Origin of the sequence: Planococcus shenhongbingii, assembly GCF_030413635.1 — a bacterium.
GTDB lineage: Bacteria > Bacillota > Bacilli > Bacillales_A > Planococcaceae > Planococcus > Planococcus shenhongbingii.
Genome location: NZ_CP129235.1, coordinates 1,321,807 through 1,379,477, shown reverse-complemented (window position 1 = coordinate 1,379,477; position 57,671 = coordinate 1,321,807). Strand labels below are relative to the sequence as shown.

General features: G+C 45.0%; 48 protein-coding genes, 20 tRNA genes, 3 rRNA genes, 1 riboswitch and 1 other annotated feature (2 of these 73 only partly in view). Of the genes, 13 read left to right on the top strand and 58 right to left on the bottom strand.

The window, feature by feature from the left end:
• The 3 genes from QWY16_RS06880 to QWY16_RS06870 all read right to left on the bottom strand — a co-directional run.
• Positions 1-446, bottom strand: the 5' portion of a protein-coding gene (locus tag QWY16_RS06880) for a hypothetical protein (protein ID WP_300992222.1). The gene continues 70 nt to the left of window position 1, outside the view; the window shows 446 of its 516 coding nt (coding positions 1-446); its start codon is at positions 444-446; its stop codon lies off the left edge, out of view.
• A 33-nt stretch (positions 447-479) separates the two neighbouring features.
• Positions 480-1,028, bottom strand: a complete 549-nt coding sequence (locus QWY16_RS06875) for a DUF84 family protein (RefSeq protein WP_300992221.1) — start codon at positions 1,026-1,028, stop codon at positions 480-482.
• A gap of 106 nt (positions 1,029-1,134) precedes the next feature.
• Complete coding sequence (locus QWY16_RS06870) at positions 1,135-2,208, bottom strand: M42 family metallopeptidase (RefSeq protein WP_300992220.1); 1,074 nt, start codon at positions 2,206-2,208, stop codon at positions 1,135-1,137.
• Positions 2,209-2,378: 170 nt separating this feature from the next.
• On the opposite strand from QWY16_RS06870, the gene QWY16_RS06865 reads away from it, so the two are divergent.
• Positions 2,379-2,693 (top strand): PepSY domain-containing protein, encoded by a 315-nt coding sequence (locus tag QWY16_RS06865; protein ID WP_300992219.1) that lies wholly within the window; start codon positions 2,379-2,381, stop codon positions 2,691-2,693.
• 551 nt (positions 2,694-3,244) lie between these two features.
• Here the strand turns inward: QWY16_RS06865 and QWY16_RS06860 are convergent.
• From QWY16_RS06860 to pepV, 6 genes are all read right to left on the bottom strand, one after another.
• Positions 3,245-4,099, bottom strand: coding sequence for a YtnP family quorum-quenching lactonase (locus tag QWY16_RS06860; RefSeq protein WP_300992217.1), 855 nt, complete (start codon positions 4,097-4,099; stop codon positions 3,245-3,247).
• 19 nt (positions 4,100-4,118) lie between these two features.
• Positions 4,119-4,769, bottom strand: coding sequence for a tRNA (guanosine(46)-N7)-methyltransferase TrmB (trmB, locus tag QWY16_RS06855; RefSeq protein WP_300992215.1), 651 nt, complete (start codon positions 4,767-4,769; stop codon positions 4,119-4,121).
• Positions 4,766-5,698: a diacylglycerol/lipid kinase family protein gene (locus tag QWY16_RS06850; protein WP_300992214.1), complete on the bottom strand. Its 933-nt coding sequence runs from the start codon at positions 5,696-5,698 to the stop codon at positions 4,766-4,768. Before QWY16_RS06850 ends, trmB begins: the two co-directional genes overlap by 4 nt.
• Positions 5,699-5,718: 20 nt before the next feature.
• Positions 5,719-6,258 (bottom strand): RNA 2',3'-cyclic phosphodiesterase, encoded by a 540-nt coding sequence (thpR, locus tag QWY16_RS06845; RefSeq protein ID WP_300992211.1) that lies wholly within the window; start codon positions 6,256-6,258, stop codon positions 5,719-5,721.
• Positions 6,259-6,340: 82 nt separating this feature from the next.
• Positions 6,341-7,189 carry a D-amino-acid transaminase gene (gene dat / locus QWY16_RS06840; protein ID WP_300992209.1) on the bottom strand — a complete coding sequence of 283 codons (849 nt, stop codon included), beginning with the start codon at positions 7,187-7,189 and terminating at the stop codon, positions 6,341-6,343.
• 245 nt (positions 7,190-7,434) lie between these two features.
• Complete coding sequence (gene pepV, locus QWY16_RS06835; protein WP_300992208.1) at positions 7,435-8,820, bottom strand: dipeptidase PepV; 1,386 nt, start codon at positions 8,818-8,820, stop codon at positions 7,435-7,437.
• A 300-nt stretch (positions 8,821-9,120) separates the two neighbouring features.
• On the opposite strand from pepV, the gene QWY16_RS06830 reads away from it, so the two are divergent.
• Complete coding sequence (locus tag QWY16_RS06830; RefSeq protein WP_036802205.1) at positions 9,121-9,342, top strand: DeoR family transcriptional regulator; 222 nt, start codon at positions 9,121-9,123, stop codon at positions 9,340-9,342.
• Positions 9,343-9,503: 161 nt separating this feature from the next.
• On the opposite strand, the gene QWY16_RS06825 is transcribed toward QWY16_RS06830, so the two are convergent.
• Both QWY16_RS06825 and QWY16_RS06820 read right to left on the bottom strand, forming a co-directional pair.
• On the bottom strand, positions 9,504-10,217 hold the full coding sequence (locus tag QWY16_RS06825) for a pseudouridine synthase (protein ID WP_300992207.1): 714 nt from the start codon (positions 10,215-10,217) through the stop codon (positions 9,504-9,506).
• A 9-nt stretch (positions 10,218-10,226) separates the two neighbouring features.
• On the bottom strand, positions 10,227-11,834 hold the full coding sequence (locus QWY16_RS06820) for a putative polysaccharide biosynthesis protein (RefSeq protein WP_300992206.1): 1,608 nt from the start codon (positions 11,832-11,834) through the stop codon (positions 10,227-10,229).
• Between the two features lie 308 nt (positions 11,835-12,142).
• On the opposite strand from QWY16_RS06820, the gene QWY16_RS06815 reads away from it, so the two are divergent.
• On the top strand, positions 12,143-13,408 hold the full coding sequence (locus QWY16_RS06815) for a BaiN/RdsA family NAD(P)/FAD-dependent oxidoreductase (RefSeq protein WP_300993325.1): 1,266 nt from the start codon (positions 12,143-12,145) through the stop codon (positions 13,406-13,408).
• Between the two features lie 318 nt (positions 13,409-13,726).
• On the opposite strand, the gene leuS is transcribed toward QWY16_RS06815, so the two are convergent.
• The 4 genes from leuS to QWY16_RS06795 all read right to left on the bottom strand — a co-directional run bounded on the left by leuS (position 13,727) and on the right by QWY16_RS06795 (position 19,127).
• The gene (leuS, locus tag QWY16_RS06810; RefSeq protein ID WP_300992204.1) at positions 13,727-16,138 is read right to left on the bottom strand and encodes a leucine--tRNA ligase; all 2,412 of its coding nucleotides are present in this window, start codon (positions 16,136-16,138) and stop codon (positions 13,727-13,729) included.
• A 40-nt stretch (positions 16,139-16,178) separates the two neighbouring features.
• Positions 16,179-16,384, bottom strand: a binding site (T-box leader).
• Between the two features lie 45 nt (positions 16,385-16,429).
• Entirely contained in the window at positions 16,430-17,083 is a 654-nt protein-coding gene (locus tag QWY16_RS06805; protein ID WP_300992202.1) for a 3-oxoacid CoA-transferase subunit B, read from the bottom strand.
• Between the two features lie 17 nt (positions 17,084-17,100).
• Positions 17,101-17,793: a CoA transferase subunit A gene (locus tag QWY16_RS06800; RefSeq protein ID WP_300992200.1), complete on the bottom strand. Its 693-nt coding sequence runs from the start codon at positions 17,791-17,793 to the stop codon at positions 17,101-17,103.
• 140 nt (positions 17,794-17,933) lie between these two features.
• The gene (locus tag QWY16_RS06795) at positions 17,934-19,127 is read right to left on the bottom strand and encodes an MDR family MFS transporter (RefSeq protein WP_300992198.1); all 1,194 of its coding nucleotides are present in this window, start codon (positions 19,125-19,127) and stop codon (positions 17,934-17,936) included.
• Positions 19,128-19,284: 157 nt separating this feature from the next.
• Between QWY16_RS06795 and mnmL the strand changes: the two genes are divergently transcribed.
• Complete coding sequence (mnmL, locus tag QWY16_RS06790; protein ID WP_300992196.1) at positions 19,285-20,238, top strand: tRNA modification radical SAM protein MnmL/YtqA; 954 nt, start codon at positions 19,285-19,287, stop codon at positions 20,236-20,238.
• Positions 20,235-20,798 (top strand): tRNA 5-(aminomethyl)-2-thiouridylate-methyltransferase MnmM, encoded by a 564-nt coding sequence (mnmM, locus tag QWY16_RS06785; protein WP_300992195.1) that lies wholly within the window; start codon positions 20,235-20,237, stop codon positions 20,796-20,798. Before mnmL ends, mnmM begins: the two co-directional genes overlap by 4 nt.
• A 164-nt stretch (positions 20,799-20,962) precedes the next feature.
• On the opposite strand, the gene QWY16_RS06780 is transcribed toward mnmM, so the two are convergent.
• The 4 genes from QWY16_RS06780 to QWY16_RS06765 all read right to left on the bottom strand — a co-directional run bounded on the left by QWY16_RS06780 (position 20,963) and on the right by QWY16_RS06765 (position 27,357).
• The gene (locus QWY16_RS06780; protein ID WP_300992193.1) at positions 20,963-21,715 is read right to left on the bottom strand and encodes a DUF4386 domain-containing protein; all 753 of its coding nucleotides are present in this window, start codon (positions 21,713-21,715) and stop codon (positions 20,963-20,965) included.
• A 432-nt stretch (positions 21,716-22,147) separates the two neighbouring features.
• The gene (gene sstT, locus QWY16_RS06775) at positions 22,148-23,419 is read right to left on the bottom strand and encodes a serine/threonine transporter SstT (RefSeq protein WP_300992191.1); all 1,272 of its coding nucleotides are present in this window, start codon (positions 23,417-23,419) and stop codon (positions 22,148-22,150) included.
• A gap of 432 nt (positions 23,420-23,851) precedes the next feature.
• Positions 23,852-26,305, bottom strand: coding sequence for an excinuclease ABC subunit UvrA (gene uvrA / locus QWY16_RS06770; protein WP_300992189.1), 2,454 nt, complete (start codon positions 26,303-26,305; stop codon positions 23,852-23,854).
• Positions 26,306-26,337: 32 nt separating this feature from the next.
• Positions 26,338-27,357, bottom strand: a complete 1,020-nt coding sequence (locus QWY16_RS06765; protein WP_300992188.1) for an MJ1477/TM1410 family putative glycoside hydrolase — start codon at positions 27,355-27,357, stop codon at positions 26,338-26,340.
• Between the two features lie 193 nt (positions 27,358-27,550).
• Here QWY16_RS06765 and QWY16_RS06760 point away from each other — a divergent pair, with 193 nt between their 5' ends.
• Complete coding sequence (locus tag QWY16_RS06760; RefSeq protein WP_300992187.1) at positions 27,551-28,702, top strand: M20 family metallopeptidase; 1,152 nt, start codon at positions 27,551-27,553, stop codon at positions 28,700-28,702.
• A 154-nt stretch (positions 28,703-28,856) separates the two neighbouring features.
• On the opposite strand, the gene QWY16_RS06755 is transcribed toward QWY16_RS06760, so the two are convergent.
• Entirely contained in the window at positions 28,857-29,888 is a 1,032-nt protein-coding gene (locus QWY16_RS06755; protein ID WP_300992186.1) for an LLM class flavin-dependent oxidoreductase, read from the bottom strand.
• 18 nt (positions 29,889-29,906) lie between these two features.
• A complete protein-coding gene (locus QWY16_RS06750; RefSeq protein WP_300992185.1) occupies positions 29,907-30,710 on the bottom strand; it encodes an alpha/beta fold hydrolase in 804 nt (267 codons plus the stop codon).
• A gap of 104 nt (positions 30,711-30,814) precedes the next feature.
• On the opposite strand from QWY16_RS06750, the gene QWY16_RS06745 reads away from it, so the two are divergent.
• Positions 30,815-31,348: a gamma carbonic anhydrase gene (locus QWY16_RS06745; protein WP_300992183.1), complete on the top strand. Its 534-nt coding sequence runs from the start codon at positions 30,815-30,817 to the stop codon at positions 31,346-31,348.
• A 49-nt stretch (positions 31,349-31,397) separates the two neighbouring features.
• Here QWY16_RS06745 and metK read toward each other — a convergent pair whose 3' ends face one another.
• On the bottom strand, positions 31,398-32,609 hold the full coding sequence (metK, locus tag QWY16_RS06740; protein ID WP_300992181.1) for a methionine adenosyltransferase: 1,212 nt from the start codon (positions 32,607-32,609) through the stop codon (positions 31,398-31,400).
• Positions 32,610-32,806: 197 nt separating this feature from the next.
• Positions 32,807-32,919, bottom strand: a riboswitch (SAM riboswitch).
• A 236-nt stretch (positions 32,920-33,155) separates the two neighbouring features.
• Here metK and pckA point away from each other — a divergent pair.
• Complete coding sequence (gene pckA, locus QWY16_RS06735; protein WP_300992180.1) at positions 33,156-34,745, top strand: phosphoenolpyruvate carboxykinase (ATP); 1,590 nt, start codon at positions 33,156-33,158, stop codon at positions 34,743-34,745.
• A 148-nt stretch (positions 34,746-34,893) separates the two neighbouring features.
• Here pckA and QWY16_RS06730 read toward each other — a convergent pair whose 3' ends face one another.
• From QWY16_RS06730 to QWY16_RS06720, 3 genes are all read right to left on the bottom strand, one after another.
• Complete coding sequence (locus QWY16_RS06730) at positions 34,894-35,673, bottom strand: alpha/beta hydrolase family protein (protein WP_300992178.1); 780 nt, start codon at positions 35,671-35,673, stop codon at positions 34,894-34,896.
• Positions 35,654-36,112: an NUDIX domain-containing protein gene (locus tag QWY16_RS06725; RefSeq protein ID WP_300992175.1), complete on the bottom strand. Its 459-nt coding sequence runs from the start codon at positions 36,110-36,112 to the stop codon at positions 35,654-35,656. The genes QWY16_RS06730 and QWY16_RS06725 overlap by 20 nt, the downstream gene beginning before the upstream one ends.
• A gap of 67 nt (positions 36,113-36,179) precedes the next feature.
• Positions 36,180-36,626 carry a Dps family protein gene (locus QWY16_RS06720; RefSeq protein WP_300992174.1) on the bottom strand — a complete coding sequence of 149 codons (447 nt, stop codon included), beginning with the start codon at positions 36,624-36,626 and terminating at the stop codon, positions 36,180-36,182.
• A gap of 106 nt (positions 36,627-36,732) precedes the next feature.
• Here QWY16_RS06720 and yidD point away from each other — a divergent pair, with 106 nt between their 5' ends.
• The 3 genes from yidD to QWY16_RS06705 all read left to right on the top strand — a co-directional run bounded on the left by yidD (position 36,733) and on the right by QWY16_RS06705 (position 38,504).
• A complete protein-coding gene (gene yidD, locus QWY16_RS06715) occupies positions 36,733-36,963 on the top strand; it encodes a membrane protein insertion efficiency factor YidD (protein WP_300992172.1) in 231 nt (76 codons plus the stop codon).
• Positions 36,964-37,050: 87 nt separating this feature from the next.
• The gene (locus tag QWY16_RS06710; protein ID WP_300992170.1) at positions 37,051-38,013 is read left to right on the top strand and encodes a metal ABC transporter solute-binding protein, Zn/Mn family; all 963 of its coding nucleotides are present in this window, start codon (positions 37,051-37,053) and stop codon (positions 38,011-38,013) included.
• Between the two features lie 110 nt (positions 38,014-38,123).
• The gene (locus QWY16_RS06705; RefSeq protein WP_300992169.1) at positions 38,124-38,504 is read left to right on the top strand and encodes an iron chaperone; all 381 of its coding nucleotides are present in this window, start codon (positions 38,124-38,126) and stop codon (positions 38,502-38,504) included.
• A gap of 112 nt (positions 38,505-38,616) precedes the next feature.
• Here the strand turns inward: QWY16_RS06705 and QWY16_RS06700 are convergent, their stop codons facing one another.
• The 33 genes from QWY16_RS06700 to QWY16_RS06540 all read right to left on the bottom strand — a co-directional run bounded on the left by QWY16_RS06700 (position 38,617) and on the right by QWY16_RS06540 (position 56,753).
• Complete coding sequence (locus QWY16_RS06700; protein WP_300992168.1) at positions 38,617-39,345, bottom strand: AAA family ATPase; 729 nt, start codon at positions 39,343-39,345, stop codon at positions 38,617-38,619.
• 405 nt (positions 39,346-39,750) lie between these two features.
• Positions 39,751-39,918: a hypothetical protein gene (locus QWY16_RS06695; protein WP_300992167.1), complete on the bottom strand. Its 168-nt coding sequence runs from the start codon at positions 39,916-39,918 to the stop codon at positions 39,751-39,753.
• 133 nt (positions 39,919-40,051) lie between these two features.
• Positions 40,052-40,696 carry a hypothetical protein gene (locus QWY16_RS06690; RefSeq protein WP_300992166.1) on the bottom strand — a complete coding sequence of 215 codons (645 nt, stop codon included), beginning with the start codon at positions 40,694-40,696 and terminating at the stop codon, positions 40,052-40,054.
• Positions 40,697-40,901: 205 nt separating this feature from the next.
• Positions 40,902-41,966, bottom strand: a complete 1,065-nt coding sequence (gene menC, locus QWY16_RS06685; protein WP_300992164.1) for an o-succinylbenzoate synthase — start codon at positions 41,964-41,966, stop codon at positions 40,902-40,904.
• Entirely contained in the window at positions 41,957-43,390 is a 1,434-nt protein-coding gene (locus tag QWY16_RS06680) for an o-succinylbenzoate--CoA ligase (protein WP_300992163.1), read from the bottom strand. Before QWY16_RS06680 ends, menC begins: the two co-directional genes overlap by 10 nt.
• 61 nt (positions 43,391-43,451) lie before the next feature.
• Positions 43,452-44,270: a 1,4-dihydroxy-2-naphthoyl-CoA synthase gene (gene menB, locus QWY16_RS06675; RefSeq protein WP_300992162.1), complete on the bottom strand. Its 819-nt coding sequence runs from the start codon at positions 44,268-44,270 to the stop codon at positions 43,452-43,454.
• Positions 44,267-45,094, bottom strand: coding sequence for a 2-succinyl-6-hydroxy-2,4-cyclohexadiene-1-carboxylate synthase (menH, locus tag QWY16_RS06670; protein ID WP_300992160.1), 828 nt, complete (start codon positions 45,092-45,094; stop codon positions 44,267-44,269). Before menH ends, menB begins: the two co-directional genes overlap by 4 nt.
• Positions 45,094-46,791: a 2-succinyl-5-enolpyruvyl-6-hydroxy-3-cyclohexene-1-carboxylic-acid synthase gene (gene menD / locus QWY16_RS06665; protein WP_300992158.1), complete on the bottom strand. Its 1,698-nt coding sequence runs from the start codon at positions 46,789-46,791 to the stop codon at positions 45,094-45,096. Before menD ends, menH begins: the two co-directional genes overlap by 1 nt.
• Positions 46,778-48,169: an isochorismate synthase gene (locus QWY16_RS06660; protein ID WP_300992156.1), complete on the bottom strand. Its 1,392-nt coding sequence runs from the start codon at positions 48,167-48,169 to the stop codon at positions 46,778-46,780. Before QWY16_RS06660 ends, menD begins: the two co-directional genes overlap by 14 nt.
• A gap of 541 nt (positions 48,170-48,710) precedes the next feature.
• A tRNA-Glu gene (locus QWY16_RS06655) sits at positions 48,711-48,782 on the bottom strand.
• A 6-nt stretch (positions 48,783-48,788) separates the two neighbouring features.
• Positions 48,789-48,879: transfer RNA gene (locus QWY16_RS06650), tRNA-Ser, on the bottom strand.
• 4 nt (positions 48,880-48,883) lie between these two features.
• A tRNA-Asn gene (locus QWY16_RS06645) sits at positions 48,884-48,958 on the bottom strand.
• Position 48,959: 1 nt separating this feature from the next.
• Positions 48,960-49,036: transfer RNA gene (locus tag QWY16_RS06640), tRNA-Ile, on the bottom strand.
• Between the two features lie 17 nt (positions 49,037-49,053).
• A tRNA-Gly gene (locus QWY16_RS06635) sits at positions 49,054-49,127 on the bottom strand.
• Positions 49,128-49,134: 7 nt separating this feature from the next.
• Positions 49,135-49,210 (bottom strand) — tRNA-Phe (locus QWY16_RS06630).
• A gap of 17 nt (positions 49,211-49,227) precedes the next feature.
• Positions 49,228-49,303 (bottom strand) — tRNA-Asp (locus QWY16_RS06625).
• 4 nt (positions 49,304-49,307) lie between these two features.
• A tRNA-Met gene (locus tag QWY16_RS06620) sits at positions 49,308-49,384 on the bottom strand.
• Positions 49,385-49,434: 50 nt separating this feature from the next.
• A tRNA-Ser gene (locus tag QWY16_RS06615) sits at positions 49,435-49,527 on the bottom strand.
• A 16-nt stretch (positions 49,528-49,543) separates the two neighbouring features.
• Positions 49,544-49,620: transfer RNA gene (locus tag QWY16_RS06610), tRNA-Ile, on the bottom strand.
• 8 nt (positions 49,621-49,628) lie between these two features.
• Positions 49,629-49,702, bottom strand: a tRNA-Met gene (locus QWY16_RS06605).
• A 19-nt stretch (positions 49,703-49,721) separates the two neighbouring features.
• Positions 49,722-49,797, bottom strand: a tRNA-Ala gene (locus QWY16_RS06600).
• A gap of 6 nt (positions 49,798-49,803) precedes the next feature.
• Positions 49,804-49,880, bottom strand: a tRNA-Pro gene (locus QWY16_RS06595).
• 28 nt (positions 49,881-49,908) lie between these two features.
• Positions 49,909-49,985: transfer RNA gene (locus QWY16_RS06590), tRNA-Arg, on the bottom strand.
• A gap of 35 nt (positions 49,986-50,020) precedes the next feature.
• Positions 50,021-50,109 (bottom strand) — tRNA-Leu (locus QWY16_RS06585).
• Positions 50,110-50,137: 28 nt separating this feature from the next.
• Positions 50,138-50,212: transfer RNA gene (locus QWY16_RS06580), tRNA-Gly, on the bottom strand.
• Positions 50,213-50,218: 6 nt separating this feature from the next.
• Positions 50,219-50,303 (bottom strand) — tRNA-Leu (locus QWY16_RS06575).
• 23 nt (positions 50,304-50,326) lie between these two features.
• Positions 50,327-50,402 (bottom strand) — tRNA-Lys (locus QWY16_RS06570).
• Positions 50,403-50,411: 9 nt separating this feature from the next.
• Positions 50,412-50,487, bottom strand: a tRNA-Thr gene (locus QWY16_RS06565).
• Positions 50,488-50,499: 12 nt separating this feature from the next.
• Positions 50,500-50,575: transfer RNA gene (locus tag QWY16_RS06560), tRNA-Val, on the bottom strand.
• 9 nt (positions 50,576-50,584) lie between these two features.
• Positions 50,585-50,700 (bottom strand): 5S ribosomal RNA (gene rrf / locus QWY16_RS06555).
• Positions 50,701-50,822: 122 nt separating this feature from the next.
• Positions 50,823-53,755 (bottom strand): 23S ribosomal RNA (locus QWY16_RS06550).
• 209 nt (positions 53,756-53,964) lie between these two features.
• Positions 53,965-55,517 (bottom strand): 16S ribosomal RNA (locus QWY16_RS06545).
• Together the 16S, 23S and 5S rRNA genes with 20 tRNA genes alongside form the textbook arrangement of a ribosomal RNA operon.
• Positions 55,518-55,850: 333 nt before the next feature.
• On the bottom strand, positions 55,851-56,753 hold the full coding sequence (locus QWY16_RS06540) for a DMT family transporter (RefSeq protein WP_300992154.1): 903 nt from the start codon (positions 56,751-56,753) through the stop codon (positions 55,851-55,853).
• Between the two features lie 118 nt (positions 56,754-56,871).
• Here QWY16_RS06540 and QWY16_RS06535 point away from each other — a divergent pair, with 118 nt between their 5' ends.
• On the top strand, positions 56,872-57,603 hold the full coding sequence (locus QWY16_RS06535) for an MgtC/SapB family protein (protein WP_300992152.1): 732 nt from the start codon (positions 56,872-56,874) through the stop codon (positions 57,601-57,603).
• Between the two features lie 12 nt (positions 57,604-57,615).
• On the top strand, positions 57,616-57,671 hold the beginning of the coding sequence (locus QWY16_RS06530) for a cation diffusion facilitator family transporter (RefSeq protein ID WP_300992150.1). The gene runs 937 nt beyond the window's last position; 56 of the gene's 993 nt are visible here — the first part of the coding sequence; it begins with the start codon at positions 57,616-57,618; its stop codon lies off the right edge, out of view.

Below are 57,671 nucleotides of genomic sequence, written 5' to 3'. Positions count from 1 at the left end.
TCAGAGATGGTCGTCATTTTTACTCCGCCTGCACTGACGACAACTTCAAATCGGTCATCGGCAATTTCTCTTACGGTTGTAAAACCAAACCGGCCATTCTGTTCAAATGTTTTATCAGCCACCCATTGCTGTTCAGGGTTCGCTTTTTGAAGGTCGTAGAATAAAGTGCTGTCGCTTGCCTCGTTTGGATTGATAAATAAAACGAATGAATCGCTTCCTTTGGTGATGACGATATTTTGGTCATCAGAGGGTTCTTCGATAGTATAGCTTCTTGGAACATAAAGTTCTGTATTGTCCACTTTTTCATTGGTTTCGGCCGGTTCATTTTCAAATACTGCTGTGGCTTTGGACATCCCATTAGCAATTTTCTCTTCGGGAGATGCCAAGCAGCCGCTTAACCCGGCAGATAATAAGATTAAAAGAATGATAAATCCTTTACGAGGCACATTTATTCCTCCCTACCTATACTGTTTCTTATTTTAAAGATGTTTAGGGGCACTTGCAACTGAATCGCTGCCTTGTATATATTGGCCAAGCAATAAACTGACGATATGCTCAAACATTTCATTTCGGTTGACGTATTCGGCTGTCAGAATACCGATTGCCCCTTTATGAGTGCGCACTCCGATTTCATCAGCATATTCATCCATCACCAGGCCCAATTCATTTCCTGCTCTCAATCTTAAGGCAATTTCTTCAGGCAAAGGGATTTGAGCGCCGGCTGCTGTGTACAGCCTCCCTTCTGAAGTTACCAATGCTCCCCAATTGCATAAATACATTTCGCCTTCCAATTCGTAGACGCCTCCCTCCAATCCAATCGCTACATCAAGAGAGTCAGTTAATGCGGCCTTTGACCGGTTGATTGCCCCTAAACGAGTCTCTTCAAGAGTAATCGGCTGTGCTGAAACACCGGAGTCTACATCTTTGGTTACCAGTTCAAAATCAAATTGAAATTTTTCAAATACAGCGGTCACCGCATTGACTTTTGCAGGATTTCCAGAAGCTATAGCTGCCATGATTTTTTTCATATTATTTATTCCTTTCACTCAACATAATGTTTATTTTTATTGGGATATTACGGATTCAAAGAATGCTATTCTAGCTGTTCAAAAAAAAGAGCCCGAAGGCATATTTTCAGGCATTTTGGCGAATCGTTTCAAGAGTTGAGCGATCTGCAGCTTTTACGAGCTTTGTCAGCAGTTCTTTTGCTGCAGCATAGTCATCTGTATGGATAATAGATGCCGATGTATGAATATAGCGTGAGCAAATACCAATTACTGAACTTGGTATTCCGTCATTTGCTGTATGCACCCGTCCGGCGTCTGTTCCGCCTTGTGAGACGAAGTATTGATACGGGATGCCATTAGTTTCTGCGGTGTCTAAGATAAACTCGCGCATACCGCGATGGGTCACCATCGTTCTATCCAAGATTCTCAGCAAAGCCCCTTTGCCTAATTGCCCAAATTCATTTTTATCGCCATTCGCATCATTTGCCGGACTCGCATCAAGCGCAAAAAACAAATCAGGCTTAATCAGATTAGCTGCTGTTTGTGCTCCGCGCAGCCCTACTTCTTCCATGACGGTAGCTCCTGAAAATAACTGATTCGGCAATTTTTCATCTTTAAGTTCTTTCAGCAATTCAATGGCTAAACCACAGCCATATCGGTTATCCCAAGCTTTGGCCATTATTTTTTTATCATTCGCCATAGGTGTGAACGGGCTGAAAGGCACAATTTGCTGGCCCGGCCGAATGCCGAATGACAACGCATCTTCTTTATCGTCTGCACCGATGTCTATGAGCATGTTTTTGATCTCCATCGGCTTTTTGCGCATTTCTTCATTCAAAAGATGAGGCGGAATCGATCCGATAACGCCCGGGATTTTTTTATCGCCGGCAATAATTTCAACGCGTGTAGCCAGCAGCACTTGATTCCACCAGCCGCCTAAAGGCTGAAAACGGATCAATCCGTTATCGGTAATTTGCGTGACCATAAACCCGACTTCATCCATGTGTCCAGCAACCATTATTCTTGGGCCGTCTTGCGATCCATGTTTGACACCAAAAACACTTCCTAAATTATCTTGAACCAATTCATCAGAATACTTTTCAAGTTCTTGTCTCATGAATTTTCTTACAGCGTGTTCATTTCCTGGGGCGCCCGGAAGCTCCGTCAATGTTTTGAATAACTTTCTTGTATTACTATTCATCTGTCAGATTCCTCCTAAAGGGATTGCTAAGTTCAAGTTTAGAGCTTTTTTCAGTCAATTTCCAGCTTGCTCTTTCGATTATCGAAAGAAAAGAGTCCGCTTCCTCACTTTAGTACTGTGAAATAAATTTTTATGGTACAATCTATTCAGCAAGTATAGGAGGGATTTTTGTGAAAAATCGTGATTTATTGATTGGATTTGCAACAGGTGTGGCTGCGACTTATATCATCAAAGAAGTTTATGATCGAAAAGAGAAGCTTTACCCCGCAGACGATGTACTGAAAAGCGTAAAAACAGCCTTTAAAGAAGAAGGGCCGATCGACGGCTCGTGGATTTTCATGAAAACCGAACCGTACAAACAGCATGCCGTTTCAACAGAAGTTTATAAAGGCGGAATCACCCGGCACCGCGAAGACGAGCTCGAGCAATTCGAGTTTCTTGCAGATGCTTATACTGGAGCAGTCCTTGAAGTAAACAAAGTATAATTAAATATTTCTTGCTAAAAGCAAAAAAGGAGCCGATTTTTCATCGGCTCCTTTTTCCAGCTTGTTGAGGAAGTTAAAGTTTCTATTAGTGATCCTTCCTTAACCGATATTCCGCCAACCAGCTGCACTTGCCGCGGGCGTCTCCGCTGGTTGGCTCCATATTTGGAGAGCAGGTACAAACATTCGAGAGCTTTCCGAATCAGCTCCCTATTCCAGAGAATCTCTAAAAGTGACAATAGAGAGCTGAATGCAGCGGAAGGTGGGCGAAGGGCAAAGAGGTGCTCCTGCATCGCTGCGCTAGCTTCGTCGCAAACGAACCGCGCAAAAGTGCTTTTGCACAGTTCGCTTCCTGCGGAAATAACATGAGCTGAAGACCCTGGACTGAGCAAAGCGAATGTTTTTTCAATTTGCGACGAGTAATCGCAGGAGCAAAGGAAGCGGCTGAAGCCATGTCCGCGGAAAGCGCCCCACCTGGAGCGAAATGTGAAAAGGCTGCCGAGAGTTTCTCGACAGCCTGAAAAAAGGAGCCGATTTGTCATCGGCTCCTTTTTCTATATCTTTTTCTCCTGATACTTTACTGATTCACCGATCTCTTTACCATCCTGGCTCCATTTAAGAACCCGGTAATAGGCATCATGGTAAAAGGTGAAATAATAACTGTTTTCCAGCGCCTCTTTCATCAGCTTTTCTTTCGCATAGATCGAATCCATCGGGTAATCATCATACGCGAGCACCCAAAGCGGATTTTGATGGGCATGTGTCGGCATAATATCGCCCATATGCAAAATGGTTTCGCCGCTGCTCATCAGTTTAATGACGCTATGGCCATTGGAATGTCCGCCGGTATGTATCATTTGGATCGCATCAAACAAGGTTTTTTCGCTTTCAAAAGTTTCAACTTGTGCTGCAATCGGCTCCCAGTTTTCTTTCCAGTAAGTGTTGCGGGAACGGATATTTGGATGCTGCATTTCATCCCACTCTATCGCAGAAACATGTATTTTCGCATTGGGGAATGCCGAAACAAACGATTCTCCCTGGCGCTTTGTCAACCCTGCAGCATGGTCTCCGTGCAAATGCGTCATCAGTACAGTATCGATATCTTTTGCCGTAAGTCCCAATTCCGCCAAGTTCTCCTCAAGCTTCGACTCAGACGACACGCCTAGATTGCGTTTTTGGCGGTCAGTCAATTTGCCTTCTCCAAGTCCGCTATCTATGAGGATATTGTGTCCTTCATACTGCACCAGAATTGGATGTGTCGGCAGCTCGATCTGATTTTCCGAGTTCACCGGATATCTTTTTGACCAGACAACTTTCGGCACCACACCAAACATCGTGCCTCCATCAAGCCAAGTAGTACCCCCATCTAACCAAGTTAATGCCATATCATGAAACTGAAATTTCTCCATCCCAAATTCCTCCCGATGATCAATTTGCTTGGAACTGCGCCTCAAGCCGGTAAATCGGCTGGCCTTTTTTCGAAAACTTTTCTTCGTACTCGGTCATGATATTCCATTCCGGTTCATTAGCATGAAGATCCAATGAAACATCTTTCAATAACATGCCATATTTCGAAATGCTGACAAGCGAATATTCAAAGAGCCCTCGGTTATCTGTTTTAAAATGAATCTCGCCATTTGGCGGCAGTACCGATTCATATAGTTCCAAAAATGTCTTATAAGTCAAACGGCGCTTTTCATGACGCGTTTTTGGCCATGGATCTGAAAAGTTCAAATAAATGCGCTGCACTTCGCCTTTTTCAAAGAAATTCAGTAAGTCTGCTCCATTTACTCTCAATAGACGCAAGTTAGGTACTCCTTCTTCGTCATCGAGAATCCCTTCAAGAGCACTGACGATCACACTATCAAACAATTCAATGCCGATATAATTGATGTCCGGATTGGCTTTTGCCATACCGATGATAAAACGGCCTTTGCCGGTTCCCACTTCAATATGAAGCGGCTTATCGTTGCCAAAAACTTCTTTCCATTTGCCTTTTTGCTGTTCTGGGGACGAAATGACAATCTCGGGGTTGTCTGCGATTAAATCTGCTGCCCATGGTTTGTAACGTGATCTCATTTAATTTCCTCTTTCTTTCTTATATTTACGGCATACCAATATTTCTTGCTTACTGCATACGACACCGTTTCATCTTTCGGTGTTTCTCCCGCATAATCTCCATCAACATGGCGGAAGATGGAGTCGTCAACGGTTAGTCTGAATTCAGCGCCGCTCTTTTGAATGACTTCTTTAAACCGTGTGTGGCTTCCGGTAAAAACCGTACCAAAGACCAGCAGCAGTTTCAAGCGGGAAATACGATGGACCACCGTCAGTTCCAATAAGCCGTCATCTGTTTTAGAGTTTGGGGATATCTTCATGCCTCCACCAAAATACGGCTGATTGCTGACGGTAGCGAGCCACACATCTTCGTATATCTGCTTTTGCCCATTGTGCTCCACTATCAAACTGAATTTCTTAGGCCGGACGAGCATTTTTATAACGTACAACAAATAAACCAATTTCCCTGCATTGATTTTATTCAGCCACTTTTTCAAGTTTGAACGATTGACCAAAAAAGATATTTCCGCATCAAAACCAATGCCTGAACTGCTGACAAATTGATAGGTTTCTCCATTGTGGAATTCGCCAACATCTTCTTTTGTAGTGATTGGCTGCTTTAAAAATTTTTCAATTTCTACAGCATCTTCAAAAGAGCAAAACCCTCTGCCAAAGTCATTCCCTGAACCGGCAGCAATAGAACCGATCATCAATTGCTCGGCTCCGGCAGCACCGGCGATAATTTCACGTAAAGTGCCATCCCCGCCAAAACCGATGATCAGCGCCTTTTCACCTGATTCTTTTATGGACTTTACTAGATTTGTAGCATCTCCAGGGAAATGGGTTAAAACCATTTCGTAAGGAAAGCTTATTGTATTTTTAAAATGGCTCCATTTTTTCAACGCATTGCCATTGCCTGCCACCGGATTAATAATGAATACAATTTTCATATGACCTCGCCTATAGCGCTTTACACGCCTTTTCTCAATTGATAAGTAAATTCTGGAATATACTTGGGCACGCTTCCAGGCTCAATCCGGAATAAGGAAAATTCTGTTACTTGGAACGTCATCGGCTCAATTTCCATTTCTATTTCTAAAGGCGGCCCTCCTGCCCATTTTCCAGCAAGAGTGATATGCGGGACAAATGCCTTTGTATCTGGGCTCAGATTGAATCGAAGCAATGCCTCTTTGACGTTCCTTTGCAGATCTGCCAACTCTGAACTGTCTCCTACGGATGCGTAAATGATGCGGGGTTTAGCCGGATTTCCGAACGTCTTAACGCTGCCTGTCGTTAGCTCAAATGGCGGGTGGCTGATATTCGCCAATTCCTGCGCGGCTGCTTGAATCTCATTATGCGGATCGTTGCCGATAAAAAGAAGCGTAATATGCATATCCGACCAATGGGTGTACCGCTTATGGCTTTTTAAGTTCCAGCTTCTTCTCGCCTTGTCCATCTCTTTTGCCACTGGCTCAGGAATTTTAACGCCAATAAAATAATGTGCCTGCATAATCATCACCTTTCTTCAGTTTACCATTCAAATCATTACAAAAAAATAGCGATCGGCTTTCGCCGACCACTTTATTCACTAATTATGATTTTACTGTTAACTTCAAGTTGGCTTCGAATGCTTGCTGAAGCTTTTGCGTCAGTTCACCAGGAACTCCATCTCCAATATCCTGTCCATCAATTTGGATAATCGGCATGATTTCAGCTGTTGTCGATGACATGAAGAATTCATCCATTTCGAGTGCCTCGGTTTTAGTAAAAGCAGTTTCTTGGACAGTGATTCCCAGCTCTTTGCAGAGATTAAAAATCACTCTTCTAGTAATGCCGTTTAAAATCAAATTGCTTGCTGGATGTGTATAAATAACGCCATTTTTTAAGCCGTACATATTTGAAGAAGAACCTTCCGTGACAACTTCTCCACGGTGCAGAATGGCTTCGTAGCTGCCAGCTTCATGCGCTTCCTGTTTTGCCAGAACATTTCCCAGAAGGTTCAAGCTCTTGATATCACAGCGCAGCCAGCGAATATCTTCAATAAATTTCGCTTTAACGCCTGCTTCCATCATTTCCACAGGACGCTCCACTTTTTTCGTATAAGCCACAATCACCGGCGATGTCGCTTGCGGGAAATGGTGCTGTCTAATCGCGTCTCCGCGAGTCACTTGCACATATACTTGCCCGTTATCGATTTCGTTCATTTCCACTAAGTCATACATCTGTTTGTGAAATACATCTTTTGTAAACGGAATGACAATTTTAATTTTCTCAGCGCTTTCGTAAAAACGGTCGATATGTTCTGCAGCGGTGAACAAATTGCCTTCATATACCCGGATAACTTCATAAATTCCATCTCCGAATTGGTACCCCCGGTCTTCCTTAGAAACGTTCAACTCATTTTCCCGAATAAATTCGCCATTATGCAAAATCCAATCCATGTCTAATCCCTCTTTTCTCATTTTTTACTGGCTAGCTCTGACGCCCAGTCTCTCGGGGTCTTAAGTCAGCCCACTACTTGGCCAGCTTCAACAGCCAAGTTCTCGGGTCATAAACCGTCCCACCTGTGCGGCCAAAAGCGCCGCTTCGGCAGTCCGTCTTATACCTGCCGAACTTAAACGGCTGTTTCCGCTTTTCCTGAAATCAGGATTTCCTGCGTGTTCTGTCTTAAGCCTGTCGAGATTGATCAGGCTTCTCCGCTTTTCTTACAAGCTAATTGATAGATTGCCTCAGCATAAATTGCTGTGGCTTTTATTAGATTGTCGATATCGACAAATTCATCCGCTTGGTGGGCAACATCCTTCTCGCCTGGAAACAGCATGCCGAATGCCACACCTTTTTGCAATACCCGCGCATAAGTTCCTCCGCCAATGGCTAGAAGGTTTGCGGTATTGCCAGTTTGTTTTTCATAAGCATTTTGAAGCGTTTTGATGAATGGGTCGTTGCCATCTACATAATGAGGAATGGAATTGGATCGGATTTCTAAAGCAAAATCATCCGGGTTCACATTTGCCATTTTTTCTTCAAATGGATAACTGATTGAATACCTCATGCTGACTTCTACTGCCGCCCGTTTATCTTGTTCAAAATGAATAATTCCGGCGTTAAACGTCGTATCTCCGGAAACCGTATCGGTGAAATCAAGGCCAAGATGCCGGCCTCGTGAATCGTTATAAAAATGATCAGCGACAAATCCGGTGAATGCTTTGCCATCGCCGTCCAACTTGTTTCTTAAAAACAACGCCAGCAGGACACCCGCATTCACCCCGTCATCCGGCTCCATTGCATGAGCCGACTTGCCATGAAGGGTTAAATGGAGCTTGCCATCATCGGCTTCAATTTCACCTTGAACTCCTTGTTTACTGCAAAAACCTTCAAAGTCTTGTTGCCACTCGCTCAAATCCCCAATGACTGCAGCTTCTGCTAAATCCGGTACCATATTGGTGCGGCTGCCGGAAGAGAAAGTGATTAATGCATCTTTTTTTGTCCACGTCTTTTTTGAAAAAACAAGTGATGCAATCCCTTTTTCCGCATTGATAATCGGGAAATCAGCATCTGGAGCAAAAGCCATTGTCGGCATTTCTTCTGTTTCAAAATACCGCTCAACGCAGCGAAAGCCGCTTTCTTCATCCGTACCGATGATTAAACGTACCCGTTTCGTAAATTCAAATCCTGCTTCTTTCACCATATTCAACGCTGTCCAAGCCGCAATTGTCGGTCCTTTGTCATCGATTGCTCCACGGCCATACAATTTGTTTCCTTCAATTTCTCCGCCGAACGGATCTTTTGTCCAGCCGGTTCCTGTTGGAACTACATCCACATGGCCTAAAATTCCAAGCAATTCTTCGCCTTCTCCTGTTTCCAGGTGAGCTGCCATATTGGCTACGTTTTTCACTTGATAGCCGCGTTTTTCGCCTTTGTCCATAAACCACTCTAAAGCTCGTTTAACTTCTGTTCCAAAAGGGGCTTCCAGGGTGTTTTCTTCACTTAAAATACTTGGAATTGCGATTAATTGCTGCAATTCCTCGATGATTTCATTTCTTCGTTTTTCAGCTTCTAATTGCCAATCCATAATTCACTCCCCTTTTAGTTAAAATTATTGTACACCTTTTACGAGAAATTTAAAGAACTAGAAGCAAATTTACACAAATTATAATATCTCTGCAATGTTAATTTTATATGAAATAATCGTTAATTGTAGAATTTAGATTGTTTTTTCGCTATAATCAAATTGTCAGATAATACTATTTGACAGATTTTTATAAAAAAAGGGGATGTCATTGGCTTTTATTTCAAGACCGTTGAGTATACCTCAGCTTATCGTCCGCTAGTCTTTGCCTATTGGAAAAAAGATGAAGGAGTGGTTCTAATATTGAAACCTACAACTGATCGCATGCTAATTCGAATTAAAGATATGTATAAGTACATCCGTGATAACGGAACTGTAACTACGCAAGATTTAGTCGATGAATTCGGCATCACTCCTCGCACCATTCAAAGAGATTTGAATGTGTTAGCCTTTAACGACTTGGTAGAAAGCCCAACTCGCGGCAAATGGACAACGACGCATAAAAAGGTCAAAATGACATCGTAATAAGCTCAAGCGCCCGTTAGATTCGACGGCATAAGACGATTTAGCAAAACGACGCTTTTTGTCAGAAAGCTGAAAGCTTACATCCCCCAGAACCTGGGCGCTGGAGTTCAGACAATGCAAAGATGCTCCCTAAACAAAGAAAATGACCGCAACAGATGCGGTCATTTTCTTTGTTTTAATAATTCGATTTCCTCTTCAGCCAAATGGCGGTATTCTCCGAGTTTAAGTTTCGGATCTAATTCCAGCGGCCCCATGGACAATCTTTTTAAATAAGTCACTTCTTTTCCAACACTCTGAAACATCCGTTTCACCTGGTGGAACTTTCCTTCAGTGATGGTCAATTCAATTTCGGATTTTTCTCCGCTCTTCAAGATCTTCAGCTGTGCTGGCTTTGTGACATAACCGTCATCCAGCATAACACCCTGTTCAAAAGCTGCTCCATCTTTAGCAGTCACCTTTCCATCTATCACAGCGAAATATCTTTTATCGACATGCTTTTTGGGGGACAATAATTCATGCGCCAGTTTGCCGTCGTTTGTCAGCAGCAAAAAGCCTTCCGTATCTTTATCGAGCCGGCCGACAGGAAACGGCTCAAAATTCCGCTCTGCTTCCTCCAGCAAATCGATTACCGTCCCTTCGTACTTGTCTTCTGTCGCCGAAATCACGCCTTGTGGTTTGTTCATCAACAAGTAGATAAATTCCGTGTATTCAACTTTTTCTCCGCTGACTGTGACAAGATCCGCTGTTTCATTCACGTGGACTTTCGGATCACGCACCACTTCCCCGTTTACTTCCACAGCTTTTGATTTCAGCAGGACTTTTACTTCTTTTCGGGAACCGTAGCCCATATTCGATAAAAATTTATCTAAACGCATAATGCCCTCCTAGAAACCGAATTTCCGTGTATATTTGGTCAAACGCTCTCCCAGCAGTTTTTGGGCGATGCCCGTTTTTAAACTGATATAGCCATAAACTGCTCCGCCAATTCCACCGACAATCAGAATGCGTACAACCGAATGGAATTTCGTATCCATGCCGATAAACAAATCTACTCCGGCCAAAACAAAATACACCACTGCTGCCATCACTATATTCAATATAACAATCAGGAATAAACGCCGCACAACCATGTTCGACCGGTAATCCATTGTTTTTTTAATGACAGCTAAGTTCATGCCGATAGCCACGACATAACCGATGATTGTGGCAGCAATTGCCCCATCTGTTTCAAAACGCTCAATCAACGGAACGTTCAATGCCAATTTTAATAATAAGCCGATCAGTAAATTTAAAATGATCCATTTTTGCTGGTTGATTCCTTGCAGAATCGAAGCGGTAACCGGGAACATGGCAAACAAAATCGCCACCGGCAAATAATGTGAAAGAATTTCTGATCCCGGCGCACTGATTTCATAAAACACATGGTAAAGTTCGTCAGACAACATCGTCATTCCGACAACTGCCGGCAGTGTCAAAAATAAGAGAATCTGGAACGTTTGATCCAAAGTCCGGTTGACCGAGTTATATTCTTTATTCGTAAAGTATTTGGTGATCAATGGAATTAGCGCCATCGAGAAACCTGTAGCAAGCATTACCGGAATCATCACCAGTTTATGCGTTGTTAAGTTCAGCATGCCCAAGTAAATACTTGAACTGGCTGCATTTTCTGTTGTGCTCATCGCATTGTTGAACGTCAGCATATCGACAAACTGGAACAATGGATTGGCAATTCCTAAAAAAACAACAGGTACGGCATAGATGGCAATTTCTTTATACATATCCCGCAGCCGCACATCGTAGGATTCAACCGATTTAGCGCGCAGTTCGTTGTACTCCGGCTTTTTCTTTCTCCAATAATAGAACAGAACGAGAACGCCGCCAAGTGCCCCGACAAATGCGGACAGCACTGCAATCTGAACAGCGGTTTCCGGAGTGCCGTCAAAGACATTCAGAACCAGGTAGGCTCCTCCAAGCAGAAACACAATACGGATGATTTGCTCAATCAGCTGGGATACGGCTGTTGGCATCATGAAATTGTAGCCTTGGAAGAACCCGCGGAACAAACTCATGAACGGCACGACGATCAAAGCAAAACTTACCCATTGAATCACTTCTTTGACGTCCTGCACGGTATGGACTTTTTCGTTTTTATTGATGGTAATTTCCGCAAGCGGACCTGCAAAGAAATACAACAGGAGGAATGCAGCAAAGCCGGTGATCATCATCGTCAGCAAACCGGATTTCAATAATCTCCTGCCGGTTTCATAGTCTCCGAGCGAATTGTATTTCGCGACAAATTTCGAAAAAGCGATCGGCGCTCCCGAAATTGCCAGCGACAGCATCAAGTTATAAGGTATATAAGCATATTGGTAAAGGCCGATATTTTCTTCCCCTACCATGTCGTAAAACGGGATGACGTAAATGACTCCAAGGATTTTTGATAAAAACAAACCCAAGGTTAATATAGCAGTTCCTTTAATTAGCGTTGACATTTTACACTTCCTGACTTTCTCAAAATAAAAAACATTCATCAGCGTGGAAAACTTCTTCTAACACACTGATATTATAGCGGGATAAAAAAACAATCTACACGATAGTGTACACCTATAAAAGAAATTACTCAACGAGTTTTCTCGCATGGTGTATACTTGAGAAAAGCGGAAGCGCCTGTTCAGCTCCGGCAGGCATAAGACAGAACAGCGAAGTGGCGTTCTTTGCCGCACAGCTGGGCTGGCTTATGACCGAGGAGCTAGGCGCTGGAGTCTGGACACTAATAAAAACGAAAGCGAGTTCTTATTTTATGTATGACGTTATAATTATCGGCGGGGGTCCCTCAGGATTAATGGCTTCGGTCGCTGCGGCTTCCGAAGGCCAAAAGGTTTTATTGATTGAAAAAGGCAAAAAGCTGGGCAAAAAATTGGTTATCTCAGGCGGCGGACGCTGCAATGTGACCAATCGCTTGCCTCTTGAAGAAATTGTCAAAAACATTCCAGGCAATGGACGATTTTTATACAGTCCGTTTTCCGTATTCAATAACGAAGACATCATCGCTTTTTTTGAAGGCTTGGGTGTCTCGCTTAAAGAAGAAGACCATGGTCGCATGTTCCCGGTTTCAAACCGGGCACAGGACGTGGCTGATGCCATGTTCCAGGAAATGGACCGGCTGAACGTTAAAGTTTTATTGGATTCACCTGTAAAAAAGCTGTTGATGACTGACGAAAAAGTGACAGGAGTTCGCCTTCATTCCGGGGAAGAATTTACAGCAAAAGCGATTGTTGTCGCAGTTGGCGGAAAAGCGGTACCGCAAACAGGCTCAACTGGAGATGGGTATCCATGGGCGGAAAAAGCCGGCCATACGGTTACCGACTTATACCCCACTGAAGTTCCGTTATTATCGAAAGAGCCATTTATCATCAACCGCGAACTGCAAGGTCTTGCTCTTCGCGACGCGGCAGTATCCGTGTTGAATAAAAAAGGAAAAACACTCATCACACATCAAATGGATATGCTGTTCACCCATTTCGGCTTAAGTGGCCCGGCGGTTCTCCGCTGCAGCCAGTATGTCGTCAAAGAAATGAAGAAAAACGGCGGCCAGCCTGTGGAAATGCGCATCAATACGCTGCCGGAAGAAAATGCCGAATCGGCCTTTCAATTGCTTCATAAAATGATGAAAGACGAGCCGAAAAAAGCGGTGAAAAACGTTTGGAAAAGCATCACTCAGGAACGCTGGCTGCTGTTTTTGATGGAACGCGCAGGAATCGATCCGCAAGCAGTCGGAGCGGAGCTTGCAAGCGACAAAGTGCGCGCATTTGCCCAGCAATTGACAAGTTTCTCAATGTTCGTTACAGGCACGCAACCGATTGAAAAAGCATTTGTTACTGGCGGCGGAGTGTCGATTAAAGAAATCGAACCAAAAACAATGGCTTCCCGCAAAAAGCCCGGCCTGTACTTCTGTGGAGAAATCCTGGATATCCACGGCTACACCGGGGGCTATAATATCACTTCCGCACTGGTCACTGGAAATGTGGCAGGCAGAAGTGCTGCTGCATTTGCCCATACCTCTTAATAATATTTTCCTTGCCGTCCGCCTATACGTGGACGGCTTTTCTATTAGGACTGAAATGCTGGGAAAAGGATGCCGGATTGAACGTTGATTCTTTATGAATCCATATATCTGCGTTTATTTCATTTTATCTGCGCCCATGGAATTATATCTGCGTTCCTGACAATTTATCTGCGTTAGAAAATGTTTATCTGCGTTCAGCATGATTTTTTGGATTCAGCCGCAATTTTGAGTTCATGATCCCCTTTGCTTGCACCAGTACAAAAAAGCCTGTCCACCAGCGCTAAGCTGGTCCGGACAGGCTCTTTAAATTTCTCTTTATTACGCAATTACGACGTTTACCAATTTCCCTGGAATCGCGATCACTTTACGGATCTGTTTGCCGTCCGCCGCTTTTACGATTTGATCGTTCGCAAGCGCTGCTGCTTCCAATTGTTCTTTCGTTGAGTCTTTGGCAATAACAAGTTTCGTTCTGACTTTGCCGTTTACTTGGACAACCACTTCGATTTCGTCGTCAATCATTTTCGACTCATCGTATTGTGGCCAAGCTGCATACGTGATCGATTCTGTATGGCCCAATTTCTCCCATAGCTCTTCAGCTACGTGAGGAGCAATCGGAGACAAGAGTTTTACAAAGCCTTCTACGTATTCTTTTGGAATCGACTCTGCTTTATAGCCTTCGTTAATGAATACCATCATTTGAGAAATAGCGGTATTGAAGCGAAGCCCTTCAAAATCTTCCGTTACTTTCTTAACCGTTTGGTGATAAACTTTTTCCAATTGGCCGCCAGTTCCAGCAACGACTTTGCCGCTCAATTGCTCTTCTTCAATCAATAAGCGCCAAACACGGTCAAGGAAACGGCGAGCGCCGTCAAGGCCGTTTGTGGACCAGGCGATGGAAGCTTCAAGCGGCCCCATGAACATTTCATAAAGGCGAAGTGTGTCCGCTCCGTGGCTTTCGATGATCTGGTCAGGATTGACGACATTGCCTTTGGATTTCGACATTTTTTCGTTGCCTTCACCCAAAATCATGCCTTGGTTGAACAATTTTTGGAATGGCTCTTTCGTGGAAACCACACCGATATCGTAAAGCACTTTATGCCAGAAGCGCGCATACAATAAATGCAGAACGGCATGTTCTGCCCCGCCGATATAGACATCAACCGGAAGCCAGTGCTTCAATAGTTCCGGATCGGCCAAAACTTCGTCATTTGTTGGATCGATATAGCGCAAGTAGTACCAGCAGCTGCCTGCCCATTGCGGCATTGTATTGGTTTCCCGGCGCCCTTTCATACCTGTTTCCGGATGGACGACATGGACCCATTCCGTAATATTGGCAAGCGGTGATTCGCCTGTGCCGCTTGGTTTAATGTCAGTCGTCACTGGAAGCATCAACGGCAAGTCTTTATCTTCGACAGGTGTCATTGTGCCATCTTCCCAGTGGATAATTGGAATTGGCTCGCCCCAATAACGCTGGCGGCTGAATAACCAGTCACGAAGGCGGTACGTAATTTTCTTCTCACCAACGCCGTGCTCTTCAAGCCAGGCAATCGCTTTTTCAATCGCTTCTTTTTTATTCAATCCATTCAAGAAGCCGGAGTTGATCAATTCGCCGTCCCCTGCATAAGCTTCAGTTGAAATATCTCCTCCTGAAACCACTTCAACAATCGGCAAATCGAATTGCTTCGCGAATTCATAGTCGCGTTCGTCATGTGCTGGAACCGCCATGATGGCGCCTGTTCCATAAGTCGCAAGCACGTAGTCCGCAATCCAGACCGGCATTTTTTCACCGCTTACTGGATTAATAGCGTAAGCACCGGTGAAGACGCCGCTTTTCGATTTCGCCAAATCTGTGCGTTCCAAATCGCTTTTCGTCTTCACTTCATCAATATAAGCTTCAACCGCTTCTTTGTGGTCAGGAGTTGTTATTTCTGACACCAATTTATGTTCCGGCGCCAAAACCGCATACGTCGCACCAAAAATCGTGTCCGGGCGAGTGGTGAAGGCACGGAACGAATGGCTGTTTCCATCTATCTGGAATTCAAGTTCCGCCCCTTCCGATTTCCCGATCCAGTTGCGCTGCATGTCTTTCAAACTTTCCGGCCAGTCAAGCTCATCCAAATCTTCCAGCAACCGGTCAGCATATTCCGTGATGCGCAGCACCCATTGGCGCATTGGGCGGCGCTCTACCGGATGGCCGCCGCGTTCGGAAACACCATCGACCACTTCTTCATTGGCAAGCACTGTTCCCAGTGCCGGGCACCAGTTTACAGCCACTTCATCAACGTATGCCAATCCTTTATTGTAAAGCTGGATAAAGATCCATTGTGTCCATTTATAGTAAGATGGATCCGTTGTATTCACTTCGCGGTCCCAATCATACGAGAACCCAAGTTCCTGGATCTGGCGTTTGAATGTCGCGATGTTTTTCGCAGTGAATTCAGCCGGATCGTTTCCGGTATCAAGTGCATATTGCTCTGCAGGAAGGCCGAATGCGTCCCAGCCCATCGGGTGAAGAACGTTATAGCCTTGCATGCGCTTCATGCGGCTCAAGATATCGGTTGCGGTGTATCCTTCAGGATGCCCTACGTGAAGGCCGGCACCTGACGGATATGGGAACATATCCAAAGCGTAAAACTTTGGCTTTGAAAAATCCGTCTCCAATTTAAAGGTTTTATTTTGTTCCCAGTATTTTTGCCATTTCTTTTCAACTGTTTTGTGCTTGAATGTCATCTCTGTTCCTCCTCAAAATAAAAACTCCCGTCCCTCTTAAATAAGGGACGGGAGTTTCCCGCGGTACCACCCAAATTAGCGGCTGCCCGCTCAACTTGACTCCTTAACGCGGAAAACGGTGTATATTACTCAATTTCATATACACGGACTCCAAGGTGAGTTCGACTGTTACATTCACCGGCTTGCACCAACCGCCGGCTCTCTTGGGAATAGAAACAATCTACTGATCCTCTTCACTGTCATTTATTATTACTATTCATTCTAGCGGAGCCGCCGTTTTTTGGCAATACATTAAGAAACTTTCACATTTTCTGTATTCAACGGCGCATCGGTTGAATCGATGATGTCCTGCACGGAGAATCCTTCGAACACTTCGGACAGCACCAGGCCGTTATCGGTCACTTCGATCACCGCACGTTCCGTGATGATTTTATTGACGACGCCTTTGCCGGTCAATGGCAAGTCACATTGCTTTTTGATTTTAGGCGAACCGTCTTTTGACACATGGTCCATGATGACAATGACTTTTTTAGCGCCATGCACCAAATCCATTGCACCGCCCATGCCTTTGATCATTTTCCCTGGAATCATCCAGTTCGCCAAGTCGCCGTTTTCAGCCACTTCCATGCCGCCAAGGATGGCGACATCGATATGGCCCCCGCGGATCATTGCGAACGATTCAGCGCTTGTAAAAAAGGCAGAACCCGGGATGGTAGTAACTGTTTCCTTGCCCGCATTGATCAGATCCGGATCGACTTCTTCTTCGGTCGGATAAGGGCCGATGCCAAGCAATCCGTTTTCAGATTGCAGCACGACGCTTTTATTGTCCGAAATGAAGTTCGCTACCAATGTCGGCATACCGATGCCCAAATTGACGTAATCGCCGTCTTTAATTTCTTTTTCGGCACGTCTTGCAATTCGTTCTCTCACTAAATTTTTATCCACAGAGTTCCCGTCCTTTCTTAAACAGATCGAGTCGTTAACCGTTCAATTCGTTTTTCCTGTTTTGCCTGCAGCAAGCCTTGTACATAAATGCTTGGTGTTTGAACGTGATTTGGATCTATTTCACCGATTTCCACGATTTCCTCTACTTCTGCAATAGTGATTTTCCCTGCTGCTGCAGCCAGCGGATTAAAGTTCTGAGCCGTTTTGTTATACATCAGATTGCCCATCTTGTCGGCTTTAGCTGCACGCACCAATGCAAAATCAGCTTTTAACGCATGTTCAAGCACATATTCCTTGCCTTCGAATTCACGTATTTCTTTTCCTTCTGCAACGGTCGTGCCGACCCCTGCCGGAGTAAAGAATGCTGGAATGCCAGCTCCGCCTGCGCGCATTTTTTCTGCTAGCGTCCCTTGAGGCGTCAGTTCCACTTCAATTTCACCGGACAGCACCTGACGTTCAAACTCTTTGTTTTCACCCACATAAGAGCCGATCATCTTTTTGATCTGTTTATTTTTAAGCAATAATCCCAGTCCCCATTCATCTACGCCGCAGTTATTCGAAATAACGGTAAGGTCTGTTACTCCTTTGTCCACGAGCGCCAAGATCAATTGTTCCGGAATTCCAACCAAACCGAATCCGCCCACCATAATCGTGGCGCCGTCCTGTATTTGTTCAACTGCTTCTTGAGCAGAACCATAAATCGGTTTCATCAAAAGTGGCCTCCATTTCATTTTGCAGAATATTATTTAAATAAAGCGCTTCCTTTCTAATTTAAACAAACTCTCTCATAAAACGCAATATGAAGAGAGCCGAAAAAAGGGGTTCCCCCAATCTTCCGGCTCTAAATGGATTAATTCAAGTTTTCCTGCAGACGCTGTGCCTGTGCTTGCTTTAAGGGGCGGTCGTAAAACAAAGTTGTCACGATTGCCACTGCCACCAATAAAGTCACCAGTATAAATAATGCCGGTATGCCATATAAATCGACCATTACGCCGCCAAGCAGCGGCCCGACCATGCGCCCTCCTGTTGCGACGCTGTTGACGACTCCCTGGTAAAACCCTTCACGTCCTTTTGGAGCCAACTGATTAGCGAGCGCCGGAACTGCGGGCCAAACGAACATTTCTCCAATTGTTAATATCACCATCGCGGCAATAAACATCGAAAAATCTTGTGCGAACGCCACGACGATATACGAAACCATCATAATCAGAATACCGATAACCAATTGGCTTTTGATATTATCTTCAATTTTTTTCATGATTGGCCGAATAAACGGCTGGCCAGCCACGATCAAGAAGCCGTTCAATGACCATAAGAAGCTGTACTGCGTTAGCGTAATGCCAATTTCCTGTGTATAAGCGGAAATGGTCGACTGCCATTGCACATAGCCAATCCAACAGAGGAAATACCCGATTGAGACGATTAATAATGCATTAAAGGGTGCACGATTGCGTATTTTCTTCCCTTCATTAAATACAGAAGTATGCGATGAAGGAGAAATCGACATAGATTTAAAGCCAAACAGCGCGATAAAGAAAAACAAGATATACATCCCTAAATTTGCTGCGAATATGTAGTCAAAGCGGTAAGCCGCTAAAAAACCGGCCATCGCCGGTCCTATTGCCACGCCCACATTCTGGGCCAAGTAAATGGCATTAAAAGCTTTTCTCCCGCCCTCTGGCCACACTGTTCCGACCATGGCGTACATGCTTGGAAAGACAATTCCTCCACTAAAGCCAATAATTGTATAAAAGATGACAAACGGCAAAAACTCATGCCATAGAGTAAGCCCTGACAAAGCCAGGACGGTAACGACAATTCCGCTGATGATGGATTTATAGCCGCCAAATTTATCAAAAAGTGCTCCACCAAGCAAATTTCCGATTACGGCAGCTCCTGCGTTTGCCATTAAAACGAGTCCGGCGATCGACAAAGATTTCCCTAAATGATCATATATATATATTGCAGTCAAAGGCCATAAAAACGAATTTCCTGTTACGTTAACGAGCATTCCGATGATTAAAAGCCAGACACGTTTTGGCATCGCAATCCCTCCCTTTTTTCCAATTCCAAAAGACATTGTATTCCCTTTAAATCCTCTCTACAAGAAAAATATTTCGATTCCCGTAAAATCAGATTTTTCAGGCGTTGTAGCCTTAATTCAGGCCATGATACAATACTTTTCAGAGGAGTTGTTAGAGATGGAAACCACCTTGCCTTTTGCATCTGATGGAAAACGCTACTATACGTGGAACCGCCATTTGCGGGACCACTTCGGTTCGAAAGTGATGAAGATTGCACTCGATGCCGGCTTTGACTGCCCAAACCGTGACGGCACCGTTGCCCACGGCGGCTGCACGTTTTGCAGCGTAGCGGGATCCGGTGATTTTGCCGGCGACCGGATCGATTCGATTGCCGTCCAGTTTGAAAAAATCAAAACAAAAATGCACCGCAAATGGAAAGACGGCAAATACATGGCCTACTTCCAAGCTTATACCAATACCCATGCCCCGCTTCCCGTCATCAAAGAAAAATTTGAAGCGGCGCTCGAACAGGAAAACGTTGTCGGGCTCAGTATTGCAACTCGTCCCGACTGCCTGCCGGATGATGTCGTCGATTATTTGGCAGAGCTGAACGAGCGCACTTACCTTTGGGTGGAACTCGGTCTGCAAACTGTCCATGAAAGGACAGCATTGCTTGTCAACAGAGCACATGATTTCGAAGCGTATGTGGAAGGAGTGGCCAAACTTCGTAAGCGCGGCATCCGTGTCTGCACGCATATCATAAACGGTCTGCCGCTTGAAGATCGCAGCATGATGCTCGAAACTGCACGGGAAGTGGCTAAACTGGATGTCCAGGGAATTAAAATCCACTTGCTTCACCTGCTGAAAGGAACGCCGATGGTGAAGCAATATGAAAAAGGGATGGTTGAATTTCTGGGCAAGGAAGAGTACATCCAGCTAGTCGCTGACCAACTCGAAGTACTGCCGCCGGAAATGGTCGTCCAGCGCATTACAGGAGACGGCCCGATTGATTTGATGATTGGCCCAATGTGGAGCGCCAATAAATGGGACGTGCTGAATGGCATCGACGCAGAATTGGAAGCACGCAATAGCTGGCAAGGAAAATTATTTACGGAGCGTGGTGAAATATGACGCTGCAGCGAGTCCTGCCTTTTACAAAAAGCTTATTGGAACAAACGGTCCGCCGGGGAGATATCGTCATTGACGCAACTGCCGGGAATGGACACGACACATATTTTCTTGCCGGGTTGACCGGTGAAAGCGGCAAGGTTTTCGCTTTTGATATCCAGCAAGAGGCAATCGATGCTACACGAAAGCGCACGGAAGAATTTACGCATGTCGAACTGATCCATGACAGCCATGCAAAAATCAGCGAGTATGTAGCGGAACCGATTGCAGCAGCTGTCTTTAATCTGGGTTACTTGCCAAAAGGCGACCATAGAATCATCACAAAAGCCCAAAGCACCTTGGGGGCAATGGAGCAATGTTTAAGCCTTCTGAAAGAACAGGGGCTGCTGCTTGTCGTCATTTACAGCGGCCACGACGGCGGCAGCGAAGAACGGGATGCCGTCATGGAATTTGTCCAGGACTTGCCACAGGTTTCTTATGACGTATTAAAATACGAGTTTATCAACCAGCGCCATTCGCCGCCATTTTTGGTGGCGATCGAGAAAAAGAAAAAGAAGAAATAAAAGAAGAGCAGTCGGCTTTTAATTAAGCCAGCTGCTCTCTTTTGTGTTTTCAAATCTGCGTACTGATGGATAAAAATGAATTTCTGAAAAGCCCTGATATGTTAGCTGCTGCCCTTTCACTGGCATTTCAAATTAAGGTCCCCCTGTTTTATGGTCGCCGGCTTTCATGGATTAACTCCTTCTTCATAGCTAGCTTTCGTCGGCTCCATTTTTGAGATTTTCTTTCCTTTTGCCAATAGCCATATGGCTAATGCTAGTTCCCCTATTATTCCAAGAAAGAATGGCACCAGAACAAATATAGTTTCGTATTCGATGTAGTTGGCAACCAATAAAAAGGCAAAGTTATCGAACAGATAGCCTAGCCCTGCCAGCATCACCAATATTCCAATGATTTTGGACATGAACGCTGATTTAAAAACCAAATATCCGAGAAGGAGTAAATGAAAGCCCAAAAAAACGAGTCCAATGAATCCACCATGATAAATAGCATCCATTAAGAATATCACCTGTGCATGGAACTGGTTTGTTTCCAGCACCTCCAAGTAGATTTCTTGCTGAATCAACTGCAACAAACTTAAATAATTAAAAATAGATGCTGCTAAAGTAGCGGTGTAGATCAGCCTAAACAATACCGCCAGCAAGGCAAGGCTCTTATCTACCTGTCTTAATAAGGTATAAAGTGCCCAAGCTACGACTACCTCCAAAACAATCACGAGGGTGAAAACTGCAATTCCTAAACGGAATAACAAGTCATTCGCAGTAATGCTAGTTACAGTTGCTGCTGCATCTCCTGGTATAAATAAGCTTCCGAACACGAACATATTGAGAATTAAGGTGGTTAGAATTACTATCAGCAATCCAAGTCCAGCGACTCTTGCATAAAAAAGATGTGATTTTTCGGCAATAATGCTTGTCATTTTGATCTCTCCAATTTTTTTGAATTCAACAATTGACAAAGCAATAAAAAACAGTTGTTTTATGCACCGATGTTTTTAACACCCCATATAATGCCACTAAACTTTAAAACTTCCGCGACTTCCGGTAATAAGGAATACAAAGTTTTGGATTTAGGAAATCTTCGGCTCACCTTCTTTATAAACAGAATTTTCTGAATTATTTTTTAATTTAACACTATACCTAAAAGGTATAATTGGCAATATTAATTAACTTTTTTTTCGTAAACATCTACAACTGTTCGTAAAGGTGTCCAACCACTTTGCGGACATCCGCCGTTTCTCAAATGCTTTCGCGAAGACACCCTAAAAAAGCAAAAAATAAGAGGGCAGCCAGCTTGATCCCAAGCTGGTTGCCCTCTTTGATTTTCATTTAATTTTGATTGCTAAATTAGTTTAACTTTCCACCAGGTCTTCCGAAGGTTTTTGGATATCGAACGCTTTATTGATAGCCACTGCTTCTCCTTCTTGCAGACGCTTCTTATATTCAGCCGTTGCTGTGAAAAGGACGTCTGTTGAAGAGTTAAGTGATGTTTCAAATGAATCTTGCAATACCCCAATGATGAACCCTACACCTACGACTTGCATCGCTACATCATTCGGAATTCCAAATAAGCTACACGCTAATGGAATCAGCAGCAGTGAACCACCAGCAACGCCAGAAGCCCCGCATGCACAGATAGCTGCCAGTACGCTCAGGATAATAGCGGTAGGAATGTCCACTTGGATGCCAAGTGTATGCACTGCAGCAAGAGTCAGAACAGAAATCGTAACTGCCGCTCCTGCCATATTAACCGTAGCACCTAATGGAATGGATACTGAATAAGTGTCTTTATCCAAACCTAGTTTTTCACATAATGTCATATTCACAGGAATATTCGCTGCCGAGCTGCGTGTAAAGAAGGCAGTAATGCCGCTTTCTCGTAAACATCTAAATACAAGCGGATATGGGTTTTTGCGGATGTTTATATAGACAATCAGTGGATTGACCACAAGAGCTACAAAAAGCATACAGCCAATCAAAAGAGCAAGCAATTTTCCATAGCTTAACAGCGACTCAAGGCCGTTTGCCGTAATCGACTCAATTACTAGACCCATGATACCAAGTGGCGCAAGTTTAATGACCCAGCCGACCAATTTGGCAACAGCATCAGAGAAATTTGTGATTAAGGTTTTTGTTGTATCAGCGGCATTTCTTAATGCCAGCCCAAGGACAATTGCCCAAGCTAAAATGCCGATATAGTTCGCATTGATAAGAGCGTTGGCCGGATTATCGACAACGTTCAATACCAAGGTTTTGATTACTTCAATTGCACTTCCAGGAGCCGCCAGATCTTCAGCGCCCTGAGTAAGGCTTATACTTACCGGGAATATAAAACTAGCGATTACGGCTATTAATCCCGCTAAAAACGTTCCTAATAGGTAAAGGAAGACGATTGATTTCATATTGGTTTGCTGGCCCTTTTTGTGCTGGGCAATCGATGCCATAACCAAAAACAGCACTAATACCGGAGCGATTGCTTTCAATGCTCCTACAAATAATGCCCCGAAAATGGTTAAAGATTTTGCTGCTTCCGGAACCGAAACAGCCAAGATAATCCCAACAATCAAGCCAATCAAGATTTGCTTTACGATACTTAAGCGATTCCACATTTTTAACACTTTCATTAATATTCCCCCTGTTAATTTCTCTTGATGCTACACCCCAACAGTTAATGTGTAAATTATTTCTTGTGACACGGAACCTCCTTGTACAGCAGGAAATTTTAAATCTAACCCCTTCTATACCTAGAAAAGAACGAATTAAACAAAAATTTCATAAAATCAATTTTTAATTTACCACGGTTTGGGTAATATAGCTATTGTTTTTTCTCTCCTCTTTTAACTTTTTGATTTTTCGGAACTTTTTTAACAGGATTTCCTAAAAAAGATAGATAATGATCAAAACATCTCCAAAATTGTTAAAAGCACTATTACTTTCCTCTTTTCACGTCCATTCTATGTGCAAAGGAGTTTGCGCAGGAATAATCTGAAAATCCGTTTATAATCATTGCAGAGCTACCTGTATTTATTTGGAACCGGAAAAAATGCACTTTCATCTTAAACTTTCAAATACGCCCCTGTATAAGAAGCCGCATTTTTGGCGACTTGTTCCGGCGTCCCTTCCGCTACGATGAACCCTCCAGCTTCTCCGCCTACCGGTCCCAAGTCGATAATCCAATCGGTTTCCTGGATCATTTCCGTATTGTGCTCGACAATGATGACCGTATTGCCGGCATCAACCAATTTATTGAGCAATAAGAGCAGCTGTTTGACGTCATTCGGATGCAAGCCGGTCGATGGCTCGTCAAGAATATATAAAGTTTGCCCTTTCGCCGGTTTGTTTAATTCCTTGGCGAGTTTCAGCCGTTGAGCTTCCCCGCCAGACAAAGTTGTAAGCGTCTGGCCCCATTTCAAATAACCAAGGCCCACTTCGAGAAGTAAACTTATCGTCGCCATCACTTTCTTATTCTCTAAAAACAGCGGCATGCTTTCTTCAATGCTGAGGTCCAGAATGCTTGAAATGGAATGCCCTTGATACGTCACTTCCAGGACTTCTTCTTTAAAACGTTTCCCGCTGCATACCGGACACATCACTTCCAGATCCGGCAGGAAATGCATATTGACAAAGACATATCCCATTCCTTGGCAATGCTCACAGCGCCCGCCTTCCGTATTGAAAGAGAAATGCTTAGCGGTCAGCTGCCGCTTTACCGATTCCGGCAGTTTGGCGAAAAGAGTCCGGAATAAAGTATAGACTTCCGTATACGTAGCGACATTGGACCGCTGCATTCTGCTCAGCGCGGATTGGTCAACGGTCACGATCCGGCCAATCGCTTCCATCCCTTCAATTCGGCTATATCCTTCTTTTATATGGTCTTCTTCCGCGCTTGCTGCCAAGACATCAAAAAGAAGCGAAGATTTCCCTGATCCGGATACACCCGTTACAGCGATAAAACAGCCGAGCGGAAATGAAACGGTGACGTTTTTCAAATTGTTTTTGACAGCGTTATAGACTGTGATTTCTTGGCCATTGCCGGCTCTTCTCTTCTGCTTCGGATGATACGTTTCTTTTAGGTATGCCCCGGTTACCGATTGTTCCTGGCTCATCAAGGATTCCAACGTGCCTTGCCCGACGATTTCACCGCCCCGCATTCCTGCTCCTGGGCCAATGTCAATAATCCAATCAGCGTGTTCCATCACATCCACGTCATGTTCAATCACCAGCACCGTATTGTCGAGATCCCGCAATTGCTTCAAGACTTTTAAGAGTCCTTCAGTGTCTTTTGGGTGAAGGCCCGCAGTCGGCTCATCAAGGATGTAAAGGACCCCGGACAAGGCAGATCCAAGAATGGTTGCCAACCGGAGACGCTGCGATTCTCCGCCCGATAACGTGACCGATTGCCGGTCCATGGACAAATAGCCGAGTCCGACACTGACAATCCGCTCGATTTTCACTTTCAATTCAAAAACAAGTGATCTGGCAATGGAACCTTCCCTGTCTTCTAATTCCTTTGCGATTTCCTGGATCCATCCAAGGATTTCATCCAGCGGTATCCGGGAAACTTCAGAGATCGGCTTGCTGGCCACCAACACTTGCCGGCTTTCTTTTTTCAGTTTTTCGCCCTGGCATTCCGGACAGGTTTGATGATAAAAATAGACGGCCTCGTTTGAAACGCCTTCTCTTTCTCTGTACCTCCTCCACATCGCTGTCAATATCCCTTCAAACTTCCCTTTATTGGTTGTTTTTGGAGGTGCTATGTCCGGAAAATGTCTCTTAAACTGCTCGCTTTCCACTCCGTAATACAGCAAGTCCCGCTGTTCCGGGCTATAATCTTTTAACGGCATATCTGCATCAAACTCAAAACCATAATGTTTAGCAGCCGCTTTTAACACGAGTCCGTAATAATCATTCAAATTTTGAAACCAGATTCTGACTGCTCCCGTATTCAAGCTCCGTTCTTCGTCAAATACCAGCTCTTTCCGGATGCTCAATGTCTTTCCTAAACCCAGACAAGTTTCACAAGCCCCTTCCAAAGTATTGAATGAAAAATGGGCTTTGTTCAGGTTTTTCATCTGAAAACCACAGTTCGGACACGGCATCACCAGACTTTCTTCGTCCAAATCGGCTGGCTTTTTTACCATGGCACGGCAATTCGGACATTCCCGCTCTCCTAATTTTTCATAAATGACTCTTAAGTACGTATACATATCCGTAACCGTTCCTACAGTCGAGCGGGGATTGCGGTTGGTCGTCGTATTCTGGCTGACCCCGACAGACGGCGACAACCCCATAATCGATCCAACTTTTGGTTTATTGATAAAATTCGTTGTCATGCCGTTCATTTCAAAATATTGCCGCTGGCTTTCCCGCTGGAGAATATCAATTGCCAATGTCGATTTTCCGGAGCCAGATGGACCTGTAATCACCACAAACTTGTTTTTGGGAATATTCACGGAGATGTTTTTCAAATTGTTTTCTGCAGCTTCTTTAATTTGAATAAAGTCTGTCATGCCTTCTCCTCCTCAACAGAAATCGCTAAATTTTAATGTCCTCCATTACCGTGTTCTTCATGAGAAATCTGCTTGTCCAATTCCCGGTCCATCATAGCCGGAAAACAGAAAAAGTCTTTTTCGGCACAGCGCTTCTTATAATCCTCGATTCGCATGCGGTCGTCGGGGTCCATTGATTCCGTCAACACATAATCGATTGAAAGAACTTCCTTTCCTGCATCTCTGACCATCTCCAAATAAGGAAGACGTTCTTTCACATCGCCGCTTTTTTCTGCTTCATCATACCAAAGATCTTCCGCCCCTATTCCATCAATGGCAGTTAAATATGAACCGTCATCATAATCAAAGATGCTTTCGGCGTTTTGCGGAAACACTTGAAAATCAGGAGAACTTTCTTTGGCCTCTGCTGAAATCCGCTTTACCAAATTCATCATCCGTTCTGCAGCCTCCTTCTCATTTTGCGGGTCCGCAGCAAGATGCGGTTCGTGTAAATAAGTCGCTTTATCTCCCCAATAAAAATAAGCGTCAACTATGTCCAGGTATAGGCCATCAAAACCGGCACCTTTGATTTTATCCAGTTCTGGCTCTAATATGTTCCACCAATGTTCGTCCCAATATCGCACTTTTACGCTTTCTGGCCAGTCCGGATTCGGCTTACGGCCAATCCACTCAGGTGCATCTTCTGCTACATTTATTATGCCTTCTTCTTCAACACCCCATGCCGTCTGCCAATAAGGCAAATAAGCACTTGCTTCCCCTATGCTGAGATACGCCAAAACTGTCGTGCCGCTCGCTTTAATTTTATCTATTTGTTCTTTTGTGAAGCGCGTTTTCCCATCGACCGTTGGATCGATGACCGCAATTTCATAACCGCTATCGGCAATTTGAACCGGATTGGTATTTTGCAGCTGATAAAGCCAAGTCTTTTGAATGGTTATTTCTCCTCTAGCTGTTTGGCTCTGAGTGTTTTCTTCTCGCTCCACCGAACAACCGGCAGCAGCTAAAAAGAGCAGCAATCCGAAACAGGAAACAATTTTAACTCTACCCAACATGCTGATCCCCTCCCGCAGCGATTTTCTCTATCAAAACTTAGGTATCTCCTTGCAGACAGAGCATTTCCCTCATGCTGCACTTCTTTTTGATTTATTATAATTCCAGGTCTCGCTTTTATACAAATCGCCGCGGTTAATTTTTCCAGCGCATAATTGCCGAAAAGAAGGGTAAATTAACATCTGAGGTGATCAAATGGATCAGGAACAAGCCAAATCATTATTGAAAGAATTAATTCAAATCAAAAGTGTCAACCCTCCCGGAAATGAAACGGAGGTCGCCAAAAGATTGAAAATCCTTTTCGATGAGCATGGCATAGAAAATGAGTTCGTGGAATATGACAACAATCGGGCCAATTTAATTGCACATATAAAAGGTGAAGAAGAAGGTCCTGCCCTCGGGTTCACTGGCCATATGGATGTTGTCCCGACAGGTGAAATCGAATGGGAACATGATCCTTTCGCAGCCGAAGAACAAGACGGCAAAATTTATGGGCGCGGTGCCTGCGATATGAAAAGCGGACTCGCAGCCTGTGTGCTCGCTATGGTTTCGCTGAAAAAAGAAGGCCTCCCCAAAAAAGGCAGCATTACACTTTTGGCCACAGTCGGTGAAGAAGCAGGAGCAGTCGGCGCCAAACAACTGACGGCATTAGGCTACGCTGATCCGCTGGATGCCTTGATTGTCGCGGAACCGACTCGAAATCAAATCAAGATTGCCCATAAAGGTGCATTATGGCCACAAATTATTACTTATGGAAAAACTGCCCATGGCTCGATGCCGGATATGGGAACGAATGCGGTGATTCATATGAATGAAATCATCCATAAGTTATTAGGGGAAGAATTTAAAATGCAATTTGAGGAAGACGATTTGCTGGGCGGCGCTACATTTAGTGTCAACGTCATCAGTGGCGGATCCAACACAAATGTCGTGCCAGACCGCTGTATGGTAAATATCGATATCCGTACGGTCCCTTCCCAGAACCATCAACAAATTATCGGGCAAATTGAACAGATCATCCAATCTGCGAACCTAAGATATCCGGACCTAAAGGCAGATATCCGGATATTAAACGATCAGCCTTCTTTAAGGAATTCACGTGAGGATCCTTTTGTCCAAGTGGTTCAAGACGCAGTGAAAGCAAAGGGCGGTACGACTGCGCTTGGGGGAATGACAGGATATACCGACGGCTCACAATTTTCCCAAGCGAGTAAGAAGTTCCCCATCATCGTATTAGGTCCAGGCGATACAAAGCTTGCCCATCAGCCGGATGAATATGTTGAAGTTGATGAATATCTGAGCAGTATTCAACTTTATAAGGACATTGCAAAAAAGTTTTTAGCGTAAATTCCTAACAATAAATGAATAAAAACCGAGTAGTCTTCATTGGAAGACTGCTCGGTTTTTTAAATTAGAAATACAAAACTATACTTTCAGTTTCACCCGGTCTTTTAACGAAAACCTTCCCTGCTAATAATTTAAAGCTGATACATCATCGAATTTATTTCTGTGGCCGTCTGCTTTTTTCACGCTTCTTCATTTCTTCTGCAATCAATTGGAAAGATTTCAGTTTGTCTTGAAAATCATAAGCAATAGCTACAAGCATCACTTCATCCGCGGCATAACCGGCAGCCAGCTTTTCCAGCCTGTCCACCACTTGTTCAGGCGTCCCGACAATCATCCGCTTGCGATTTTCTTCAACCAGCAGCCGTTCAAATTTTGAATAAGGATAATTCATTGCCCGTTCCGGCGGCGGCGTGCCTTTAGACGGCATGCCTTGTGCCCCCATCACAAGGGCCAAATCCATAGATGAAGCTACCCACTCCGCCTGTTCTTCTGTTTCCTGGCACATAATGAAAATAGCAACACCCTGGTATGGTTTACTGCCATCATTCGATACAAAGCGGTCGCGATAAGTCCTTGCAAAACTTTGGCCTCCTTCTCCGTTGATGAACTGGGCAAACATATAAGGGAGGCCTTTTTCGGCTGCCAGTTCCGCAGAACTCTGTCCTGTCCCAAGCATCCAGATTGGAGGAGCAGCAGCTGTCACTGGTGTCGCTTTCATTCCGTAATAAGAATGTTCTTCCGGAATAGAATCCGTCAAATACATTCTTAAATCTTCTATTTGATCCGGGAATCGGCTGACATCGCGCTTCCGCCCTTCGTTTAAAGCATAGCTCGCCCGTGGCATGCCGCCTGGTGCCCGTCCAACTCCTACATCAATTCGATGTGGATAAAGCGCTTCTAATAATTTAAAGTTTTCCGCTACTTTGAATGCTGAATAATGCGGAAGCATAACTCCGCCTGACCCGAGGCGAATGGTGTTTGTCACAGCACCCAGATGAGCGATCAAAACTTCGGGAGACGAGCCCGCAAGTGTTGTAGCATCGTGATGCTCTGAAACCCAAAAACGCGTATATCCCCACTCTTCCGCTTTCTGTGCCAGCATCGCTGTGTGTTTCAACGCCTCTTGCGGTGTACTTCCTTCTGAAATCGGTGATTGGTCCAAGATGCTGTATTTCAATGGCGCCATAAGTCTATTGCCTCCTATTTATGTCACTACATAGCCGAGAGAACGCAACACATTCTTAATGAATAAATGAGATGAAATAAATACATCTTCACGTTCCGGTTCCTGAAAAAGATCATGATAACAACGCGGCCATTCTTTAAAGCTGAATTCTTTTAATTCCTGTTGTTTGAGCCATAGTTTCGTATATGCTTGGTCAGCGATTGCATCAACTTCACCTGTTTGGATAAAAATCGGGATGTCCGGAAATTTCCCGATGTTTTGCGCTGTTTGCTTCAAATAAGTCTGCAATTCATGATACCATCCAACGGTCACAGTAGAGTTATACAAGGAATCGTCTTTTTCTTGTTCAATTACTTCTTTATTGCGCGTTAAGTCATGGATATGAATATGATGTTCAATTGCCATATTAGAGGTCAGTTTATGCAAGCCTGTCAGTGCAGCCGAAAATTTCGATGGAGTTTTTATCAAACGCAGCCAAGGAGAACTAAAGACGACGCCAGCTATTGGGTAAGGGTTATGGCTTAAGAAATTCATAACAATAGTAGCTCCAAGTCCATGGGCAACGATAAACACCGGGAGCTGTTCTTCTAAAGCAGCAAGAGTCGAAGCCCGGACCGATTCCTCATAGGCTATAAACGATTCCTGATGCGGCTGATTTGCCGGTGCACTTTTCCCATGGCCTGGCAAATCTCCTGTAATGACGTGAAAATTCTCAGAACGCCATTGATCGATTTGCCAGGCATAGCGAATATGGTGTTCATACGCGCTGTGCACGAGCACTATAACTGCCTTTGCTTGTCCTTTCGCTTCCCATTTCCACATCTGCTGCACTCCTTTCTTCATCTTTTATCCAACCAACAGATTTGACCTTTGCAGTAAATTTGTTACGATTATAGATATCTTATCTTTTTTAACGGAGGTTTTCCATGATTTACCCATTCAACGGCAAGCACCCATCCATTCATCCATCCGTATTCATCGCGGACCATACAACAATTACCGGTGATGTGACAATTGGTGCTGAATCATCCGTCTGGTTCAATACCGTCATACGCGGTGACGTCTCTCCGACTATCATCGGAAACAAAACCAATATCCAGGATTTATGCATGCTTCACCAGAGTCCAGGGAAAACATTGATTCTTGAAGACAATGTCACGATTGGCCATCAAGTGACACTCCATAGCTGCATTATCCGAAAAGGCGCACTGATTGGCATGGGATCCATCATATTAGACGGCGCTGAAGTTGGAGAAGGCGCATTCATCGGAGCTGGAAGCCTCGTTCCGCCCGGCAAAGTCATTCCGCCCGGAATGCTGGCGCTTGGGCGTCCAGCGAAAGTGGTCCGTGAACTCCGGGATGATGATAAGCAAGATATGGAACGCATCGTCCGGGAGTATGCGGAAAAAGGTGCTTACTATAAATCATTGCAAAAAACCTATATCGAGCAAGAAAAATAACAATAAAAAGACGATCAGGCATTTTTGCCTGATCGTCTTTTTGTTGTTTTTAAGCTTGTCCATTAAAGATGCCTGATTGTTCTCTAAGAACTTCCACTTTATCTGTACGTTCCCATGGAAGGTCGATATCGGTGCGTCCAAAATGTCCATATGCTGCTGTTTGTTTGTAGATCGGGCGTCGAAGATCCAACATTTTGATGATTCCAGCCGGGCGCAAATCGAAGTTTGCACGGACTAGATCGTCCAAAGTTTCTTCGTCGACTTTGCCCGTTCCAAATGTATCAAAAGCGATTGATACTGGATGAGCTACGCCGATTGCGTAAGCCAATTGCACTTCGCAACGATCTGCCAAGCCTGCTGCCACAATGTTTTTCGCTACATAACGAGCTGCATAAGCCGCTGAACGGTCCACTTTCGTCGCGTCTTTTCCTGAGAATGCGCCGCCGCCATGGCGTGCAAAGCCGCCGTAAGTGTCAACAATGATTTTGCGCCCTGTAAGGCCCGCATCTCCTTGTGGACCACCAATTACAAAACGGCCAGTCGGGTTAATGAAGTATTTTGTTTCATCATCCATCAAATGTTGAGGGACAACTTCATTGATGACATATTCTTTGATGTTGCGCTGTATTTGTTCAAGTGTCACTTCCGGGTGATGCTGTGTGGAAATAACGATGGTGTCCACGCGAAGCGGTTTATTGTTTTCATCGTATTCGATGGTAACTTGTGTTTTGCCATCGGGACGCAAATATGGAAGTATTTCTTCTTTGCGCACTTGAGCCAATCGGCGTGCCAATTTATGAGCTAGTGAGATTGGTAGAGGCATTAATTCTTCCGTTTCGTTGCACGCGAATCCGAACATCAGACCTTGGTCTCCTGCTCCAATATCGTCTAATTCTTTATCAGTCATTTGGCCTTCACGCGATTCAAGCGCTACGTTTACTCCAGCAGCGATGTCCGGTGATTGCTCATCGATAGATGTCAGAATTGCACTTGTTTCTGAGTCAAAGCCATATTTAGCACGTGTATAACCGATTTCCCGTACTGTTTCACGTACAACTTTCGGGATATCAACGTAAGTAGAAGTCGTGATTTCCCCTGCAACAAGCACTAACCCTGTAGTTACAGTGGTTTCGCATGCAACACGCGCATTGGGATCTTCTGCTAAAATGGCATCCAGGATTGCATCTGAAATCTGGTCACAGATTTTATCCGGATGTCCTTCTGTTACTGATTCTGATGTGAATAATCGACGGTTTTTCAAAATGTGTTTCCTCCTTATATCCTGCGAGATTGCTCTCGAAATTGATACGGTACTCGTTTCCCATGTCAAGTCCGTTCCGTAAGGATTGAACTTCAAGCCGTTGTGGCCTTTGTACACGAGGATTAAGGGCAATTTCATAAAAAAATCCCATCCATCATTTGCATGTGGAAAGGAGAAATCATCATAAGCACCTTTCACTCTTATCGTCCAAGGTTGAGTTCCTTGCTTCAGGTTTGGCACCTTCTCTGCAATTTGCAGCAGGTTGCCGGGTTTCATAGGGCCTGTCCCCTCCACCAGCTCGGAATAAGAGTATCCGTTCAATTTTTCATCATACGGAAAGTATAATGTTATGTCAACGTTTTTCAATCAATCTGTCCATATTAAATCATTAATAGGTGATAATAGGCGAATCAAGATCCTTAAATGTATTTTTTTCATTACAATCAGTTATTAGTATAGACTAATGGGCTCAATGTGTTATACTAATGTTCGAATATACATCCTCCCCATCACCATGGGAATAACCGAAAAGGAAGGTACATATAAATGAATCCAGTGAACTTCGCAAACAACTTAAAGGATCTTTTAAATGGCCAAAATGTGCACGTCCAGCTTTCAGTTCCGCAATTAGTGGAAGCAGCAACATCACGTGGGGAAGCCGTATTGACTCGAGAAGGCGCAGTAAAAGCTGAAACAGGCAAATACACAGGCCGCTCACCTAAAGACAAGTATATAGTAGAAGAAGAGATTTCAAAAGATAAAATTGATTGGGGCGCTGTCAACCGTCCGATTTCTTCTGATGTTTTTGAAAACTTATATAACAAAGTAATTGAGCACTTGAAACAACAAGATGCATTATATGTTTTCAAAGGCTTTGCAGGAGCAGACCCAGAGTCTCGTTTGGCTATCCAGACGATCAATGAATACGCTTGGCATAATCTGTTCGCCCACCAATTGTTCATCCGCCCGACTGCAGAAGAACTGGCGGCGCATGAAGCGGAATTTACCGTTGTCTACGCCCCGACATTCCAAGCAGATCCTGCAGTGGACGGCACTGATTCTGAAACATTTATCATCGTTTCTATGGAGAAAAAAATCATTCTGATCGGCGGCACTGAATACGCCGGCGAAATGAAAAAATCTATCTTCTCCATCATGAACCACATCTTGCCTGAAAAAGGCATTCTTCCGATGCACTGTTCAGCTAACGTAGGCCATGAGGGCGACGTAGCATTATTCTTCGGTTTATCCGGAACAGGAAAAACAACTTTATCTGCTGATGAAGACCGTAAATTGATCGGTGACGACGAGCACGGCTGGTCGGATAACGGCGTCTTCAATATTGAAGGCGGCTGCTACGCAAAAACAATCAATCTTACACGTGAGCACGAACCCCAAATCTATGACGCCATCCGTTTCGGTGCTGTTTTAGAAAACGTTGTCGTTGACGACGATACACGCATCCCGGATTATCACGATGGATCATTGACTGAAAATACACGTGCCGCTTACCCGATCCAGGCAATTGATAATATTGTGGATCCTTCGGTAGCAGGGCACCCAAAAACAATCGTATTTTTGACAGCTGATGCTTTCGGCGTGTTGCCTCCAATCAGCAAATTGACGAAAGAACAAGCAATGTATCATTTCTTAAGCGGCTACACATCTAAACTGGCTGGAACAGAGCGCGGGGTTACTTCTCCTGAAGCGACATTCTCAACTTGCTTCGGATCACCTTTCCTTCCTTTGCATGCGACTGTGTACGCTGAAATGCTTGGACAAAAAATCGACGAGCATGGTGTTGATGTATTCCTTGTAAATACGGGCTGGACTGGCGGCGAGTACGGAGTCGGCAGCCGTATGAAATTGTCATACACACGCACAATGGTGCGTGCTGCAATCAAAGGCGAACTTCATGATATCGAAACTGATAAAGAAGAAATCTTTGGTCTGCAAATTCCAAAACAAATAACTGGCGTGCCTTCTGAAATCTTGAATCCACGCAATGCATGGGCAGACAAAGAAGCTTACGACAAGAAAGCAAAAGAACTTTCTCAGGAATTCCAAGAAAACTTCAAAAAATTCGGCACCGTTTCAGCTGATATCAGCGTTCAAGGCGGACCGGCAAAGATTTAATAAGCAAGCTAAAAAAGCTATCCTTTATGGATAGCTTTTTTCATTGAAAGTTCACAAATTTTATTAATCTAAATATACAACGATATTCAGTGAAATCTCTTACTCCTGTCTCTGCATTGTACTTGTATCGCTTCGCTAGTTTCGGCCATCACCTTTCGTTCCTTCTCATCCATTCCGTCAACGCTTTTACGGTTTTGCGATTGGCTGCTGGCGGGAAAAAATGAGTATATTCCGGGAAATACCAGGTTTCGTGCTGTTGGCCATTAAGCTTTAATGCTTCTTCCAATAAATACGCTTGGCCAGGCGAGACATTTTCATCTTTTAAACCGTGGATGATTAGAACAGGCGCTTTTGTTTCGTCTAGCCGCAGCAAAGGGTTACGCTCTTCATACGCGGTCAGTGCCGTATTTGGCGTGCCTCCGTACAGTCTTTTCATCATCCGCCGCATATCCGGCCGCTCTTTATAGGTTAAAACGGTATCGGTTACGCCTGCCCATGTAACGACTGATGTGATGTCATCTCTTAATACAGCCGTCCATAGGGCCATGATGCCTCCGCGCGAAAAAGCCAGAATGTGGACCCTACCGCTGCAGAATTCCTTTAAGACTTCTACCGCGTATACCGCATCCCATCTATCCGCTCCTCCAAATTCATCCCGTCCTTGCCCTCCCCGATTTCCTCTGTAATACGGGGCAAACACGACAAAGCCTTGAGCCGCAAATTGAGCGATTCGTGCAGGACGCACCATTCCAATTGACTGGATGCCGCCTCTCAGATAAAGAATGCCGCTCCAATTCCCAGACTTTTTCGGTTCAGCCAAGAGACCTTTCACTTTCAATCCATCGGACCAATAAACGATTTCTGTCAGCCGGACATTCGGATTTGGCGATGGATAGATTTTTTTCGATTCAATCGTCCCATTTTCCATGTTGCATCACCTTCTTTATAATTTCCTTCATTCCTTTGTCTTTCATTAAAAAGCTGTATGAATCATCCAAAAGGAGCTGTTCCGACAAAACAATGCCTTCTGTTTCCATCAAAGCGATGGCTTCCAAGCGCTCTGTCTCCGCAATAAAAACCGTTTTGCAAAACGGTTGATCTGAAAAAACCATGTACTCAGCCAGCCATTCCAGTTTGCCGATGACCGCACCGGTTTCTTCATATACTTCCCTAACCGCTGCCTGTGCTAAACTTTCCCTTGGCTCCACTTTGCCGCCCGGAAATTCCAAGCCGCGGGTTTTATGCTTTGTCAGCACCCACTTGCCGCTATATTTGCAAATCACTAATACATGCTTGCTTTCAACCGAAAAGATTCCAGGTTCAAAAGACAGTTTGCACAGATTGCCGTTCAAGTCTATGTATTCCATTCATTCACCTCTTGGACATTAGAAAAAGCGTACACTGATTAACAGTGCACGCTTCTGTATCTCTATTTTACTTCTTTTCGCCCAAAAATGCTGACAACATCCAAGAATGTTTTTCTAAGTTTTGGTGAATGGCATTTAACATGTCTTCTGTCATGTCATCATTGTCTTCAGCTGCCAGTTCCATGCCTTTTTTCAATGACTTCATGATTGTATCGTAATCAGACACAACCGTCTGAACCATTGCATCCGAATCTTCTTTGCTTGTGGCTTCTTTTACGACCGATAGCTCCAACTGCTCTTTCATCGTTGCCACCGGTTTTCCGCCAAGAGCCAACAAGCGCTCTGCAATTTCATCCATATATTGAGTTGCTTCGTTATATAATTCTTCAAATTTCACATGCAAGGTAAAGAATTGATGGCCTTTTACATACCAGTGAAAATTATGTAATTTCGTGTAGACTACTGACCATGTTGCGACTTGTACGTTTAACTCTTTGTTTAATTCCGTTGACATTCAAATCACTCTCCAATGTTTTTGATAAGCTTACATACTTTATTTATACCTCTCTTCTGCTTACAATAAACATAATGACAATTTTCCAGAAAGAAGCTGACCTCAAATGAAGACCATTCTGCTTAAGATGATCCGCTTTTATCAGCGTTTCATCTCTCCTTTATCTCCTCCGAGCTGCCGTTTTTATCCCACTTGTTCCCATTACGGAATTGAAGCAGTGGAAAAGCATGGTGCTTTAAAAGGCGGATACTTGGCAGCGAGACGCATCCTGAGATGCCATCCGTTCAATAAAGGCGGAGTCGATTTTGTTCCGGAGAAATGGCCACCAAAAAAATAATTGGTGGTTTTTCTTGTGTTTTCAAAAAAAATCGTGTAACATTCATTTTGTTCTTAAAACGTAACCGTTACAATTTGGAGGTACAAAATGAAAAAACTGATCCCATTAATCGCCCTTATTCTTTTACTGGCAGCTTGCGGCAATCCTGCAGGTGAAACGCAAACCGAAGATGATTCAAAACTGCAAGTTAAAACCACTGTCTATCCGCTTACATACTTTACGGAACGCATTGGCGGTGACCGCGTCGCAGTCGAATCGGTTTATCCCGCGGGTTCAAACGAGCACAGCTTTGAACCTACCCAACAAGATATGATTGCGCTCGCTGAAGCGGATTTGATGTTTTATATTGGGCTGGGATTGGAAGGATTTATTGACAGCGCGAAAAAAACCTTAAGCAATGAGAATGTTGAATTTGTCGCTACTGCTGATTCAATTACCGATGAAGAATTGGAAGCTGCCAGTCATTCCGAAGAAGAACATAGCGAGGAAGGCCACGCAGAAGAAGGTCACGATGGCCATAACCATGGTTCAACAGACCCGCATGTGTGGATGTCTCCTGTTCTTAGCCAAAACTTGGCGGAGTCCATCAAAGATTCATTAATCAAAGCAGATCCGAAAGGTTCCGAGACTTACGAAAGCAATTACACGAAATTAATCGCTGAACTTGAAGCGCTTGACCAGTCGTTCGCCGACCTTTCTGAACGAGTAGAAAACAATACGTTCTTTGTTTCTCATTCAGCGTTCGGTTATATTGCTGAACCATATGGCTTCAACCAAGTGGCAGTAGCTGGGTTAAACAGCCAAGATGAGCCATCTCAAAAAGAACTGACTAAAATTGTTGATTTGGCAAAAGAAAAAAACATCCAGCACATTATTTTCGAGCAGAATGTTTCTTCAAATCTTACCGAAGTCATTCAAAAAGAAGTAGGTGCAGAAGCGGTTCAAATGCATAATTTGGGCGTCTTGACGCAAGAAAACATCGACAATGGTGAAACGTATTTCACATTGATGGAAAAGAACTTGCAAACCTTGGAAACAGTATTAAAATAAATTTGCCAAAAAGGCGTATTCCGATAGGAGTACGCTTTTTTTGTTTATAATGAAGCTATGACTATAATGAAAAAAAGCGGTGTATTAAGAATTCACAAGGAGGAGAAAATATGAAATCAGAAAATGAAGCAGTTAAGACTATTGATGAGTATATCGCCCAATTTCCTACAGATATCCAGGAAACACTAGAGAATCTCCGGAAATTGATCAAAGAGGAAGCTCCTCAAGCAGATGAAAAAGTCAGTTATCAAATGCCGACATTTTATCTACACGGAAACCTTGTCCACTTTGCAGCTTTCAAAAATCATATCGGCTTTTATCCCACTCCCGCCGGCATCACCGCTTTTGAAAATGAATTATCCAAGTATAAAAGCGCCAAGGGATCCGTCCAATTCCCGCTGCATGAACCTTTGCCATTAGATCTGATCCGGCAAATTGTCAGGTACAGAGTAAAAGAAAACCTGAAGAAATCCAAAAACAAGCCGCAATAAAACAGCCAATCTGCCATCACAACTTTTAGTTGAATGGATGACAGATTGGCTGTTACTTTTGTGTATGAGCAAATTCCCAATCACTCCCTGAACTTAGTTTCTTCTATATAATTTAATCCTCCAGCAGTTCTTTTAAAAACTTTTCCCGGTGATCCAGGAAGTATTTCGTGATTTTATAATGGTCTGTTTCCTCATAGCTGATTTCTTCAATGGCTTCGCCGTCAAAGCTTAAAATCTGAGCATCAGGATAGCCCAGAAGAATCGGTGAATGCGTGGCGATGATAAATTGACATTCCTCCTGCTGCACCAATTCATGGAGTATGCGCAGGAACGTCAGCTGTCGCTGCGGTGACAATGCCGCTTCCGGCTCATCAAGCAGATAAATCGCTTGGCCATTAAAGCGGTTCATGAACAGCGATAAAAATGATTCACCATGAGATTGTTCATGTAAAGATTGCCCTCCGTAACTTCTGTAAGCATCTGCACCTTCTTTTTGCAGCTCATCGATATGAGTGGCAAAGTGATAAAAAGATTCCGCTCGCATGAAAAACCCGTTCGAAACTTTCGGCATCCAGGAAAGCCGGATATAATCCGCTAAAACAGATTCTGCGGCATGAGTTTCATATGTATTATTGCGCCCGCCTCCAGCAGAATTAAAGCCGCATTTATCAGCGACGGCTTCCAGCAACGTCGATTTTCCCGAACCGTTTTCACCGACAAAAAAAGTGACGGGACTGGCTAAGTCAAGTTGGTCTATGCCTTGTATCGCGGGAATATTAAAGGGATATTGATTGTAATTCGGTACTTGGTCCTGCAACAAACTGATTCTCTTTAAAAACACTGTACTCACTTCCAAGCTTTTTATTTCATCATGATTCTTGAATGCGTTTCCGCTTCATGTATTTAGAGGCTTCAACTATTCATATAAAAAATAAAATCCAGACAAGCGGGGGTTTCAACGAAAACCCCGCGACGAATTGCCTCCCAGTAAGCTCAAGAAAATGAGGAGAAACAGGATATAAAAACCGGCAAAGACATTCCACTTTAAAGCCCGTTTCTGTTCTTTTTCTTTGTCAGCAAAAAAAACGATGCTTATAAAAAAATTAGGATTGAAACTATTAATGCCCATTCCGGTATCCTCGAAGCCCTTAAAGCGTTTGGAAAAAAATCGTTGACCATCAATAAGGTAAATCCCATCATTCATATAGAAACGCCCCACCGCACCCTTTCACCTCCAGTAACTATTTTATTCTTTGCTCTTTAAACGCCTGACTTCTTCCTCCAGAACTGCAATGCGGGCTTCCAAGCTTTTTTGAGGAGTAGACTTTCTTTTTACCATAACTAAAACCGCTCCGATGATGAGAACTAAAACAATCCATAACAATAACGGAGAAAGAGCTATTAAAGTACTCAAATTCTTGCCTCCTCTTTAGGTCTCTTATTCAATGAATAACTATACGAAAAACAGCTGGAAATAGTTTCAATTTCCAGTGTCTCTTTTTATATCATTAAACATGTCCTCGGCAATGAGACGTGTTTTCCAATCTTTAAAATTCTTTGCTCCACTCCTCGTCTTCCAATATTTCTCCTGTTTCAGCTACATACCCTGCAATTAATGTGCCTTGCTGCAAATGACCTTCATTTTGAAGAAAAGAAATCAACTCAGCAAACCGCTGCTCATCTTCTGCTTCTTTATTCCTTGAAATGGATAAACGGACAACTGGGCTAACAGCATGTTCTTTATAACTCCCTGGAGTTAAAAGATCAATGGCTAAATCCCGCCCAATCAAATTGTCAAAAAAGACATGGAATTCTACAGAATCCCCAAACAGTTGCGATACATAGGGACGAATTTCACTTTCCAACTCAGCAGCCCATTTTTCAGAAACAAAAGTATCCACCATTTCTTGTGCGTTCTCATCATAATAAACCAGAAATTCTGTAGAACTTTTTTTGTCACGCACCTTTGCTGCATAATCAAACGTGAAATTGCCCATATTGTCGTACAACACATCGTAGATTTCAAAATCCTTATTAAAATTTTCTTCTATATAAACTTCTGCCTGGCCTCGAATTTTTTCTTCTTCATCTTTATCCGGTTTCATGCTCCAGAGAAAAGAAACAATAAGCAATCCCATCCCAAGTGCAATAACAGCTAAAAGAACCAAGACAACTTTAATGGCTTTCCTCAAGCAAGAACCTCCTTTTTAAAAAGTGAGAATAGGTCGCTTAGTTACTCTTTTTTTAAATAGGACTGGCTGTCTATGCAATATGTTCCGGTCTCGTTATTTTCTATAAAGCAGAGCTTGATTTAATCCTATGAATTTTATCGATTAATTTCCCACTCTGGTTTTGCAGAAAAATAGCATGAATTCCTTGGGGGAATTCATGCTGTCTTCACAACTTTACTTCATAACCAATTCCACTTTCCACGCTCAATTCAATTTCTCCATTTTCCACAATTATTTCTGGAATGATGATATCCTCGTTCCAGAAATGCTGAGAATCAGAGAAATCGCCGGGCAGCGTAATTCCTGGCAAAGATGCCAATGCCAGATTATGCGCTTTGGAGACGCCAAATTCAATCATGCCCCCAACCCACATGCCGATAGAATGTGTTCGGCATAACCTCGCAACTTTTAATGCTTCGCTCCAGCCGCCCAGCCTGCCCATTTTCAAGACAATCATATCGCCGGCTTGTTCATCAATCATGCGCTGAACATCTTCTATGCTTGAAATGCTTTCATCCAAACAGATAGCGGTATTCATTGCTTTTTTTGCCTTAGTATGGAGCTGCCATTGCTGTTCCCCAAAAGGCTGTTCGATTAACGTGAATCCTGCCTGGTCGAGTTCTAAAAGCTTGTCGAACGTTTCTTCCGCAAATGCTCCATTGGCATCTGCGAAAAAGAGCTGGTTGGGGTATTTCCGAATAATTCCTGCCAGCATATCCAAATCGGAGTCCGGGCTGATTTTAATTTTTATGCGGCTATACCCTGCTGATACAGCTTCCGCCACTTGTTCTTCTACTTTTTCTGGATCTGCAGCCACCACTACACCCGCTGGAATCGCCCGTTCTTCGCCGCCGACCATTTTCCAAAGCGGGATATCTTTTTTCTTGGCGAATAAATCCCACACAGCCATTTCGATTGCGGCTTTTGCCATACGATTGCCTTTCACTTGCTGAAACATCCGGTTTACATGGCCGGGATGCTTCAAACTTTGATGCAGCAAGATCGGAACCAACACTTTTTCAATGACAAACCGGCTGCTTACCACCGTCTCTTCCGTATACCAAGGCGTCGAGAACGCCACACATTCTCCGTAGCCTTCCACACCTTCTGCATCGGTCACTTTAACAATCAGGCTTTCACGCTCTTCCACAGTCTGCAAAGACGTCTTAAACGGCCTTTTTAAAGGTTTATTCACCTCTCGCAATTCAATCCCCGCAATTGTCAGTTCCATAGCTTCAGCTCTCTTCGGAGAAGCTTATTCGATGCATTGCGCGGCAACGCATCAGCAAATGATAACCGCTTCGGCACTTTATAGGAAGCAATTTGCTCCCTGCAGTATGCCAATAGCTCATCCGCTTCCGCAGATTCATTCAATACGACAAAAGCCACTGGAACTTCACCCCATTCTTCATCCGGTACTCCGCATACTCCCGCTTCCCGGACAGCCGGATGCGCAAGCAGCACTTTTTCAATTTCCGCCGGATAAATATTTTCTCCACCTGAAACGATCAAATCCGATCTTCTATCCACCACAAACAAAAAGCCTTCCTCATCCAAGTAACCAACATCTCCTGTATGAAGCCAGCCCTCTTCCTGGACTTTTCTGTCGGAAAACCTGCCGATATATCCCGGAGTTACTTGAGGACCATGAATCAGGATTTCTCCTTTTTCTCCAGCTTTTGCTGTGCCATCTATTTTAACTTGATACAAAAACAGCGGTTTGCCTGAAGAACCGATCTTCCGTTCTGCATCCGCTGATTGCAGCGTAGTCGTCTGCGAGGATGTTTCCGTCATGCCATAAGTTTGCAGAACCGGTATGCCACATTGTTCCGCACGCTTGATATAGGCAACCGGAATCGGACCGCCTCCTGCAAGAATCGCTTTAAAACGCGGAGATGCGGCCAAAGAAGCTTCTTCCACATTTCTCAAAATACGTTCAAGCATTACGCCGACCATAGACATATGTGTCACGGTCCCGCTGCATATTTCTTTGGCACTGCGCTCAGCATCAAATTTTTCATACAGCCTTACACCCATGCCATATATAAGAGACCGCATCAAGATGGAAAATCCGCTGATGTGGAATAACGGGACAGAACAAAGCCAGACATCATCAGGGGAGATTCCAATATTTAAAGCCGATGAAACGGCACTCGAAAAATGGTTTTCCGCAGTCTGCCGAACACCTTTGGGATTTCCCGTCGTCCCGGATGTATACATGATGGAGATTGTACGGCCTTTCTCCCACTCATGCTGAATTTCAAACTCAGCCGGAACCGCTTCCCGGATGGAACTGAATAAAATCGGATTGTAATCCTTCACTTTTTCTTTCAATTCATCATCTACTAAAACAAATTCAGCTTCAGAGTCTTCAATTTGATAAGCCAGTTCTGGTGGCGCCAGCCGTTCATTGAGCATGACCATTTCGCAGCCAACGTGCATGCAGCCATACATGACAAAGACAAATTCGGGATTGGACTTTGCCAAAATGGCGACACGAGACTCTTTTGCAACTCCCAGTGCTGTCAGTTTACCAGCGTACTCGAGCGCTATTTCATTCATTTCAGCAAAAGTCCATTGCTGCTCTTGGAACGATAACGCCATGCGGCCACCGCTTAAATGGCTGCGTTGGCTCAACCAATTCGGATAAGTCATTTAAAAAATCCTTTCTTCAAAAAAAGCTGCCCTAAAAGGACAGCTTCTGATTATTCGGTGATCACGGGAAACGAGGGAATTGGCCAAAGTCCGGTTTGCGTTTTTCTTTAAACGCATCACGTCCTTCTTTTGCTTCATCCGTTGTGTAGTAAAGCAATGTAGCGTCTCCAGCCATTTGCTGAAGACCAGCAAGGCCGTCCGTATCGGCATTCATTGCCGCTTTTACAAAGCGAAGCGCAGTCGGGCTCATCTCAAGCATTTCTTCGCACCATTTTACTGTTTCATCTTCAAGCTGCTCTAAAGGCACAACTGTATTAACTAAGCCCATATCAAGTGCTTCCCGCGCATCGTATTGACGGCATAGGTACCAAATTTCACGTGCTTTTTTATGGCCGATGATGCGGGCCAAATAGCCTGAACCATAGCCGGCATCAAACGAGCCGACGCGGGGTCCTGTTTGTCCGAATCGTGCATTGTCAGCAGCAATCGTCAAGTCGCACACTACGTGCAGTACGTGGCCACCACCAATTGCAAATCCTGCAACCATCGCCACAACAGGTTTTGGAATAACACGGATCAAACGCTGTAGGTCCAATACGTTCAAACGTGGAATTTCATCTTCTCCGACATATCCGCCGTGGCCACGGACACTTTGGTCCCCGCCTGAACAGAATGCTTTCTCGCCTTCACCTGTTAAAACGATAACGCCTACTTTTGAATCGTCGCGTGCACGTGAAAATGCATCGATCATTTCATGCACTGTTTTTGGACGGAAGGCATTGCGCACTTCCGGACGGTTGATCGTAATTTTGGCTATGCCATTATACGTTTCGTATTTAATATCTTCATATGTACGTTCTGTAACCCATTCGCGTGTCATGATTTTCCTCCTCGATAATTAGAACTTAAATACTCCTTTACCATTGTAGCAAATTCAGCAGGTTTTTCCACATGTATTGCATGTCCCGCTTCAATAACGCCGTGCTGCACTTTTGGCAAGGCTTGTTTCATCTCTTCAGCAATCGCCATAAACTTCGGATCCATAGCTCCTGTTACCAATAAAACCGGCAAATTTAACTGCTTTACCTGGGACCAGTAAGACTTTTGCGTACCGGTTCCCATGCCGATTAAGCTATTAGCGAGCCCGAGCGGATTTTGATGCAGCCGTTCTGCGCGGATGGTTTGCTTAACTGTTTCCGGCAATCGTTTCTGGGTGTCAAAAAGTGGGATATTTTCCCATTTATCTACAAACGAAGTAATGCCATTTGCTAAAATCTTCAGCGCCAGCTCACTGTCTCGCTGTTGCCGATCAAGCCGTTCGTCTGCTGATTTTAATCCAGGAGAAGCACTTTCCAGTATCAGTGCCTCTATTTGCTGTGGGTAAGTGCATGCATAAGCAAGAGCTGTGCGGCCGCCCATTGAATAACCCGCAAGCGCAAAATTTTCTAATCCAAGTTGTCCGAACAGCAGATTTAAATCACGGATTTGGAGTTCCATCGTATAGCGTGCAGAATCTTCCGGTGAATCCGTCAGGCCGTGGCCAAGCAAATCAATCAGAACGATTTTATATTCCGGTAAAGCTTTCTCAATTCCACGCCATGTTTTTGTGCTTCCAGTAAAACCGTGAAGAAAAACAATAGTGGATTTCTTGTCAAAGTTTAACACTTCTAGATGGTAGCGAACATCTAAAATTTGAATCTCCATTACTTCGACAGCTCCTCGCTAAACCGGTTCCACAACTTCCGATGGACCTCCACATTTTGTTGCCTGTCTGTAAAAACTTCAATGATTTTTACAAGCTTTTGCTTGTGGCTGCGCAAAGCCGAAATCAACTCTTCTTTCGAGTGCACTGCTGCATACTCAGTATCATACATATTCGCTGCATCCTTAAAATTCATCCCTGTCGGCGTGCCGAACAAATCTTCAAAATACCGCTCTTCCTGCGATTGCGGCAAGTAAGAGAAAATTCCTCCGCCATCGTTGTTCATGATAACAATGGTCAAATCCGTATCTTGCATTTTCGAAGCTATCAAGCCATTCATGTCATGCAGGAATGACAAATCGCCGATAAATAAATACGTCGGGCGTTTTACTGCTGCCTGAACACCAAAAGCTGTCGAGACAACTCCGTCAATACCGTTCGCACCCCGGTTTGCATAAATCATCACATCACGTCCGTTGGTTTTGAAAAACGTATCCAAGTCCCGAATTGGCATACTGCTGCTGACGACGAGATGACATTTATCCAGTTCGTCGAAAAATATCTTTGCCAAGACGCCTTCATCGAGTTCGTTTTCACAATGCTGCTCCACCAATTGCCAGTACAATTTTGATGCCTGCTGCCATTTAACGGCATAGGCATTTTCTTCTTTGGCTTTGATTGGCAGCTGCCATAAGCTTTTTGCTGCCGCTTGGATATGATGGGTTACAACAGACTGGGCATCGCGCATCATCGGGCTTTCATCAAACACGACATAATTTTTGGGTTTGATTGCGGCTAAATACAATGTCAGCGGTTTCGACACCGGTTGAGGACCAATTCGGATGACCACATCTGGAATCATCGCAGCTTTGAACTGTTCACTTTTCAAAATGGCATCATATGAATCGATGATCAAATGCTGATTATCCGGTTTTACATTAGTACGCAAATTGGACAATGGATCTGCCAGAACCGGCCACTGCAAATTCTGTACAAATTCCCAAAAGGTTTCCGGCATAGGAGCAGTCATTTCTCCGACCACCAATACCCCTCTCTCTTGTTCCAATAACCCCTGCAAAAATCCCTCTGTTTCTTTATTTATTATAAGTTCACCAGTGAAATGCATCATTTCGCCCCGGCTTACATAGCTCTGCTCAAAGTCGATGCGCAGCGGTTCACGAAATGGCACATTTATATGGACAGGCCCTTTTGGTTCTGTCTTTGCTGTTGCAACTGACCGGTGGAGATGGCGAGCCAGGAATTCCAATAGATTTTGTTCTTCCGGCATCGGCAAATCAGCAGCCCATTTCACATGGGAACCAAATAAATTGATTTGATTAATAGCTTGCGGCGCACCGACTTCCCGCAATTCAGGCGGCCGGTCTGCTGTCACGACCAGTAATGGAACCCTTGCATAATAAGCTTCTACAACAGCAGGAAAATAGTTAGCAGCAGCCGTTCCTGAAGTGCAAAGCAGCATGACCGGCTTGCCGGATGCTTTAGCCATTCCCAGCGCAAAATAAGCCGCAGAACGCTCATCAATCTGCCGGTATACAGTCAAACCTTCTTGTTTCATACATGCGTAAGCAAGCGGCGTTGACCGGGAACCCGGGCTAATGACCACATCTGTGACGCCTAAGTGTATAAGTGAATGTGTAAAAGCTGATACATACTCTGTTAACGATTTACGATTCGTCACTCAATTGACCTCCAAGCGCACGAAGCATTGGTCTAAATTTAACCCAAGTTTCTGCATACTCCGACTCAGATGTAGAATCTTCTACAATCCCGCCTCCTGCATACAAATAAGCTTCTTTTTCGTTCAGCAGCGCTGACCGGATGGCTACTGCAAACTCGCCGTCGCCTTTTGCATCTATCCAACCGATTGGCGCAGCATAAAATCCTCTGTTCATCGTTTCATACTGGCGGATCAAGCTCAGCGCTTCCTGTTTCGGTTCACCGCCAAGAGCCGGGGTAGGATGCAAATCCTTAACCAAATCGAACAAAGTCGAATCTGGTTTCAATTCTCCTTCAACCGGTGTATAAAGATGCTGAATATCCCTTATCTTCATTAATTTAGGTGTTTTTGGCACAAACATATGGGAACTATGCTCGTTAAAGACTTCACTGATCATGTTAACCACAAATTGATGTTCCGAGCGGTTCTTTTTGTCATTCAGTAATTCATTGCCAAGCTTTTCATCCTTTTCCACCGTGTTGCCTCGGGGAGTGGAACCTGCCAAACATGTAGACAGGGCTAACCGGTCCTTCACTTTTACAAGCCTTTCCGGCGTAGCACCGAAGAACAATTGATTTTGTGCTTCCAAACCAAATAGGAAACTTTCAGGCTGTTCTTCAGATACTTGATAAAGAGCCGACGCAGATGAAAGCGGCTGCTCAAATTCTAATCTCAGGGAACGTGCAATCACCACTTTTTCGGCTTGTTTTGCTTTAATGAGAGCCGTCACTTTAGTAATCGAGTCCATGTATTGCTCTTTCTTAATTTCAGTACGTTCCACTACGAGCGGTTTTTGGTATTTCGGCCGTTCCATAACTTGGGCAGCATGGATCAGCCGATCACGTTCTTTCCGCAAAGCCTCAAATGCATTGAAGGTGGCGTCTTCATTTGTAATTAAATTGATGCTGACATACGCCTGATCATCTTTAATTATCATTTGAAATGATGGCACTGCAAAATAAGCTTGTGGAAAATGGGTCCATTCGCTTTGATTTTCATTTAACGGATCAAATGAAAATCCGCCAAATAATATGGGTTGCACATCTGCTTCTTCATTAACAATCTGGCTGCACAAATTCTGCCAATCTTGCTTGATTTCTTCAAACCGTCCATGATGATTTGGTGAAGCAAGAACATGGGCATGTCCAAGCCCAACTAAGGTAAATGTCTTTTCACGATTTTGCCAGAACATTCGCTTTCCTTGATAATGCTTATCCCCTGCTTCAAAAAATGCCAACGCCGACATTCTGGAGACTTCAATTGTTTCTGTGTAAAAACTGTACGCAAGATATCGCGTACTCGTATATTTTTCTGTCGATGAATTCTGTTGTGGATTCATCTTTTTCCCTCCGTTTTAAACTCGTTGCGTAAAAAATCGCAATCTGCTTCACTTTTTAATCTCTATCTTCTATCATACTCTTTTCTATTAAATTGAGCACAACATTTGCTGTATTTCCAATGAAATTGAAGGTGAATACAAAGGGAAAATTGTACAGAACGACACAATTATTTTTAGCTGACAATGGCTGCCTGGATGATTCAATAAACTTGTCTTTTAACCTTGAAAGACTTTTGTAAAGAGATTCTCAAAGTCATGCCAATCATGATAAAGATAGCAGCATTGTCTTTAGAAGTATTTTTTTGTATTGACTAGAGAGGTATGGTTTCTACCTATTGCTTTTTTAGCTGTTTTTCTTTGTAATGTGTTTGCCATTGTCATAATCGGTATAACCATACATAGCTAAACTTCATTTAAAAAGAATTATCGTTCCATTCAAGCCATTAGCAATAAAAAAAGAGCCACTTTAAAATCAAGTGACTCCTTTATTGAACTTTATCAAAAAAAGAGACATGCATTAGAATGCATGTCTCTTTTAGTATGACCCCTACGGGATTCGAACCCGTGTTACCGCCGTGAAAGGGCGGTGTCTTAACCGCTTGACCAAGGGGCCAATTACTGGCGGAGAAGGAGGGATTTGAACCCTCGCGCCGGTTTCCCGACCTACACCCTTAGCAGGGGCGCCTCTTCAGCCACTTGAGTACTTCCCCAGTATGGCTCCGAAGGTAGGATTCGAACCTACGACCATCGCATTAACAGTGCGGTGCTCTACCACTGAGCTACTTCGGAATGGTGGGCCTAAATGGACTCGAACCATCGACCTCACGCTTATCAGGCGTGCGCTCTAACCAGCTGAGCTATAGGCCCATATGTATAATAATTAATGGAGCGGGTGAAGAGAATCGAACTCTCATCATCAGCTTGGAAGGCTGAGGTTTTACCACTAAACTACACCCGCAAAAAAATGGTGGGTCAGGACGGAATCGAACCGCCGACACTTAGAGCTTCAATCTAATGCTCTACCAACTGAGCTACTGACCCATTTTGTTATGTAAAAATGGCGGTCCCGACCGGGATCGAACCGGCGATCTCCTGCGTGACAGGCAGGCATGTTAACCGCTACACCACGGGACCATTTTGGTTGCGGGGGCAGGATTTGAACCTGCGACCTCCGGGTTATGAGCCCGACGAGCTACCGAACTGCTCTACCCCGCGACAATAATATAGAAGAAATAAAAATGATAGTCCACACATTTTGAAAAAAATGGAGGAGGAAGAGGGATTCGAACCCCCGCGGGATTTGACTCCCCTGTCGGTTTTCAAGACCGATCCCTTCAGCCAAACTTGGGTATTCCTCCGTGCTAATAAAATGAATGGTGGACCTTGCAGGACTCGAACCTGCGACCGGACGGTTATGAGCCGTCTGCTCTAACCAACTGAGCTAAAGGTCCTAAAAAAGTGGCGGCAGAGGGGATCGAACCCCCGACCTTACGGGTATGAACCGTACGCTCTAGCCAGCTGAGCTACGCCGCCAGGATCTTTATTATATAGTTGGTGGAGCCTAGCGGGATCGAACCGCTGACCTCCTGCGTGCAAGGCAGGCGCTCTCCCAGCTGAGCTAAGGCCCCATTGAATGGTCGGGAAGACAGGATTCGAACCTGCGACCCCTTGGTCCCAAACCAAGTGCTCTACCAAGCTGAGCTACTTCCCGAACTGAATTGCTGAGTGGTGAAAAAATATGGCGCGCCCGAGAGGACTCGAACCTCTAACCGCTTGATTCGTAGTCAAGTACTCTATCCAATTGAGCTACGGGCGCATATGATGAAAACCTACGGTTTTTGCAAAACCAAATGGTGCCGAGGACCGGAATCGAACCGGTACGGTAGTCACCTACCGCAGGATTTTAAGTCCTGTGCGTCTGCCAGTTCCGCCACCCCGGCATAGGGTCGGCTATTGGTGCAAAAAAATTGGAGCGGAAGACGAGGTTCGAACTCGCGACCTCCACCTTGGCAAGGTGGCGTTCTACCACTGAACTACTTCCGCAAAAAATGGTGCGGGTGAAGGGAGTCGAACCCCCACGCCCGAAGGCGCTAGATCCTAAGTCTAGTGCGTCTGCCAGTTCCGCCACACCCGCGTGGCAATGAAATTGTGAAAAAATGGTGAGCCATGAAGGATTCGAACCTTCGACCCTCTGATTAAAAGTCAGATGCTCTACCAACTGAGCTAATGGCTCGAACAGGAATGGTGCCGGAGAAAGGACTTGAACCCTCAACCTACTGATTACAAGTCAGTTGCTCTACCAGTTGAGCTACTCCGGCGACAGAGAAAAATGGTGGAGGATGACGGGATCGAACCGCCGACCCTCTGCTTGTAAGGCAGATGCTCTCCCAGCTGAGCTAATCCTCCGTTATGTATGCCCAGCAATGTCCTACTCTCGCAGGGGGAAACCCCCAACTACCATTGGCGCAAAAGAGCTTAACTGCCGTGTTCGGGATGGGAACGGGTGTGGCCTCTTTGCCATCATCACTGGACTGTTTGGTTTTTAAAAGACAAGGTTTATTATACCAATCCCCGATGGGATTGCAAGCTTTTTTTGAAAAAAACTTGTGCCTTGCGCCTTCAAAACCGGATATGCGACATTGAACAAACGTATTTGGTTAAGTCCTCGATCGATTAGTATTCGTCAGCTGCACGCGTCGCCGCGCTTCCACCCCGAACCTATCTACCTCATCGTCTTTGAGGGATCTTACTTGCTTGCGCAATGGGAAATCTCATCTTGAGGGGGGCTTCGTGCTTAGATGCTTTCAGCACTTATCCCGGCCACACATAGCTACCCAGCGATGCCCCTGGCGGAACAACTGGTACACCAGCGGTGTGTCCATCCCGGTCCTCTCGTACTAAGGACAGCTCCTCTCAAATTTCCTGCGCCCGCGACGGATAGGGACCGAACTGTCTCACGACGTTCTGAACCCAGCTCGCGTACCGCTTTAATGGGCGAACAGCCCAACCCTTGGGACCGACTACAGCCCCAGGATGCGATGAGCCGACATCGAGGTGCCAAACCTCCCCGTCGATGTGGACTCTTGGGGGAGATAAGCCTGTTATCCCCGGGGTAGCTTTTATCCGTTGAGCGATGGCCCTTCCATGCGGAACCACCGGATCACTAAGCCCGTCTTTCGACCCTGCTCGACCTGTCCGTCTCGCAGTCAAGCTCCCTTGTGCCTTTACACTCTGCGAATGATTTCCAACCATTCTGAGGGAACCTTTGGGCGCCTCCGTTACTCTTTAGGAGGCGACCGCCCCAGTCAAACTGCCCGCCTGACACTGTCTCCCACCCCGATCAGGGGTGCGGGTTAGAATTTCAATACAACCAGGGTAGTATCCCACCGACGCCTCCCCCGAAGCTGGCGCTCCGGGCTCAAAGGCTCCTACCTATCCTGTACAAGTTGCACCAAAAGTCAATATCAGGCTACAGTAAAGCTCCACGGGGTCTTTCCGTCCTGTCGCGGGTAACCTGCATCTTCACAGGTACTATAATTTCACCGAGTCTCTCGTTGAGACAGTGCCCAGATCGTTACGCCTTTCGTGCGGGTCGGAACTTACCCGACAAGGAATTTCGCTACCTTAGGACCGTTATAGTTACGGCCGCCGTTTACTGGGGCTTCAGTTCGCACCTTCGCTTGCGCTAAGCACTCCCCTTAACCTTCCAGCACCGGGCAGGCGTCAGCCCCTATACGTCACCTTACGGTTTGGCAGAGACCTGTGTTTTTGCTAAACAGTCGCCTGGGCCTATTCACTGCGGCTCTCTCGGGCTGTTCACCCTACCAGAGCACCCCTTCTCCCGAAGTTACGGGGTCATTTTGCCGAGTTCCTTAACGAGAGTTCACTCGCTCACCTTAGAATTCTCTTCTCGCCTACCTGTGTCGGTTTGCGGTACGGGCACCTCCCGCCTCGCTAGAGGCTTTTCTTGGCAGTGTGAAATCAGGGACTCCAGGGCATACGCCCCTTGCCGTCACCGCTCAACGTTATGGAAATGGGATTTGCCTCATTTCCCGCCTCACGGCTTGGACGCGCTCAACCAACGGCGCGCTCGCCTTATCCTTCTGCGTCCCCCCATTGCTCAAACGGCGGGGAGGTGGTACAGGAATATCAACCTGTTGTCCATCGTCTACGCCTATCGGCCTCGACTTAGGTCCCGACTGACCCTGAGCGGACGAGCCTTCCTCAGGAAACCTTGGGCATTCGGTGGACGGGATTCTCACCCGTCTTTCGTTACTCATACCGGCATTCTCACTTCTAAGCGCTCCACGAATCCTTCCGGTTCCGCTTCAACGCCCTTAGAACGCTCTCCTACCACGGACATCGTTGATGTCCATCCACAGCTTCGGTAATCCGTTTAGCCCCGGTACATTTTCGGCGCAGTGTCACTCGACCAGTGAGCTATTACGCACTCTTTAAATGATGGCTGCTTCTAAGCCAACATCCTGGTTGTCTAAGCAACGCCACATCCTTTTCCACTTAACGGATATTTGGGGACCTTAGCTGGTGGTCTGGGCTGTTTCCCTCTTGACTACGGATCTTATCACTCGCAGTCTGACTCCCAAGCATAAATCACTGGCATTCGGAGTTTGTCTGAATTCGGTAACCCGGGATGGGCCCCTAGTCCAAACAGTGCTCTACCTCCAGGATTCTCAATCTTGAGGCTAGCCCTAAAGCTATTTCGGAGAGAACCAGCTATCTCCAGGTTCGATTGGAATTTCTCCGCTACCCACACCTCATCCCCGCACTTTTCAACGTGCGTGGGTTCGGGCCTCCAGTAAGTGTTACCTTACCTTCACCCTGGACATGGGTAGATCACCTGGTTTCGGGTCTACAACTGCATACTCATTCGCCCTGTTCAGACTCGCTTTCGCTGCGGCTCCGACTTCTCATCTTAACCTTGCATGCAATCGTAACTCGCCGGTTCATTCTACAAAAGGCACGCCATCACCCATGAACGGGCTTTGACTAGTTGTAGGCACACGGTTTCAGGATCTGTTTCACTCCCCTTCCGGGGTGCTTTTCACCTTTCCCTCACGGTACTGGTTCACTATCGGTCACTAGGGAGTATTTAGCCTTGGGAGATGGTCCTCCCGGATTCCGACGGAATTTCACGTGTTCCGCCGTACTCAGGATCCACTCAGGAGGGCACGCCTTTTCGGCTACGGGGCTGTTACCCAGTGTCGCGGACCGTTCCAGGTCGCTTCGCCTAACGCGTGCTTTTGTAACTCCGTATTGAGTGTCCTACAACCCCAAGAGGCAAGCCTCTTGGTTTGGGCTGTTCCCGTTTCGCTCGCCGCTACTCAGGGAATCGCATTTGCTTTCTGTTCCTCCAGGTACTTAGATGTTTCAGTTCCCTGGGTCTGCCTTCTCATGTGCTATGAATTCACACATGGATCCTGCCCCATTACGGGCAGGGGGTTCCCCCATTCGGAAATCTCCGGATCAATGCTCACTTACAGCTCCCCGGAGCATATCGGTGTTAGTGCCGTCCTTCTTCGGCTCCTAGTGCCAAGGCATCCACCGTGCGCCCTTTCTAACTTAACCAAGTTGGTTACATAGAAAGTCGACCGATCGCTCGGTCTCATCACTTGTGTTGCGTTGTTTCGTTTGTTTCAATGTCGTCATATCCAGTTTTCAAAGAACAAGTTGTTGAAAGTCACAAAAAAAGGCATCGCTGCCAAGGTGTGAACCTTCAAAACCGAACGCAAAACGTCAACCGGAACCGTGAGGTTCCGTTCCGAAGTAATCCTTAGAAAGGAGGTGATCCAGCCGCACCTTCCGATACGGCTACCTTGTTACGACTTCACCCCAATCATCTGTCCCACCTTCGGCGGCTGGCTCCCACAAGGGGTTACCTCACCGACTTCGGGTGTTACAAACTCTCGTGGTGTGACGGGCGGTGTGTACAAGGCCCGGGAACGTATTCACCGTGGCATGCTGATCCACGATTACTAGCGATTCCGGCTTCATGCAGGCGAGTTGCAGCCTGCAATCCGAACTGAGAACGGTTTTCTGGGATTGGCTCCCCCTCGCGGGTTGGCGACCCTTTGTACCGTCCATTGTAGCACGTGTGTAGCCCAGGTCATAAGGGGCATGATGATTTGACGTCATCCCCACCTTCCTCCGGTTTGTCACCGGCAGTCACCTTAGAGTGCCCAACTGAATGCTGGCAACTAAGATCAAGGGTTGCGCTCGTTGCGGGACTTAACCCAACATCTCACGACACGAGCTGACGACAACCATGCACCACCTGTCACCGCTGTCCCCGAAGGGAAAGCCTTGTCTCCAAGGCGGGCAGCGGGATGTCAAGACCTGGTAAGGTTCTTCGCGTTGCTTCGAATTAAACCACATGCTCCACCGCTTGTGCGGGCCCCCGTCAATTCCTTTGAGTTTCAGCCTTGCGGCCGTACTCCCCAGGCGGAGTGCTTAATGCGTTAGCTGCAGCACTAAGGGGCGGAAACCCCCTAACACTTAGCACTCATCGTTTACGGCGTGGACTACCAGGGTATCTAATCCTGTTTGCTCCCCACGCTTTCGCGCCTCAGCGTCAGTTACAGACCAGAAAGTCGCCTTCGCCACTGGTGTTCCTCCACATCTCTACGCATTTCACCGCTACACATGGAATTCCACTTTCCTCTTCTGCACTCAAGTCCCCCAGTTTCCAATGACCCTCCACGGTTGAGCCGTGGGCTTTCACATCGGACTTAAAGGACCGCCTGCGCGCGCTTTACGCCCAATAATTCCGGACAACGCTTGCCACCTACGTATTACCGCGGCTGCTGGCACGTAGTTAGCCGTGGCTTTCTGGTAAGGTACCGTCAAGGTGCCGGCAGTTACTCCGGCACGGTTTCTTCCCTTACAACAGAGTTTTACGATCCGAAAACCTTCATCACTCACGCGGCGTTGCTCCGTCAGACTTGCGTCCATTGCGGAAGATTCCCTACTGCTGCCTCCCGTAGGAGTCTGGGCCGTGTCTCAGTCCCAGTGTGGCCGATCACCCTCTCAGGTCGGCTACGCATCGTGGCCTTGGGAGGCCGTTACCCCCCCAACTAGCTAATGCGCCGCGGGCCCATCCAGCAGCGACAGCGTGAGCCGTCTTTCCGTCGGCTCCCAGGCGGGAGCCGAACCTATCCGGTATTAGCCCCGGTTTCCCGGAGTTATCCCGAACTGCAGGGCAGGTTGCCCACGTGTTACTCACCCGTCCGCCGCTGAAAACTTGGAGCAAGCTCCAAATTTTCCGCTCGACTTGCATGTATTAGGCACGCCGCCAGCGTTCGTCCTGAGCCAGGATCAAACTCTCCATTATAGAAGAAATTGATTGCTCAATGTTCTGCTGGCGGGATTGCCGCACGAATGCGCACAATCTCGCTTGATCTGCTTGCGCTGATCAGTAAGTTTGCTCGGATCGCTTTGCGACGATCCTCGCAGAAAATTCGTTGTCGCGCCAAGGCGCTTCAACAATTTTTGTTGACGTTTTGCTGTTCAGTTTTCAAGGTTCAGGTTTTCTTTTGTGAACGCCGCACTCATTGGCGACTTTATTAATATATCCTACTTCCGAAACGTTGTCAATACTATTTCAAAATATTTTTTCCGCTCGTCTTAAGGACATGTATAAATATAAACCGCCACGCGGATAAAATCAACCCCTTTTCTTAAAAAAGATTGATTTTATTTTTTCGTAATCTGCAACGAACAAAATGATTCCCGCCAATACTACACTTCCGCCAACAATCTGGCTTAAGCTCAACACCTCTCCCAGTATGAAATAAGCTAATACAGCAGCCCCTACTGGCTCAAATAAAATAGCAATTGAAATCACGTTCGTACTTACCCACTTCAGCGCCCAATTAAATAAAGTGTGTCCGAGCAAGTTAGGGATTATTGCCAACAATAAAAACCACATCCACTCAGATGCTGGATAAGGACCAAATGATTCTCCTTTGAATACGATATAGAAGAATAACGTTATGGTACTAAAACTATAAACTACAAAAGTATATGTAATTAACGACAGCCTCTTCCTAACATCCTGCCCAAATAGAAGATAAGCTGTTATTAAAGCACAGGCAATCAGAGCTAATATATCTCCATACAATGCTGATCCACTGACTTTAAAATCTCCATAACCGATTAAAACACTTCCGAGCACCGCAATCATTCCAGATATTAATGTCTTTAAAGAAATTTTCTCTTTAAAAAAGAAATAGGTACCGGCAAAAGCAAATAAAGGCTGCAGCGTAACAAGCACAGTAGAGCTTGCAACAGAAGTATAGTTCAATGATTCAAACCATAAGATAAAGTGAAAAGCCAAGAAAACACCTGCAATTGATGTGAAAATCCAATCTCTTTTGCTTAGCTTTTTAATTTCATGGGTATATTTCATAAAGAAGATTGGGCTCATGATGAGAATTGAAAACAGCATTCGGTAAAATGCGGTAACTCCAGAGTCCGCAGATGTCATTTTCACAAAGATTGCTGAGAGAGCAACTGAAAAAACACCGATGATGATGGGAATAAAGGGATGAACCGCTGGTCTTTCCATATTGACGCCTCTTTTCTATTAAGTTCTGTTTGAAAATACATAGTGGATTTCACACTTTTAATAGTGTGACACGTCCAATCTTCTTTTTCAATACTCGAAACGAAAGGAGGCTAAACATGTGGATCTTTTTTCTTCTCTTGAAGTTTTCTCGCTTGAAACTTTTCTAAAATTATTTTTAGCCGCTTTATTAAGTTTAATAATCGGCTTAGAGAGGGAATTAAAAAGAAAGCCTGTAGGTTTAAAGACGAGCATTGTCATCGCCACCTTCAGTTGTTTGTTGACCATCATCTCTATTGAGTCTGCGTATATTGCAAAAGGAAGCGAGCATGACAACGTAAATATTACAATGGATCCACTTCGTTTGGCAGCTCAAATAGTTTCTGGTATTGGTTTTCTTGGAGCTGGTGTTATATTAAAGCGAGGCAATGATTCGATCTCCGGGTTAACAACTGCAGCGATGATTTGGGGAGCCGGCGGAATCGGCATTGCGGTAGCAGCAGGTTTTTATATTGAAGCCGCTGTCTCTGTACTGATTATTCTGATTGGGATTGAGCTCGTCCCCCCCCTGCTCTTTAAATACGGTCCGAAGCGGCTACAGATGATTGAGGCAATCATCAAGATTATTGTTACTGAAAAAAACTCAATCGCTTCAATAGTAGAAGATATAAAAAAAGTTGGTGTCGTGATCGAGACTCTTTCTATTTCCGATCAACAGGAAAAGGGCGAGCCGCAAAAACATGAATTGATTATGCGGACCTCCTTTTCACAGGACAAACAAACACTTTTTCTTTATCAAACGATCGGTTCGATCGACTACGTTGAACAAGTGACGATTGAGTTAATTAATTAAGGAGGAAATGGAATGGCAGAATTTTTTGGATTACTTAAGAACGGAAACAAACCATCGCTGTACGCAGC

Bases quoted from the DNA above. Each gene is read 5' to 3' on its own strand.
- QWY16_RS06720 (WP_300992174.1), bottom strand. From the start codon at position 36,626: ATGTCAACGGAATTAAACAAAGAGTTAAACGTACAAGTCGCAACATGG.
- leuS (WP_300992204.1), bottom strand. From the start codon at position 16,138: ATGACATTCAAGCACAAAACAGTTGAAAAGAAATGGCAAAAATACTGG.
- pepV (WP_300992208.1), bottom strand. From the start codon at position 8,820: ATGGATTGGCAATTAGAAGCTGAAAAACGAAGAAATGAAATCATCGAG.
- QWY16_RS06705 (WP_300992169.1), top strand. From the start codon at position 38,124: ATGAAATCAGAAAATGAAGCAGTTAAGACTATTGATGAGTATATCGCC.
- QWY16_RS06755 (WP_300992186.1), bottom strand. From the start codon at position 29,888: ATGGCGCCATTGAAATACAGCATCTTGGACCAATCACCGATTTCAGAA.
- QWY16_RS06760 (WP_300992187.1), top strand. From the start codon at position 27,551: ATGGATCAGGAACAAGCCAAATCATTATTGAAAGAATTAATTCAAATC.
- QWY16_RS06750 (WP_300992185.1), bottom strand. From the start codon at position 30,710: ATGTGGAAATGGGAAGCGAAAGGACAAGCAAAGGCAGTTATAGTGCTC.
- menB (WP_300992162.1), bottom strand. From the start codon at position 44,270: ATGACACGCGAATGGGTTACAGAACGTACATATGAAGATATTAAATAC.
- sstT (WP_300992191.1), bottom strand. From the start codon at position 23,419: ATGAAAGTGTTAAAAATGTGGAATCGCTTAAGTATCGTAAAGCAAATC.
- menC (WP_300992164.1), bottom strand. From the start codon at position 41,966: ATGGAACTGACAATTGCGGGGATTGAATTGCGAGAGGTGAATAAACCT.
- QWY16_RS06540 (WP_300992154.1), bottom strand. From the start codon at position 56,753: ATGGAAAGACCAGCGGTTCATCCCTTTATTCCCATCATCATCGGTGTT.
- QWY16_RS06820 (WP_300992206.1), bottom strand. From the start codon at position 11,834: ATGTCAACGCTAATTAAAGGAACTGCTATATTAACCTTGGGTTTGTTT.
- yidD (WP_300992172.1), top strand. From the start codon at position 36,733: ATGAAGACCATTCTGCTTAAGATGATCCGCTTTTATCAGCGTTTCATC.
- menH (WP_300992160.1), bottom strand. From the start codon at position 45,094: ATGGAGATTCAAATTTTAGATGTTCGCTACCATCTAGAAGTGTTAAAC.
- QWY16_RS06680 (WP_300992163.1), bottom strand. From the start codon at position 43,390: ATGACTTATCCGAATTGGTTGAGCCAACGCAGCCATTTAAGCGGTGGC.
- QWY16_RS06800 (WP_300992200.1), bottom strand. From the start codon at position 17,793: ATGAAACCGATTTATGGTTCTGCTCAAGAAGCAGTTGAACAAATACAG.
- QWY16_RS06725 (WP_300992175.1), bottom strand. From the start codon at position 36,112: ATGGAATACATAGACTTGAACGGCAATCTGTGCAAACTGTCTTTTGAA.
- QWY16_RS06825 (WP_300992207.1), bottom strand. From the start codon at position 10,217: ATGCGTTTAGATAAATTTTTATCGAATATGGGCTACGGTTCCCGAAAA.
- QWY16_RS06730 (WP_300992178.1), bottom strand. From the start codon at position 35,673: ATGGAAAATGGGACGATTGAATCGAAAAAAATCTATCCATCGCCAAAT.
- QWY16_RS06795 (WP_300992198.1), bottom strand. From the start codon at position 19,127: ATGCCAAAACGTGTCTGGCTTTTAATCATCGGAATGCTCGTTAACGTA.
- QWY16_RS06870 (WP_300992220.1), bottom strand. From the start codon at position 2,208: ATGAATAGTAATACAAGAAAGTTATTCAAAACATTGACGGAGCTTCCG.
- QWY16_RS06780 (WP_300992193.1), bottom strand. From the start codon at position 21,715: ATGACAAGCATTATTGCCGAAAAATCACATCTTTTTTATGCAAGAGTC.
- pckA (WP_300992180.1), top strand. From the start codon at position 33,156: ATGAATCCAGTGAACTTCGCAAACAACTTAAAGGATCTTTTAAATGGC.
- QWY16_RS06745 (WP_300992183.1), top strand. From the start codon at position 30,815: ATGATTTACCCATTCAACGGCAAGCACCCATCCATTCATCCATCCGTA.
- QWY16_RS06710 (WP_300992170.1), top strand. From the start codon at position 37,051: ATGAAAAAACTGATCCCATTAATCGCCCTTATTCTTTTACTGGCAGCT.
- QWY16_RS06850 (WP_300992214.1), bottom strand. From the start codon at position 5,698: ATGAAAATTGTATTCATTATTAATCCGGTGGCAGGCAATGGCAATGCG.
- trmB (WP_300992215.1), bottom strand. From the start codon at position 4,769: ATGAGATCACGTTACAAACCATGGGCAGCAGATTTAATCGCAGACAAC.
- thpR (WP_300992211.1), bottom strand. From the start codon at position 6,258: ATGCAGGCACATTATTTTATTGGCGTTAAAATTCCTGAGCCAGTGGCA.
- mnmL (WP_300992196.1), top strand. From the start codon at position 19,285: ATGGAAACCACCTTGCCTTTTGCATCTGATGGAAAACGCTACTATACG.
- uvrA (WP_300992189.1), bottom strand. From the start codon at position 26,305: ATGACAGACTTTATTCAAATTAAAGAAGCTGCAGAAAACAATTTGAAA.
- QWY16_RS06765 (WP_300992188.1), bottom strand. From the start codon at position 27,357: ATGTTGGGTAGAGTTAAAATTGTTTCCTGTTTCGGATTGCTGCTCTTT.
- mnmM (WP_300992195.1), top strand. From the start codon at position 20,235: ATGACGCTGCAGCGAGTCCTGCCTTTTACAAAAAGCTTATTGGAACAA.
- QWY16_RS06860 (WP_300992217.1), bottom strand. From the start codon at position 4,099: ATGGAGAAATTTCAGTTTCATGATATGGCATTAACTTGGTTAGATGGG.
- QWY16_RS06815 (WP_300993325.1), top strand. From the start codon at position 12,143: ATGTATGACGTTATAATTATCGGCGGGGGTCCCTCAGGATTAATGGCT.
- QWY16_RS06660 (WP_300992156.1), bottom strand. From the start codon at position 48,169: ATGAATCCACAACAGAATTCATCGACAGAAAAATATACGAGTACGCGA.
- dat (WP_300992209.1), bottom strand. From the start codon at position 7,189: ATGGATTGGATTTTGCATAATGGCGAATTTATTCGGGAAAATGAGTTG.
- QWY16_RS06875 (WP_300992221.1), bottom strand. From the start codon at position 1,028: ATGAAAAAAATCATGGCAGCTATAGCTTCTGGAAATCCTGCAAAAGTC.